Below are 52,448 nucleotides of genomic sequence, written 5' to 3'. Positions count from 1 at the left end.
CTGCGCGCGAGGATCGGCCCAGTACGCGGCGGAGGCCGCGTCGTTGTCGAGCCCTCGCAGGGCGTTGGTGTCGTACTGCTGGAACCTGTCGGTGAGCTGCTCCGTGAGCGCCGTAGTCGAGAGCATGCCGCTGCGGTGCGGCAGCACGTGCGAGTAGTACTCGGCGGTGCCCTCGGTGTACCAGGAGATCGTCGAGTGGTGGTCGTTCAGGGTGGGCCAGTTGTGCGCCATCTCGTGCGCGAGGAGACTCCGCAGCTGGTCCGTCTCGGTCTCGCCGACCGCTGAGAACGCGAACGCGAAGGACCCGGGGAACGCCGAACCGCCCGTCCCCTGCCCGAGGTTCTTGCGGATGAGCACGTGGTAGCTCGACCCCTCGTCCTCGAAGAACCGGGTGAACTCGGTGTGCAGCCTCGCGACGTACTCGCCGATCTCGTCCAGGTCGAACGGGGTGTCGTTGTAGGAGTGGATGCCGAAGTCCGCTGACCCCTCCGGAGTGCGGTGCGGGGTGCCGGCGGCGTAGTAGCAGAACGCGACCGACTGCAGCGGCCCGCTCCACGAGCGATCGCCGGTGCCGTAGCTCGACACCGCCTGGACGCCCTCGTCCAGGAGCCAACGGAGCGAGAAGTCGAAGACGGGGCCGTCGGGGGTGGAGACGTCGCCGGGAAGCACCAGGAAGTTCAGGCCGGCGCCGAACAGTCCGAGCTCTTCGGCCCGGAGGTCGAACAGCGGCCCCACCGGAGTGAGTTCGTCGTGGGGTCGCACGGGCGCCCGGAAGGCGACCTCGACGCGGCCTTCCGTCGTGCGATCCGCGACCCAGTGACGGTAGACACCGGAGGAATCCGACGTGGGCTCGGCTTCCGTGAGCACCAGCGGCCCCGCGTCGTCGGAGACGGCGAGATCCTCCGTGCGGTAGGGCGTCGCCGGAATCGAGACGACGACCTCCGGGATGCTGAGCAGCGTCTCGCCCTCCCCCACCGCGGGCAGGTCGACGAGGTAGTGCACGTCGAACGCCGTCCACACATCGCCGTCCGCGACGGGCCGGAGGTCGAGCTCGAACCGCGGCATGCTCATCCCCGAGCTGCCGGTCGATGCGCGATGCACGACATCTCGACGCTGATCCCGAACGGCAGCCGGGAGACCTCCACCGCCGTGCGCACCGGGTGGGCGCGATCGCTCAGGTACGCCGCATACGCCTCGTTCATGGCCGGCCACTCGTCCATGTCGGTGAGGAAGCACACGATCTGCGCCAGGTCTTCGAGGGCGAATCCCTCCGAGTGCAGCAGCGCCTCGACGTTCTCGAGCGTGCGGCGGGTCTGCGCGCCGATGTCGTCGAGCACGGCGTCGCCCGTTGCCACGTCGATCGATCCCTGGCCCGACAGGTAGAGCACGTCGCCGACCCGCCTGGTCGTGGCGTAGGGGCCTTTGGGCTGCGGCACGAGGGTGGCGCGCGTGGTCATGAGTGTCCTCCATGGGGATGGTGTGCCGGCGCGAGCTCTGTCAGCGCAGACAGCAGCAGGTCGACGTCGTCGTGGGTCGTCGTCAGGTACGGCGAGACGCGCAGGGCGCCGTCCCGGACGGTCGTGGTGATTCCGCGGTCTTTCAGCCGGTCGGTCAGTGTCGGGGCGTCCGCCACCGTGAGGCTGACGATGCCCGATGCGGGCTCGGCCGCGGCGGGTGGCAGGCCGAGGTCGGCTGCTCCGTCGGCGATGCGCCGGGTGAGCGAGAGGGTGTGCGCGCGGATGGCCTCGAGCCCGATCCCCTGCCGCACGCGGGCCGCGGCCTGCAGCGCGGCCATGCCGAACAGGTTGCTGTGGCCGACGGCCAGTCGCGGCGAGGGCGGCTCGTTCATGTAGCCGATGAGCCCCGGGACCGCGCGGTCGTCGAAGCGCTCGCCGGTCGCGACCACGGCGGCGCCGAATCCGGCCAGCAGCCACTTGTACGACGCGGCGACGTAGACGTCGGCGTGGCGAGCGGCACCGGGGAAGAGCCCGGCCGCCTGCGCCCCGTCCACGATCAGGAGCGCGTCCGCAGACACGCACGCGTCGTGCAGCCGAGCAAGGTCGAGAACATCACCCGTCGTCGCGTGCACGTGCGTCACCGAGACCGCCCGCGTGCCCGGGCTGATCGCCGCGATGAGCGCCGTCGTGCGGTCGGCGTGCGCGGTGGTGGCGACCTCCTGGACGGAGAGCCCGGGGATCGTGTGCCACGGCATCCGCGGGCTCGGGAAGTCATCGGCGAGCACGATGACCTCGTCTCCACCGACGAAGGGGATCGCGCGGGCCACGGAGTTGATCGCCGTGCCGGTGTTCGCCAGCACCGAGACCGCGGTCGCCGCGACCCCGAGCTCATCCGCCAGCAGCACCGACACGTCATCCGTGAGCTCATGCCAGTCCGACGAACCGCGCGTCCCGCGACCGAGAGCGCGCGCGACTCCGGCGACGGCCGACTCCACCTCGACCGGGACGGTGCTCACCGCCGCGTGATCGAAGTACCCGCGCGGACGATGCGGGAAGTGGTCGGCGATGGCGCGTTCGTCGATCATGCGGCACTCCCCCTGGCGATCCCCGGCGTCACCGAGAACCGGGGCACGGCGTCGAGCAGCATCCGCGTGTAGGGATCGTGCGGGTCGCGGAACAGGTCCTCCGCCGGCCGGTTCTCCACGACGACGCCCTGCCGCATGACGGCGATGTCGTCGCAGAGGTAGCGCAGCACATCGAGGTTGTGCGACACCACGGCGAGCGCGAGCCCGGACTCGCGGCGGATGTCACGGAGGAGGTTCAGCACCGACGCCTGCACGCTCACGTCGAGAGCGCTCGTGGCCTCGTCGCAGACGAGCACCTCGGGTCGCACGGCCAGCGCACGGGCGATCGCCACGCGTTGACGCTGCCCGCCGGAGAACTGGAACGGATACTTCTCGACGTCGGTCGCACTCAGACCGACGATGTTCAGCAGCCGGACCGTCTCCGTGCGGTGGTCTCCCGGGATGTCGTTGACCTGCAGCGCCTCGCGGATCGCATCGCCCACGGTCATGCGCGGGTTCAGCGACGACATCGGGTCCTGGAACACCATCTGCACGATGCGAGGACGAGATCCCACGCCGCGCGCGGGCAGCGTCTCCAATCGGGCGCCGTTCCATTCCACGCGCCCGTCGGTGGGCCGGCTCATGCCCACGAGGGCGCGGGCGAGCGTCGACTTGCCCGATCCGGATTCTCCGGCCAGGCCCAGCGAGCGCTCGGTCGAGACCGCGACGCTCACCCCGCGCACGGCGTGCACCCGAGTAGACCCGCGCCCGTAGACGACATGGATGTCCGAGCCGATCAGCTGACCGCTCATCGTGCACCTCCTGCGACGCTCGCTGCGGAGTCCGTGTGCCGGGGCACCGGATGCGCGGCGCGGTAGGCATCCGTGTTCCACGAGTAGTCGTCGATCGTGGTCAGCTCGTGCGCGGTGCCGCCCGAGAGATCGGGTACCGCGCCGAGCAGCGCCCTCGTGTACGGATGCTGCGGGTCACCGATCACCTCGGCCATGGGCCCCTCCTCGACGATCCGACCGTCGTACATGACGATCACGCGTTCGCAGACCTGGCTGATCAGCGCCAGGTCGTGCGAGACCATCACCAGCGCCGTCCCGTCTTCTTCGTTGAGCTTCTTCAGCAGGTCGATAACCTGCGCCTGCACAGACACGTCGAGCGCGGTCGTCGGCTCGTCGGCGAGGATCACCTGCGGATCGCCGAGCGTGGCCATCGCGATCATGACGCGCTGACGCTGGCCGCCCGACAGTTCGTGCGGATGCTGCCGAAGGCGCCGCGCGGGCTCGGGGATGCCGACGTTCTCGAGTGCTTCGATCATGCGCGCCTTCGCCGCAGCACCGCGCAACGAGGTGTGAGCGTCGAGCTTGTCGCGCATCTGCCTCCCCACCGTGAGCGACGGGTTGAGCGACGACATCGGGTCCTGGAAGATCATCGGCATCTTCGCGCCGATGATGCGGCGGAGGCGTGAACGGCTGAGCCCGCGCAGATCCGTGCCGAGGAAGGTGTGCGCGTCGACCTCGGCTTCGAGCAGGCCGGGGAGCATGTGGGCGAGCGCCGAGATGGTGAGGCTCTTCCCGGAGCCGGACTCTCCGACGATGCCGACGCGCTCACCGCGGCGGACGACCAGGTCGATCCCGCGCACGAGCTCGCGCCGATCGTCGCCGTGGCCGGTGAAGACGCGCAGGTTCTGCACACCGAGCACCACGTCTTGCGGCAGCTCGCCCTTCGGGGCCTGCGACGACGGTGCGTCGTCGATCTCGGCGGCGGGTGCTCCACCCCGGCCGCGGTCGCGGGCGAGACGGCGCAGCATCCGGCCCGGGGTCATCACCGCGCCCCGCGGGTCGAGAAGCTCCGCGAGCTTCTCGCCGAGCAGGCTGAAGCCGATCCCGGCGGAGACGATCGCCACGGCAGGGCCGATCGTGGTCCAGGGCGTGGAGTAGATGTCCTTCATCGCCTCGGCGATCATCCCGCCCCAGTCGTACTCGGGCGGCTGCACTCCGATGCCGAGGAACGAGAGGGCGGCCATCATCATGAGGCTCGCGCCCATGGTCACGACGGTGAGCGTGACGATCGGCTCGGCCACGTTGGGGACGATGTAGCGCCACATCAGTCGTCCCTTGGGCACGCCCAGGAGCCGCGCACTTCCGACGAAGTCGGCGCCCGCGACGGTGGCGGTGAGGTTGACCACCAGCCGCGCGGTCGACGGCACACCGGCGAGCGCGAGACCGAGCATCGCGGCGGTTCCCGAGCGGCCGAGCATCGTCGCCAGCAGCAGCGCCAGGATGATCGAGGGGAATGCGGTCGCGGCGGCGATCAGCTGGAACAGCACCTGGCGGGCACCGTTGCCGAGCACGGCGGCGAGCACCCCGATGAACACGCCCAGCACGAGCGAGATGATGACGGCACCGAAGGTGAGCGCGAAGGTCAGTCGCGCCGCCACGAGCACACGGCTCAAGACGTCGCGCCCCAGGGCGTCGGTGCCGAACCAGTGCTCGAGAGAGGGCCCGGCGAGCGGATTGGCGGTGTCGAAGTCGTTCGCCTGCGGTTCGAGGAAGAACGGGGCGAAGAGGGCGGCGAGCACCCAGAACAGGACGAGGACGAACCCGACCAGGCCCGCCGGCGTCTGGAACACCCGCCGCAGCAGTCGTCGGGGCGTCTTGGTGCCGAGCGTGGTGGTGAGGGACTCGGTCATCAGCTGCTCCGGATCAGAGACTTGGGATCGACCTTCGCGAGGATCAGATCGACGATGAAGGTGGCAACGAGCGAGAACGTCGCGATGATGATCACCAGACCTTCCAGAAGCGGATAGTCGTACACGGCGATGGACTTCACGAAGAGGTTGCCGATGCCCGGCCACCCGAACACGGTCTCGGTGATGATCGCGCCGCCCATGAGCGAGGCCAGCATCATGCCCGAGTAGGTGAGCGTGGCGGTCATCACGTTGGGCAGCACATGCCGGAAGAGCACCACACGGGGAGGAAGGTTGTTGGCGCGGGCGGTGCGCGTGTAGTCCTCGCGCAGCACCCGGGTCGTCTCGGCCTTCATCAGACGGCTGAGCACGGCGATGAGACCGAGCGACATCGTGAGCACCGGAAGGATGAACGCGGTCACGCCCTCTCCCCCGGCGGCCGGCAGCCAGCGCAGACCGACCGCGAAGATCATCACCAGGGAGATCGCGATGAGGAAGTCGGGGATCGAGGCGAAGAACCCGGAGATCGCGTTGAAGGCGGCGTTGGTGCGCTCGCCGCGCCCGTTCTCGGTGCGCACGGCCATCCAGATCCCGAGCGGGATCGAGACGAGCATCGCCAGCAGGAACGCGTAGAGGCCGAGCTGCACCGTGTACGGCAGTCGCGCGGCGATCTCGACGGCCACGCTGTTGCCTGTCGAGATCGATTCGCCGAAGTCGAAGGTGACGATCCGCTCGATGAACCGGCCGTACTGCTCCAGCAGCGGGTCGTCCAGGCCGAGCTCCGCGCGACGGGCAGCGACGTACTCCGGAGTCGCGGTGACGCCCGCGGCGGCGCGGACGGCATCCCCGCCGATGGCGCGGGAGAGGAAGAAGATGAGGGTGGCGATCAGCCAGAGGCTCAGGATCAGCGATCCGGTGCGTCGGACGATGAAGCCCACCCACGGCGATCGCGCCCCCTTCCGGGAGGACTCGTCGGAGTCCTCCCGGGAGGGGGTGGTGACGGTGCTGGTCATCACGCGGTCTGTCCTGCGATCAGTTCTTGCGGAGGGTGAGCGGGTCGACGAAGGCGCCCTTCGAGAAGAAGCTCACGCCCTCCCCGAGCACCCACTTGGAGTCGGCGGCGATGGTGGGCACCCAGTCCGCGCGCTCGACCACGGATGCCTCGGCCTCGATCCAGAGCGGGCAGGAGTCCAGTCCGCCGATCTGCGACGCCTCGCCCTGCTTCTGGGCGTAGACGGGGTTGTTGATCGCACCGAAGTTCGGGCCCTCGGGAGCCGCCGGGCCGACGAAGAACGGACGGAAGCCGGTGGGCTGCGACGCGCCCATGGAGACGAAGCTGACGCTCCATCCGGTGCCGGAGTACAGCACGTCGACGGCCTGAGCCGGTCCGCGGTTGTCGAGCTCGACCTTCACGCCGAGGTCCTTCCAGGCGCTGGAGACGAGCTCGGACGCGGCGGAGGTGAACTCCATCTGCAGCAGCTGCACGCTCAGCGGGACGCCGTCCTTGGCGTAGATCCCGTCGTCGCCCTTCGCGTAGCCGGCCTCCTCGAGCGTGGCGGATGCCGCCTCGATGCCGCCGGTGGGGATGACGTCGGCGATCGCCTTCTGGTCGACGCAGATGTTCGAGGGTGCGCGCAGGAAGTCGGCCACGTAGCCGAGCCCCTGGGTCTGCACCTGGGTGAGCTCCTCGAAGTCGAGGGCCTGGGCGAGCGCACGACGCACGGCTTCGTCCTGCGTCGGGTAGCCGTCGCGCTCGTTGAACATCATCATCGTGACGCCGGTGTCGGCCACCTGCTCGGTGAAGCCCGACTCGCCCTCCAGCCGCGCGAGCTGATCGACCTGCAGCAGCGCGGTGTCGGCGTCACCGCCCAGGAGCAGGTTCACCTGGGTGTTGAGGTCTTCGACGATGTTCAGGTTGACGGTCTTCGGGAGGTCCTTGACCGAGAACCCCTCCGGGCCCCAGGCGTAGTCGTCGTTGCGGGTGAGGGTGATGTGCGAGCCAGTGACGAACTCGTCGACGACGTAGGGGCCGGTGCCGTCGGAGCCCGTGGCGAGCACCGACGGGTCTTCCAGCGCCGAGTCGCACACGATCCCCAGCTGGGTGAACGAGGGCTCCGCACCCAAGAACGGCATGCCGACCGTGAGGGCGACGTCGACCGTGCGGGCGGTGTCGTCGTACTCGACGGTGAAGTCGGAGGAGCCGAAGAAGTTGTTCACGAGCGGGGCGTTGGTCTCCGGGTCCTTCCACCGCTCGAAGTTGCGGGCGACGGTGCCGGCGGTGATCTCGCTGCCGTCGGCGCACATCGCGCCCTCCTTGATGACGAAGGACGCGGACATCGGCGTGAAGTCCCACGACTCCGCGAGTCCGGGAATGGCCTCGCCGGTCTTCGGGTCTTCCCGGACGAGTGCCTCGTAGATGAGCCAGGTGGCCTGGCGTCCGCCGGTGCTGAAGGCGAGCGCCGGGTCGATGCTGTTGACCGTGTCCGGAAGCAGCATGGTGAGCTTCGAGCTGTCACCACCTCCGCCGGATTCGCCGGGGATGGCGGGGGTGCACGCGGTGAGCGCCATTGCCAGGGCCAGGCCGGCCCCCACCGCAGCGGGGACGAGGCGCGGGGACTTCGGGGTAGTGCGCAAGGGTCCTCCAGGGTTCGGGGCGAGCGTCGTCGCCTTCGACAGTTTGTTGGGCGCTATTCAACACCATGACGAAGAACGTTCATGTAACAACTGTGTTACGGCGGTGATAACTGGGCCGAATACCGCGTGATTCCGGGAAAGAGCAGACCTGCCTCATACGCAGGCCGGGCAAGAATTCATTGCAAATTTCTACAATCTGTGCCAAATTCCAGGTACCCAGAACTGTGGAGGGACCATGACGGATACCGCACCACCGACGTCGGACACGACGTCGCGCATCCCCGCGTTCACCGATGAGGAGCGGGCGCATGCCGCCACGATCGTCGACATCGTGGGTCCGATCATCGTGCCGCTGGCTCGCGCGCTCGCTCCCCGCACCGAGGTGCTGCTGCACGATCTCACCAAGATGCCCGGCACGATCGCCGCGATCGGCGGCAACATCACGGGGCGCGGCATCGGCGGGCCGGCCACTGACCTCGGCCTGCGCACGTTCTCGTCGGGGTGGAACGAGCACCTCATCGGCTACCGGACCGAGACGAACGACGGGTTGCCGATGCGCTCCTCCAGCATCTTCTTCCACGCCGCCAGTGGTCGACCCGTCGCCTGCCTGTGCCTGAACACCGACGTGAGCGAAGTGGTGCGCGCGCAGGAGCTGCTGCGCAGCCTGAGCGCCATCACGACCATCGACCCGTCGCTGCGATCCGAGACGATGACCGCCGAGAAGTTCCCCGCCTCCGTCGAGGATCTCGCGCAGGGGATCCTCGCCGAGGCCGTCACCGAGACCGGCATCCCCGTCGAGGCCATGAAGAAGCGGCACAAGGTGGAGGTGGTCCGACAGCTGCGCGATCGCGGCTTCTTCACCATGCGCGAGGCCGTGCCGATCGCCGCCCAGAACCTCGGGGTCGGTCGCCACACCATCTACAACTATCTGAACGAGATCGAGGAATCCGCGGACGCCTCGAACGAAGAGGAATAGGGATTCGTGGACGAACGACGCGTCATCCGCTCCGCCACCTGCAACGGACGCCCGATCGACTACGCGATGAGCCTCGAGCAGATCCCGTTGCGCACGGCCGACGGCACCCAGGTCGGCACGCTGTCGGCGTTCTCGTACATCGCCGAGACCGACGCCGAGACTCGTCGGCGCCGCCCCGTGCTGTTCCTCACCAATGGCGGCCCCGGCGCCGCATCCAGCTACCTGCACCTGAGCGGCATCGGTCCGTTCCGCGCGAAGATCCCCACCGACCTGGAGTCGGGGGTCCGCGCTCCGTACGGCATCGAGGAGAGCCCGTCGTCGCTGCTGGATGCCGCGGATCTGGTGTTCATCGACGCTCCGGGAACGGGGTTCGGCACGGTGGCGGAGGGTGCAGACCTCGCTCCCTTCTTCTCCATGGAGGGCGATGCCGAGGCGTTCGCCCGGGCCCTCACCGAGTGGGTGGGCCGGCATCGACGCTGGGATTCTCCGAAGTACTTCCTCGGCGAGAGCTACGGCACCCACCGGGCCGCGTTCCTCGCGTCGAGCACACACGGCATGTCGACGGTGCCGTTGGACGGCATCGCGCTGCTGGGCCAGGCGGTCAACATCCAGGAGACGGCTGAGCGACCCGGCAACGTGCCCGGCGCCCTGGCGAACGTGCCGTACAAGGCCGCGGTCGCCTGGTACCACGGAGCGGGATCACGCGAGCATGAGTCCGTCGAGGACGCCATCCACGCCGCGCTCGACTACGCCTGGGGCGACCTCGCCACCGCCATGCTGCAGGGGACGTCGCTGCCCGGCGCCGAGCTGCAGGCTGTGGCCGCCCGCCTGTCCGGCATGATCGGGATCCCCGCAGAAGAACTGGTCCGGTCCCGCCTCTGGATCTCCAAGACCGACTTCCGCACGCGACTGCTTCGAGATCGCGGGCTCGAGGTCGGCGTGAACGACAGCCGCTACACCTCCCCCGCGACCGACCCCGGCTTCGGCGAGCTCGGACTCGACGCGGCCGGCACGCATCTCTCCCCTCGCTACACCGCGGCGTTCGCGCAGCTCTTCGAGGAGCTCTTCGACGACACCCCCGGCATCCCCTATCTCGTCCACGACGCGAACGCCGCCAGGGAGTGGGAATGGGCGGATCAGGGCGGCGCCCTGTTCATGTCGATGGGCAAGCCGTCGCCGTTCCACACCTACCCGTACCCGGCACGTCTGAGCCGGTGGATGAAGCAGATGCCGACCGGGCGCCTGTTCATCGGCACCGGGATCTACGACTCCCTCACCACCATCGGCTCGGCGGATCATCTTCTTCGCCAGTGGGACCTGCCGCGGGAGCGCGTCGTCTCGCACTGGTACGACGGCGGTCACATGATGTACAGCGAGAAGGACACGATCGTGAAGCTCAACGCCGACCTGCGCGACTTCGTGACGGGCGGCCACGAGTGACCGCCCCTGTCCGGAAGGCGCGCATCGGCGGCGCCGAGATCGAGTACGGCGGCACCGTCGGGGAGATCGACGTCTCCGACGGTGAAGATGGCCCCGGGGCGCGCTACGTCTTCACGGAGTACATCCGCACCGATCTGACCGACGACGAACGCGCCGTGCGCCCCGTGCTGTTCGCCTTCAATGGCGGCCCCGGCTCGTCATCGGTGTGGCTGCACCTGGGCCTCGGACCTCGGCGGGTGGCCGACGCCGACACGCTGCATCCGCGCATGGCTCCCCCGTTCGCCCTCGTCGACAACGACGACTCTCCGCTCGATGTCGCCGACCTGGTGTTCGTCGATCCGCCCGGCACCGGTTACAGCAGGATCCACCCGGATGCCGATCGTGAACGCTTCCACGGTGTGGAGCAGGATGCCCGCGCGACTCTGGAGTTCATCGGTCGCTGGGTGCGTCGGAACGGCCGGGAACAGTCGCCGCGCTTCGTGATGGGCGAGAGCTACGGCACGCATCGCGCGGCGCGCATGTCGCGTCTCGCGAACGGCGGCCCGATGCGCGGAGGCACCACGAGGGCGACCTCGCTGAACGGTGCGATCGTGCTCGGGCCGGCGTTCGGACTCGGCGAGCCCGCCTGGAGCAGCGACGTCCAGGCGGCGTTGGAGTTCCCCACGCTCGTGCACACCGCGCGCCACCACGGTGCCGTCTCCGACCTCTCCGATGACGACGTCTCGGACTTCGCCCGCACCGAGCTGCTCCCGGCGCTCGTCGCCGGAACGCAGCTGGACGACGCGGAGCGGGAGGCACTCGCGGCGCGCATGGGCGGGCTGCTCGGGCTCCCCACCCCGGTGATCATCGAGCACGATCTGCGGATTACCCCGGATGCCTTCGCCCGGCTCGCGTTGCGTGAGCAGGGTCGCCATCTCGGAATGTACGACAGCCGCTACACGCTCGCCGCCGACGGTGCCGGCTCCGACCCGGTCGCCGACGACCCGGCGATGGGCGCTTACGCTCCGCAGTTCACCGGAGCGATCCAGCACTATCTGCGCGAGGAACTCGGATACGCGAGCGACGACGAGTACCGTGCCATCGACTTCCGTCTCGCGATGGGCGGTTGGGACTGGGACGGGCACGACTCACCCCACAGCAACTGCTTCGGGGACTTCACCGAGGCGGTCCGTCGCGATGAGCGCTTCGAGCTGATGATCGGCGTGGGGGAGTACGACCTCGTCACGACCAGGGCGGCGACCGAGTTCACCTTCACCCGCTTCCGGTTCGATCGCTCACGCGTGCACCTGAAGGTCTACGGATCCGGCCACATGCCCTATCTCGGCGAGGCGCCCCGGGTCGCGCTGGCTACGGACATTCGGGGGTTCGTCCGCGTGGGCGCTGCGAGGTAGCTCGACAGATCCCGCCGATGACGCCGCGGCTACGCTGAGATGTATGGCAGACGATGTTCGCAACGTGCTCGAAGCCCTCTCCACGATCGACGAGCACTGGCAGCCGCATCGGCTCACCAGCATCAACGACTACGACGTCAAGGTGGTCAAGCTGCAGGGCGAGTTCGTCTGGCACACCCACCCCGACACGGATGAGCTGTTCATGGTCGTGAGCGGTCAGCTGACAATCCAGCTCCGCGACCGCGATGTCGTTCTGAACCCGAACGACGTGTTCGTCGTGCCGCGCGGAGTCGAGCACTGCCCGAAGGCGACCGACGAGGTGCACGCGATCCTGTTCGAGCCGAAGGGCACGGTGAACACCGGAGACGCCGGCGGCGACATGACCTCAGACCTGCACGAATTCGACTGAGATCTGTCCGTCGCTCAGACCCTCGGCCACTCGCTGGTCAGGTAGGCCTCGACGGCGCGGTGCCGGAAGCTGTAGGGCTTGCCCCTGTCGATGACGCCGCGCACGGTGTCCAGGCGTTGGGCTGTGGGCCCCACCTCGGTCACTTTCGAGAACCCCATCGCCTCGGCGATGCGGGTAGCTGTGCGCTCCGGGGCAGGCAGCGCTGACATCACCTGGAGGAACTGGCGCTCTCGGGCGGGGAGTCGTTCGAGGATCCGTTCCACGTGCGCGGTCGCTTCCCGGTGCGCGCCCTGCCAGCCGCGGCGGACCTGGTCTGCGGTGATCGTCGGAGTGGAATCTGCGTACCAGGACTGCTCACCGGCAAGCTGGAACAGGAACGGCTCTCCGCGGCAGACGTCGACGATGAGCGCTGCCGCGTCGGGGTCCATCCGCACGCGAGTGGATCCGCCGGCGCCGTCGGGAACTGCCCACCCCTCGAGGACGAACTCCTGGAGCGCTTGGGCAAGATCCTCGTCGTCGATGGCCGACAGAGTGGTGGTCTTGAAACGGCGAGCAAAGGTCGCCCCCATGCGGGCGCCGGCCATGTCTTCGAAATCCGGGAGGCCGGTGAGGTAGACGGCGATCGGCAACGAGCGGCTGACGCGGGCGCCACCGGGCACGGCGACCTCGACCTGGTGCGTGAGGGCGTCTCCGAGTGCGATGAGCAGCTGGGAAAGCGCCTTTTCGTCGGTGACGTTCTGCACCTCGTCGATATGGATCAGCGCCATGACACGGCCGTTGGCGATCGCGGCGAGACCGACTTCGATCAGCAGCTCGGTGAGAGCCGTGAAGGGCTCGGGCCCGTCGACACCGCGAAGCGTGAGGGAGATGCCGGAGACGGCGACGGCCTGCACGCGTGCGATGGCATCGCCGATGCGCTTCTCACGCGACGCGGAGAGTCCGGCGTCGGTCGCGAGCTTCAGCACGGCTCCGGCGACGAGCTTCAAAGGGTCAGCTCCGGTGGGGATGCGCAGCTGCGTGGTGACCCAGTCGCCGGCACGCGATGCCTCCTGGGCGATGCGTCGCACGAGCGTCGATTTCCCGAGCCCCGGCTCCCCGAGGATAGTTCTGCCGCGCTCCGGTAGGCCCGCGAGGCGGCGAGGACGCACAACGTCGCGCCAGTCACTCAACTGCGCGGTGCGTCCTGCCCACACCTCGGGGATGGTGTCAGAGCCAGGACTGAAGGGGTTATCGAGCGCATCACGCATGTTGATAACATTATCAACATGCCGCAGCCTTGATAAGGTTATCAGCCCAACGGGTCGCTCAGACCACGAGTGCCAGCACCGCGAGCACGATCGCCACGACGGAGGAGGGGGATCGCACGCTGAGGTCGCTCCGGCTCAGCTGTCCTGCTCTTCGGCGATGACGGTTCCGGACTCGTCGGTCACGGTGAAGCCACCGTGCGTGCCTTCGAGAACGCGGTTCATCGTGGTGCCGTCGTGCGGGAACGTGGAGCACGCCTTGCCCGAGAAGTCGAAAGTCGCCTCGCCCTCACCGTGATAGACGGCGGTGACGTCGTAGCAGGTCTCCACGAACGTGCGTCCCTCGACATCGAGGACGCTCGTCGACGACGGGGAGAGCGCGATCTGCGAGACCCGCGCGGCGTCGTCCCGCACGAGGGGCGTCGTGAACGGGGTCACCGTCAACCCACCGGTCGAGCCGTTGTCGTTCCATTCGGACAGATAACCCGCACGCCAGTCCTCGCCGATGAGGTCGGTGCTCTCGATCCATGCGGAGTAGTCGTCGGCCGACAGCTCGATCGCCGGTCCGTCCAGGAAGTCACCGACGACCCACTCTGCGCTCATCCGCTGCGACATCTCGATGGCCTCCGCGTCGAGAGCGGGTGCCTCGTCGCTCCATGTGATGCCGGTCTCAGATGCCCAGGTGCCGGCGCGGACATCCTCGAGGGGCGTGAATTCCACCTGAGTGAGATCGACCTCGAGATGGCAGTAGCCGCCCCGCTCGTCTGTGACGACCTTGGATGCTGCGGCAGCGCCGAGAGCGGACTCGCCCACGTCGCAGCCGGCCCCGGCGGGATCCGTGGTCGGCTTCTCCTGCACGTCAGCGGACGGCGCGCACGCTGCGGCGAGGAAGGTGATGGCGGCGAGGGACACGCTCACAACGGCGGCGCGGCGAAAAGTCGTCATGCCCCGAAGCCTATTGGAGCGCGACACCGCGACTCCGCATCCTCGCGCTCAGACCACGAGTGCCAGTATCGCGAGCACGATCGCCACGACCGACGAGAGGGAGCGCACGCCGTTCAGCGCGTTCCAGCGCCGTTCGAACGCCGCGCGCGCAGCCGTCGACGATGACGTCGAGCCGTCCAGGGCATTGTTCAACGGGACGTTGCCGGCACCTGTGACGACGATGACCCCGACGAAGAAGACGACGCCCGACGCGACCAGCATCCATCCGCGCGGGTCATCCAGATCGAGGAACCCCGCCCACACGAGCGGGACCGGCGGCAGGAAGATCGGCAGCAGGAACAGCGGGTTCACGACAGCGCGGTTGATCGACCTCATCGAGGACACGAACGTGTCGTCATCCGTGCGGGCCAGGCCGGGCATCACGCCGGTCGAGAACGACCAGAACGTTCCGCCTCCGAGCGCGAGAAGGATGAGGCCGAGGGCGGCGAGGATGTCGGAGAGGTCCACGTCCTGCAATCTACACACCGGGCGACGGCGTGTGACCCGCGGCCGCACGATGAGCGCGCACCCGTCCGCGGGACGCGCATGCGGGGGCCGGGCACCAGCGTCGGCGTCCGGACGGATCCAAGAACACCCAACGGCAGTCGATCTCGTCACACTGCGTGAGGAATCTGCGGTCAGGCCCGCGAAGAGTCACGGCGGCTTGTATCGCCAGTGCCGCCAGGCCGGAGCGCACGTCGACGCGCGGATCGGACGCCGTCACGGCGGGACTTCCGTGCGCGGCGATGTCGGAGAGCGGGCCGAAGTCCAGCTCGGCGGGCGAAGCTCCGCCCGCCGCTGACATCGCGAGTGCGCGCAACTCTTCGCGCAGGTGGATGGCGGCCTCCAGATCGCCCTCGGTGGGGGCCTGAGCGGGCGGCATCCCCATCAGCACGAGCCACCGGCGCAACGCCTCGGGGCTGTGGAGGCGCTCGATCGGGCGGGCGCCGAACGACTGCCCCTTCGTTGCGAGGAGGTTGAGCCAGGTCGCTCCGCCGTCCGTGCGGAACTCGGTGCTGTCGTCCATTCGATCGAGTGTAACGTATGAACCGTTACGAATGGAGAACACATGAACCCGCCGTTCGACGCGGCCGCGGGTGCCGCGACCCTTGCCGCCCTCCAAGATGCCGAGACCACCGCCGCCTGGCGAGCGACGGTCGACGCCACCGCTGCGGGCTTCGACGACTGGATCGTCGGCGCCGTCTTCGGAGGGACGTATCAGCGCTCCGGCCTCAGCCTCCGCGATCGGCAGCTTCTCAACCTCGGAGCCCTCGCGGCGTTGGGCGGTGTGGAGCCGCAGCTTCACGGCCAGATACTCTCGTCGATCAAGGTGGGAGTCTCTCGCGCCGAGGTTGCCGAGGCCTTCGTGCATCTCGTCGCCTACGTGGGGCTGCCCCGCACGATGGCCGCGCTGCGCACGCTCGATGCGGCCGTGGCGGAGGACACGGCACCGTGACGGCGGGCGTCGTCCGAGCGATCGCGGGCGACATCAGCGCCGGCGACCTGGGAGTCGTGAACTCCCACGACCATCTGTTCCTCTCGACGCCCGTTTTCGCCGGGCAGGAGCTCTCGGACCGAGAGTCCGCGACGCGCGAAGCAGAGCTCTTTCGCACCGCCGGAGGGCGCACCGTCGTTCAGTGGACTCCGCGGGGTCTGGCCCGCCGCCTGACCGACCTGCACGAGATATCTGTCCGGTCGCGCGTGCACGTCATCGCTGCGACAGGTCGACATCGCCGCGAGGTGTACCGGCACGACGACCCCCTGCTCGCCCTCCACGAAGACGCCCTCGCCGACCTCTTCATCTCCGACGTGCTCGACCTGCGGTGCGGACTGATCAAGATCGGGACCGGCTCCAGCGGGGTGACGCCGTTCGAACGCATCAGCCTGGATGCCGCCGCCACCGCTCATCATGCGACCGGCGCCCCCATCGCCATTCACCTCGAAAGGGGCAATGGGGCGTTCGAGGTCGTCGACGTCCTCCGCAGCCTCGACGTGCCAGCCCACGCGATCGTCCTCGGACACCTCGGGCGCAACACCGATCTCGACTACATCACGGATGCCGGCGCGACCGGCGCCTTCATCTGCATCGACGGCCCCTCGCCGGGCCACGCCGCCACCGACGAGGCGCTGCTCCCCGTCCTCGAGCGGGTGATCGACGCGGGCAAAGTCGAGGTTCTGCTCGTGGGCGGCGACACCACCACTCGCGCGGCCACGACCTGGGCCGGCGGCCGGGGAATGAGTGGGCTCCTCCGTCAGACGCGGCCCGCGATCACCCGCGCCTTCGGCGACGCCGTCACTCGCGCGATCTTCGTCTCCAACCCGGCACGCGCGTGGCAGCAGCGCAGCCACGCTGACGAGCGGGGTCAGTGAGCCCCGCTTCCGAGCTCGATGACCAACACGCCGATGGCGATCAGGACGATCCCCGCCACCATCCGCACCGTGAGGCGCTCCTTGAAGAATACCCGGGCACCGATCGCCGTGAGTGCGACGCCGCTCGCGGCCCAGATCCCATAGGCGATACCCACCGGCATCCCCTCGATCAGAGCGAGCGTCAGGAGCGAGAAGGCGACGACGTAGCTCACGGCGACCGGTGCGATCCACCGCTTCTTGCGCAACCCCTCCGACGCACGCAGCGACATGGTTGCCGTGACCTCGGTGAGGATTGCGCCCATGAGCAGCAGCCAGGTCACGCGCGGGCCTCCGCAGCATCCGCTCTCGACGCGTCCTCGGAGGGGGCATCCGGCTTCCCGTGGCCGGTCTCCACCAGCACCACCCCCGCGATCACGATCGCGATGCCGATGCCGATCGTCAGCGTGAACGGCTCAGCGAAGATCACCGAGGCGATCACGGCCGTCAGCGCGACGCCCGCCGCTGCCCAGATTCCGTACACGACGCCGACCGGTGCACCCATCCGGAGCAGCAGCGAAAGTGCGATGAACGCTCCGGCATACCCGGCGACCGCAAGGATCGCCCACCACAGATTGTCGATCGCGCCCCGCAGCGCCATGGTTGCGGTGACCTCCAGCGCGATCGCCCCGGCAAGGATGAGCCACTTCTTCATTCCGATCTCCCTTCGGTGAGCTCGATGAGCATCTGCATCAACGCGGCGCGCTGCTGCGAGTTCGGGGTGAGGACGCCGGTCGATTCCGCGACCCACATACCGTTCGCGGCGAGCCACACGAGCATCAGTGGGGTGGTGTCGGCGCCGTCCCCGAACCCGAACCACGTGCGCAGATAGTCCAACCATGGCGACGAGAGTTCTGGTCGACGAACCGCTTCGGAGAACACGACGAATTCACCTAGCGTGACCCCGCCCTCACCCGCGAAAGCGGCGAAGGCGCGCACGCGCTGTTGCAACGTGGATTCTTCCAGCGGCACACCGAGCACCTCTTGCAGCTCTCGCTGCCACCGCTCGATGACGTGTTCGATCACCGCGATCATCATCGAGTCCCTCGTCGGGAAGTGGTACATCAGACCCGCCTTCGTCAGGCCGGCCTCCTCTGCAACGGATTGGTAGGTGATGTCGGCTCCGCCGACAGCAGTGACGACGCGCAGCGCAGCGTCGAGAATCTCGGATCGTGAGTTCGCCCTCATGCCCCCAAACTTTACCGTACGTACGGTAAAGTTTGGCTGGGAGATTGCCGATCGAGGATTGCCTCGCGCCCTGTCAGTTCTTGGGCAGGGCGAGGGCGGCGATGAGCGCGTTCGTGAGCACCGCGCTCATCGTCCGGGCCACGGCCTCAGCCGCGGCTGCGGCACCCCAGTCGCCGCGCTCGATCGCCTTGGCGCGCGTGTAGACGTCGCCGCTCCACGGGATCTCTCTGTGGAACTGCGGCAGGGTTCCGCTCGCGGACAGGAGGGCGATGCTCGCGGCTGTGCGGATGTCGGGTGTCTCGCCGCCGGTCAGCACGGAGCGCACCCGCTCGATCAACACGGCACGTCGGTCGCTTCCCAGGGCGAGCTTCGTCGTCGGGAAGATTCCGAGCGATCTGCCGTGTTCCCTGGTGAGGTCGCCGCGCGCCACGAGGCGGTCGAGGACCGGTGCACGCAGGTTCGGGCCGATCGCCGCGAGCACCGTCTGCGCATCGCGCGGCTTCCGTTCGATGTACTCGAGCCCGGGCGCGAGCAGCTCGTCGGGCGCGGTCTGAGCGTCGAGCGCGTGGATGCGACTCGTGAGCGCTCCCTCGTTGCGCATCTCGATCCGCTCCTGCAGCGCCAGGTCGCCCAGAGCAGCGCCGCCGAGCACGTAGAAGAGGATGTTCTCCCCGGCGATCGAGCCCGAATCGGGCTGGAAGAGCAGAAGCAGCACGTCTTCGACGAGCAGGGGCTCACCGAGGTGCGGGTCGGGCGAATCGTTCGCGGAACGGGCGTCGGGCTGGTCCGTCATCATCTCTGTCCTTCGTCTGATGCGGCGTCATCGGGTGCAGCGTCGTCGGCTGCAGCGTCGGTGCTCGGTGCGACGTTCGACCCGAACGCCTGCTCCCGGGCGAGCGCGGATGCTCGGCCGAGCACGTCGAGCTGCGCCTCGTTGTACAGCCCACCGACAGTCTCGAGGAATGCCTGCGCCGTGACGCGCGGCCCCTTCGACAGATGCTCGGTCGGCTCGCTGAGCCACGGGTAGTCGGTGAGGTGCTGCGCGATCACGGGGGCGAACATCTCTGCCACGCGCTGACGCGTCTCGTCATCCGCCTCCACGGTGAGCGCTTCGAACTCTGCACTGCCGTCGTCGGATTCCGTCTCGACCATCGTGCGCAGATCCGCCATCGCCTCCGTGTCGTACAGCTGCTCGTAGACGAGCATGAGCGACCGCTCGGAAGTCGACAGTCTCCCCGCGACGTCCTCGAATCCGGCAGGCAGGTCGGTCGTCGATGCTCCGTCGACGATGGCGCGGATCTCGGCCCGCGCACGCTGCAACCGATCGATGCTCGCGGCGAGGTCGGCATCGATCGCGAGCAGCGCCTCTTTCGTGGTGTCCCCTGCAGAGCCGACGGACTCGATCTGGGCCAACGGGACGCCGAGGTCGCGCAGCCGCCGGATCTGCAGCAGCCGGACAAGATGCCGAGCGCGGTACTGCTTGTAGCCGTTCGACATCCGCTCCGGCTCCTCGAGCAGGCCGGAGCGGTGGTAATGACGCACCGTGTTCACGGTCGTCCCCGCAAGCTCGGCGAGTTCACTCGTACTCCAGGGCATCCGTCCATCCTTCTGTCGGCGCTCAGGGCCGGGGGCTCGGTCGTGGCGCTCAGTACCATTCAAGACCCTGTTCTCGGAACAGGGTCAAGACCCGACGTCGATCTGCCGAGGTCGCTTGACCCTGTGCTGTGAACAGGGTCTGTACTTCTCCTCGTACCCCGCGTCGGCTTCCGGCCGCGCCTGAAGAGAAAGAGACACCGCCATGGTGGACAACCCGTACGAGTGGCTGCAGAACGCCATCGACCAGCTGCCGGAGTTCCTGCAGCCGCTTCTCGTCATGCTGGCGGGCGCGATCCCCTACATCGAGGGCGAAGGCGCCGCCGGCCTCGGCATCCTCGCAGGGATCAATCCGATCGTCGCCGCCGTCGCGGGCGCGGCGGGAAACATCCTGTGCGTCATCGGAGTGGTCTTCCTCGGTGCGCGCATGAGAGAGGGCGTCGTGTCGCGGAAAGCAGCCCGCACCGAGGCGATGCGCCTCGAGCCCTCCCTCGTCGGCGGATCTGGCACGGCGACGGATTCCGGCGAAACGTCGCCGAGCGACACTGATGCGGAGAAGCCGTCACGGAAGACGAAGGGGCGGGCCAAGCTCGGTCGCTGGCTCGTGCGCTTCGGCGTTCCCGGCGCGAGCATCCTGGCTCCGCTCGCCCTGCCCACGATGCTGACGGCGGCGTTCTTCGTCGCGTCCGGGGTGAGCAAGCGATGGGTGATCCTGTGGCAGGTCGTCGCGATCGTCTTGTGGACCAGCGTCATCGCAGCCGCGGCGACAGGCGCACTCGCCCTCCTCGGATGGTGACGGATGTGCGTCGCAGTTCAACTCACCCCGCTGGTGTGAGACAGACCTCCGTCTCCGCGGGAAAAGTAGCAACCTGGGCGTGGAACGGAGAACCCATGACCAAGGCGATTGCTGTGACGGTGGAAAACTTCCCCCGGGCGGAGACGGACCGGATGTTCAAGAGTCTGGCGGAGAAGGCGGGGGGCTCGAACCGCTGGCATCATGACCGAGAGCCCGGGTCGATCGACGACCAGCGCGTGATCCGTCAGAACCGCGACACGCTCTACAGCCTGGTGATCGCCGACATCACCGATGGCGCCACCCTGACGATCCCCGATGCCGGCGACAGGTACATGTCGGTGATGATCGTGAACGAAGACCACTACATCAACCGGGTGTTCCACTCCGGCGGAACGTACGAGCTGACCACCGACGAATTCGACACCCCGTGGGTCCTCGTTGCATCCCGCATCCTGGTCGACCCGGCGGATCCCGCCGACATCGCCGCAGTCAACACTCTGCAGAACGGCTTGAAGATCGAGACGGGCTCGACGGCCGAATTCGAGATGCCCGACTACGACACCGCATCCTTCGACGAGGTCCGCGAGGCGCTCCTCACGCTGTCGCGACACCTGGAGAAGTTCGCGCATGCGTTCGGGAAACGCTCCGAGGTCGACCCCGTGCTGCACCTCATCGCGACCGCGAACGGCTGGGGTGGACTCCCCGACGAGGAAGCGAGGTATTCGACCATCGAGCCGCATCTGCCCGTCGGCGACTACGAGCTGACCGTCCACGATGTTCCCGTCGATGCGTTCTGGTCGATCTCCGTCTACAACAAGGCGGGGTTCTTCGAGAAGAACGACAAGGGCATGTACAGCGTCAACAGCGTGACCGCGGTGAAGAACGACGACGGTTCGACGACGGTCAGGTTCGGCGACGGGGATCTGCCGAACACGATTCCGATCATGGGCGAGTGGAACTACGCCGTGCGGATGTACCAGCCGAGGAAGGAGATCCTCGACGGATCCTGGACCTTCCCGTCGGTCACGCCGAGCGCTTCGGGAGAGTGACTGTTGTCGTCGCGCCGGTCTGCTCCCGATCGTGCGATTCTTCTGGCTTCTTCGGCAGGGGAAACGGCCCTGGTGTTCGCGCCCGGATCAACGCCCTCCTCGGATGGTGATCACTCCGACAGCGAGTGGCCGAGCACGGAGAACGTCGCGACCTGCGCCGCGGTCGCGCTCGCCCCTCGTCTGCTCACCAGCAGCCCCACGACCGACTCGGTGACGAGCATCAGCGCGGCGCGCGAGGTGTACAGCAGCTCATCGCGGAACGAGTCGTTGATCGGGGCGACGACCAGTGCCACGTCGGCCATCTCGGCGACCGGCGAGCGCGGGAACGACGTGATCGCGAGCACGCGGGCGCCGCTCGCCCGTGCGGCCGTCATCACGTCGATCGATGCGCGGTTCACTCCCGACCCGGACACGACCAGGCAGGCGGAGCCGGCACCGAGCTGCGACGCGGTGATCTGCTGTCCGAGGGTGTCCGCCACGTATTCGGCGGGTCGTCCGGCCGAGGTCAGGCGCATCGAGAGATCTGCACCGATAGGCGCGGAGAGACCGTTGGCCGCGACGAGCAGCCGCGTCGAGCCGTCGAGCTCGCCGACGAAGGCCGCCAGGGTCTCCTCGGTGACGGCGGAGACCGTGTGGGCGAGGCGAGACGCGAAGCGGTCGACCGCACCGCGCAGGGCCCCGAGCATCGTGGCATCGGCCGCGGCATCCTGCGACGGTGCCGAACTCGCCCGCTCACGCGCGAGCGCGACCCTCAGCTGCGGGTAACCGTCGTAGCCGAGGGTCTGGGCGGTGCGCACCACGGTCGTGCGGCCGACCTCCACGGCATCCGCGATCTCCTGCGCCGTGCGCTCGATCGAGAGGTCGACGTCGGCGGCGATCGCCTCGGCCACACGGCGCTCGCTCGGCTGCATCGACGGAGCCAACATCGCGATGCGGGCCGTCGGGGGCGTCTCAGCGGGTCCCTGCCACATCGGCGCGCTCCTTCTTCGGTTCCACGATCGCCTTGACCCGCGGGCCGCGCATGATCCGGCGGCGGATCGCACCGGAGACCGCATCCATCAGCATCGTCGCGATGACGACCACGATCAGCAGCATCCCGACCGTATCCCACTCACGGAAGTTCGTGTAGTTCGCGAGCATGCTGCCGATTCCGCCCGCGCCGACGAGTCCGAGCACCGCAGAGGTGCGGATGTTGATCTCGAAACGGTAGAGCGCGAACGACAGCAGCGTCGGGGCCGCCGCGGGCCAGAGCGCCCACCGCGTCACCTGCGCTGTGTTGCCGCCTGCGGCCTTGACGGCCTCGGATGCACCCTCCTGCACCGACTCGACCGTCTCGTAGACCCACTTGGCCTGCGTGCCGATTCCGGCGATCGCCAGCGCCAGCGCACCCGTGAACGGCGTGAGCCCGGTGACGGTGAGCAGCAGCAGGGCGATGATGACTTCGGGCACGGCGCGGATCACGGCGAACACCCCGCGCAGCGGCAGACGCACCCAGACCGGTCCGACGTTGTTCGCGGCGAGCATGCCGAGCGGGATCGACACGATCACGCATCCGATCGCGCCGATCCAGGCCATCGAGATCGACCGCCACGTCTCGAACAGCGCCTGCGGCAGCTTCTCCCAATTCGGGTCGGCGAACATGAGCGTCAGGTAGTGCGCGATCTGTCCGGGCAGCGATCCGAGGTCGTTCCACGGGATCGGCAGTCCCGCTGCCGCGGCCAGGACCACGACACCGACGATGACCGCGACGACGGTCGGGACGAGACGGGAGGGATGCCGGGGCAGCTCGAGCCCGATGCCCCGTGCGGTGGTCGAGAGCGTCATACCAATCTCCTCCGCAGGAAGTTCGAGAACACTTCGATCAGCACCACGACGACGAGGATCTCGAGCACGATCACCGCGACGTCGTCGTAGGCGTAGAACGCCCGCCGCTCGTCGAGGAGTCGGCCGATGCCGCCCGCGCCGACGATGCCGAGGATCGCCGAGATGCGCACGTTGAGCTCGAGCGTGTACAGCCACTGGTTCGCGAAGAGCGGCCAGGTCTGCGGCAGCACGACGCTGCGGTTGATCTGCGTCTGGCCGCCGCCGGTGGCGCGTCCGGCCTCGATGACCGGCAGATCAGTGGAGTCGATCGCCTCCGACACCAGCTTGACGATGATGCCGATGTCGAACAGGAGCAGGGTGAGCAGACCGGGCAGCGCGCCGACGCCGACCATCGCGACCAGTACGGTCGCGTACACGAGATCGGGGACCGACCGGATGACGTTGATGACGGTCCGCACCGCGATGCGGGTCGGACTGTTCGGGTTGGTCGGGGCGGCGGCCCACAGCGTCAGCGGCACGGAGATCACCGCGGCGACCGCCGCGCCGACCACGGCCATCTGGAGCGTCTCGAGCATGGGCCCGAACGTGCGCGGCAGGAACGAGAAGTCCGGCTGCAGGAACTGCACGAGCAGCACGGATCCGTTGTCCCAGTTGCGGATGAGCGCGCCGAAGTCCAGCTCGATGCCGCCGATCGCCGGGATGCAGGTGGCGACGGTGAATGCGGCGAACGCCAGGACGACGAGACTGGTGCGCAGTCTCGACGTGGGCTTGGGCGGCACGACGAGAGGGCGGGCTTCGGTGGTCATGCGCCGAGCACATCCCTCGGCTGGATCGGGCGCCCGTAGATCTGCTCGAAGTCGTGGTCTGCGGCATCCGCTGCCGGCCCGTCGTAGACGACCTCGCCGGCCCGCAGGCCGATCATCCGCGTCGTGTACTGACGTGCCAGATCCATCAGGTGGATGTTGACGAGCACGGTGAGGTGCTCTTCGACGTTGACGCGACGCAGGTCGTGCATGACCGCGTGCGCGGTGGGCGGGTCGAGGCTGGCGACCGGCTCGTCGGCGAGCATGACGCTGGGCTGCTGCGTCAGAGCCCGGGCGATCGCGACGCGCTGCTTCTGGCCCCCGGAGAGCTGGCCGGCGCGGTTCCAGACCTTCTCGAGCATGCCGACCGAGTCGAGTGCGCGCAGGGCGAGCTCGCGATCCTGCGCCGTGCTCAGGCCGAGCACGGTCCGCCAGGTCGCGGTGTGAGCGAACCGACCGACCAGCACATTGCGGTACACGCTGGCTCGATCGGCGAGGTTGAACCCCTGGAAGATCATTCCGATGTTCCCTCGGGTCTCACGCAGGCGTCGTCCGCGCATGCCGGTGACCGCATGCGGGCCGACGGTGACCGTGCCGCTCGTCACCGGTACGAGACCGTTGATCGTGCGGATGAGCGTGGACTTGCCCGAGCCGGAGAGACCGACCACCGAGACCATCTCGCCGGCGGCGATGTCGAGGGACACACCGCGGAGGGCGCGGGTGCCGTTGGGATAGGTGACCGAGACGTCGTCGAGACGGATCGACCACGACGCGGAGGCCGGGAGCAGGGCCCCGGCCTCCGCGCGCTGCAGATCAGTGTGCATGTTCTCAGTTCTGCGTGTCAGTTCGAGAACTCGGCGAGGATCTCGCCGTAGCGGGTGATCTCGTCCTCGGTGGTCTCGCTGGTCCAGTCGGAGAGCCCGACGAGGTCGAACATCACGGACGCCGCCTCTTCGGACGAGTCGGCGTAGCCGTCCAGCAGCTCGGTGAGCTCCGCGACGAGGTCGTCGGGAAGCGTCGAGGTCACCGCGACGCCGCCGTTGGGGATCATCTCGGTGTAGGCGAAGGCCACGACCTTCTCGGCGATGTCCGGGGCCTCTTCGGTCACGGTCGTGCGGGCGTCCCAGTACGCGAACGAGACCTCGGCGTCGCCGTTGTATACGGCGAGGACCGCGTTGTTGTTGCCTTCGACGGGCACCTGCGTGATGCCGGCATCCGTGTCGACGCCCTGTTCGCGCATCGCGACGACGGGGTACTGGTAACCCGCCGGCGACGTGGCTGCCTGCAGGGCGACCTTCGTGCCGTCGCCGATCTCGCCGAGCGCCTCGATGCCGGCGGGACCGGAGCCGGTCGCGTCGGCGGCGGCCTCTTCGATGCCGTTGCAGTACGAGAGCTCGATGCCGCTGGCCGCGTAGGTCGACATGACCGGCTCGTCCTCGCAGTACTTGTCGGGGTTGTTCGTGTACGCCACCGACGCGTACGAGGTGGCGCCGAAGCGCACGTCGCGGAGGATGAGCTCGGCGTCGTAGCGCTCGGTCGCGTTGTACAGCGATCCGGCGTCGGTGATGATGACCTGTGCCTGGTCGGTGCCGAGCGCCTCGACCGTGGCCGCGTAGTCGGAGGCGACGACGCCCTTCACCTCGATGTCGAGGTTCTCGGACAGGTAGGTGGTGAGCGGGTCGAGGGCCTGGGCGAGGTCTTCGCCCTCGACCGACGGGACCAGCGAAAGGGTGATGGAGGACGGCCATTCGGTCGTCTCGTCTGCCGTCTCGTCGGGTGCGCTGCTGCTGCAGCCGGCGAGCGCCAGAACGGCGACGGCGGCGATGCCCGTGGTGAGCAAGGACTTACGCATTCGGATCGTGCCTTTCGGTGAGGGTGGTGCTGCGGGGGGTACTGGAAGCCGCAGTCGCGGCCCAGGCTTCGATGTCGCCGTAGAGGTCGGCGATGGTCCGGCCGCGCATCGTCACGGTGGCCGGGGAGCGTTCGGCGGTGGCGCCGACGAGCGCCGTGGCTGCGCCCTGCGCGGCGGCCGGTGCGAGGTCGAACTCGAAGATGTCGCCGACCGAGAGGACCGGCCCCTCGGCCATCGCCGCCTGGAGGATGGGGACGAGCCCCGACGGCTTGCCGACCGTGAAGTGCAGGTCGTCGAACAGGTGAGTGATGCCCCACCCGTCCAGGACGGGGCGGATGCCGGCACCGGGCGCATTGGTCGCGAGGACCAGCCGGACCTGCGGGTGGACACGGTTCAGGAAGTCGGCGAGCCCGGTCGGCGGCGCGATCGCCGCGTGCTCGGAGCCCAGCAGCGCCCGCGACGACTGGTAGGCGGCCTCGAGCGCATCGGCGGTCACGCCCTGCCCGGCGGCGAGCGTGCTGATCACGTCGTAGCCGTCGCGGGCGTCGGTCTCGCCGCGTTCGAACGCGGCGAGGTCGGACATCGCGCGGTCGGCGAACGTCGGGTCGTCGGCGGATGTGGCGACGGCGCGGGCGAAGGCCTCGAGCGGCCCCGCGCCGAGCGCGATGGTGCCGTCGAAGTCGAGGACGATAGTGGGGAGCACGGTTCTCCTGGTCAGGATCGGGACGATGCGTCCATACTTACAGTCGTTTATGGACGATACGACCATCCTGTGTGAACAGTGCGTGAACTCCGATTCCGGTGCCGGCATCCGCGCCCGCTACGCTCATCGTCGTGATCGATCGATTGGATGCGGCGGCCGCCGCGCACGATGCCGCAGACCTGCTGTCGATGTTCGCCTGGCTCGGTCCGGCGATCGATGCCGATGCTCGGGACGACCGTTTCGCCCGCTGGGGCCGGTCCACCGCCGTGGACGAGAACGTCGGAGCGCCCGTGCTGTCACGGTCGACCTTCGAGGCGCTGCACGACCGCGCGGGCCTGGAGTCGGCGTGGCCGGTCGGCAACGCCGGGCTGCTGCACGTGTACGGCTATCTGCTCTCCACCACGCCCACGCCGTACGGCCTGAAGCGCGACCGGTGGCTCGGCGGCGAGCTGGCCCGCGCGTGCGGGCTGGCCACGGAGGCCTTCATCCCGTGGGCCGGCGAGCGCACGCTCCTCGACCGCGTGACCGAGGCTGCCGAGACTCTGATCGTCGGCGTGCCGGTGCGACGGCAACGGCTCGGCGACCGGGAGGCCATCGTCGCGGTCGCCGATCGGCAACCGGGCCCCTCGGCACTCGCCTACGCGCTCGACTCCCCCGCAGAGGGTCGCCGGCTCATCACGATGTTCCCCGTCGCCGACCCGACCGCGCTGCTCGCCGACCTCGACGCCTCACCACCGCGCCTCCGGTGGAACGCCGTGGCGTGACCGCCCTATCGTTCAGAGCTGATCGAGGACGAGCTCACCGCGCGAGTTCAACTGCTCCATCATGTGCGTGACCCGGTTGGCCTCGATCTTCGCCATCTTCGGCTGGTCAAACTCGAAGACCAGCGGGATGCTCGGGTGCACCCAGATCGTCAGCCGCCCCGACTGCACCTCGGGTGTCGGCAGCCAGGTCATCATGAAGCTCTCGTTGCGGCGCAGCTTCGTGCCGATCACGATCTTGAGGTGCGCCAGAGTCGTGTCGTCGATGTCGATCGCGGGTCGCGAGCTGTTGTACTCCAGAGTTCCCATGAGAAGAACTGTACGCGCGGTCTAGCCGAGCTCGTACTCCTGGCCCTCGGGTGCGTCGAGGGGCGGCCCCGACGGCGACTCGACACCGCGGGTGAGCGCCTGCAGACGACGGACCAGTTCGGGATCCTCCAGCTCAGGTCCGCTGCCGCTGATCGCCTTCGCCACGATCTGGCTGGCCGGACCGATCAGGAACTTCGCCGACACGACAGTGCCGTCCTGCTCCCGCACCGGTATCTCGACGATCTCCGCGCGCTCCTCCTCCCCCAGCGCGCGCCCGTACTCCAGCAGGGCGTCCGCGATGTCGTCACCGGTCAGGAACTCGTCGCCGCCATACAGGATCGATCGCATACTGCCGTTCTACGGCACGTCCGCCGTATCGCCGCGCCCCTTGCCCGCTCACCTGGTCGGTGCTAGCGGCGGTCAGGCGTCGAGTGCGGCGAGCTCTTCGCGAAGAAGAGCGGCGCCCGCGCTGAGCGCGCGCAGCTTGCCGCGGGCGACGTCGCGGGGCAACGGCGCCAGGCCGCAGTTCGTGCTCGGCAGGAGCTTGTCCGCATCGACGAAACGGAGCGCGTTGCGGAGGGTTTCCGCGACCTCTTCCGGCGTCTCGATGGTCTCGCTGGCGACGTCGATGGCCCCGAGCATGACCTTCTTGCCCCGGATGAGTTCGATGAGGTCGAGGGGAACGTGGGAGTGGTGGCTCTCGAGCGAGATGGTGTCGATGCTCGAGCGCTGCAGCAGCGGGAACGACGTCTCGTACTGCCGCCACTCCGCCCCGAGGGTCGCCTTCCAGTCGTTGTTCGCCTTGATCCCGTAGCCGTAGCAGATGTGCACGACGGTCTCGGCGCGCAGCCCCTCGGCCGCTCGCTCGAGCGCCGCGACGCCCCAGTCCCGCACGTCGTCGAAGAACACGTTGAACGCCGGCTCGTCGAACTGGATGATGTCGACCCCCGCCGCCTCGAGTTCTCTCGCCTCCTGGTTGAGGATCGTCGCGAACTCCCAGGCCAGCTTCTCGCGGCTCTTGTAGTGGCGGTCGTAGAGAGTGTCGATCATCGTCATCGGGCCGGGCAGTGCCCACTTGATCGGCTGATCGGTCTGCTGGCGGAGGAACTTCGCGTCCTCCACGAACACGGGCTTCTCCCGGCCCACGGCACCGACGACCGTCGGCACGCTGGCGTCGTAGCGGTCGCGAATGCGGACGGTCTCCCGCTGATCGAAGTCGACGCCGGAGAGGTGCTCGATGAAGGTCGTCACGAAGTGCTGGCGCGTCTGCTCACCGTCGCTGACGATGTCGAGGCCCGCGAGGCGCTGCTCCTGGACGGCGATGCGCAGCGCATCCTGCGTGCCCTCGACCAGCGCCTCCCCCTCCAGCTTCCAGGGAGACCAGAGGGTCTCCGGCTGCGCGAGCCAGGACGGCTTGGGCAGGCTGCCGACGATCGAGGTGGGAAGGAGCGTGTTCACGGTCGAGGACTCTCTGGTCATCATCCGACGGAGACCAGGGAGGCGACGGAGCCGGCGGCCCACTGCTCGAGCAGCTCACCGTGCGGCTTCATGAGGTGCTCCTCCGTGTACTTCCCCTGCTCGGCCGCGAGCCGGCTGCGCTCGTCGCGGTCGTAGGCGATCTTCGTCACCGAGTAGTCCTGCTGCTCCAGGCTCGGCTGATAGACCTTCGCCGCGGCCGAGTTCGCGTTGTAGATCTCCGGTCGGTAGATCTTCTGGAACGTCTCCATGGTGCTGATCGTGCCGATGAGCTGCAGGTTCGTGTAGTCGCCGAGCAGGTCGCCGCGGAAGTAGAACGCCAACGGCGCGACGCTGCCGCGCGGCATGAAGTACCGGACCGAGAGACCCATCTTCCCGAAGTACGCGTCGGTCAGCGACGGGTCCTTCTGCTCGTATTCGACGCCGAGGATCGGGTGGTGGTTCTCGGTGCGACGGTAGGCCTTGCTCGTCGAGACGCTGATGCAGATCACCGGCGACACCGCGAAGCGCTCCCGGTAGGCCTCCGAGTCGAGGAAGTGCTGGAAGAGCTTGCCGTGCAGGTCGCCGAAGTCCGCGGGAACAGTGAACCCCCCTGCGGCTGCCGTCGCCGCCGGAAGCCGCACACTGAAGTCGAAGTCGCGCACATAGGACGAGAAGTTGTTCCCCACGATCCCGTGGCTGCGCTTTCCGGTGAGGCGGTCGACGATCTGGATGTCGAGGACCTCGAGCAGCGGAAACTCCTGGTCCTCGCCCGCTGCGGCGAACTGGACCCCGACGGAGACGATCTCGAGTTCGACGGTGTAGCGGTCGCCGTTCGGGTTGTCCCAGTCCGCGAGATCGTTGAACCGACGGTCGATCATCGACAGGGCGTTGCGGAGGTTCTGCTGGCGGTGCTCACCGCGCGCCAGGTTGGCGAAGTTCGTGGTGATCCGGGAGTTGTCCGACGGCGAGTAGTCCTCGTCGAAGCGGGTCGTCGTGATGCGGAACGTGAAGTCGTGGGCCATGAGGTTGCCAATCGGTGAGCTGATCGGCCGGGCTCGGCCTCGCGAAATGGGGTATTTCCATGGTGCAGTGCGAGCACCCCTATCGAGAAATGTCCTGTGGCTATGCCGTGGCATAGTCTGAGGCTATGGCCAAGCGTTCGAGCGGCATCACCCTGCAGCAGCTCACCTATTACATCGAGGTCGCCGCGGAAGGATCCATCAGCGCCGCCGCCGACCTGCTCTACGTCGCGCAGCCCACGATGTCGGCGGCGATGAAAGACCTCGAGAGCCGAGTGGGCCGTGTACTCCTCCTCCGCTCCGCGCGCGGCGTGACGCTCACCACCGATGGCGTGGAGTTCCTCGGATACGCCCGGCAGGTGGTCGAGCAGGTCGCGCTCCTCGAACAGCGCTACCTCGACCGGCCGCCGTCTCGACGCCTGCTCGGGGTGTCGACGCAGCACTACTCCTTCGCGGTCGACGCGATGGTGCGGATGGTGAAGGCGACCTCGGCGGCCGAGTACGAGTTCTCGCTGCGGGAGACGCGCACGTGGGACATCATCGAAGACGTCCGCACCCTCCGCAGCGAGTTGGGGATCCTGTACCGCAACGACTTCAACCGCAACGTCATCGACAAGCTGCTCCGCGACTCCGGGCTCGCGTTCCACCCGCTCTTCGTCGCCGAGCCGCACATCTTCATCTCCCGCAAGAATCCCCTCGCCTCGCGGGATCGCGTGACCCTCGACGACCTCGCCGAGGTGCCACGGCTCACCTTCGATCAGGGCGCGAACAACTCCTTCTACTTCGCTGAGGAGATCCTCTCCACCCTCTCGAGCCCGCAGGAGATCCGGGTCTCCGACCGCGCGACGATCTTCAACCTCATGATCGGGCTCGACGGGTACACCATCTCGACGGGCATCATCAGCGACGACCTCGACCCCGAGATCGTCGCCATCCCTCTCGACGTCGACGAGCGCATCGAGATCGGCTGGATCGGCCACTCCGCGATCCCGCTCACCGAGCAGGCGCAGCGCTACCTCGCCGAGCTGCGGACGGTCGTGTCGAGTTTCGGGGTGGAACTGCTCGGGTGAGCCTGTCCCTCGCTATGCGGGTTTCGGCGCACCGCGCTAGGTTGAGCAGTCGAACCACTCCCTGACCGGAAGGCAACAGCACATGCGCGTAACCCCTCGCGTCTGGATCGGCTTGGCGATCTACGTCGGTTACGTCGTCGTCATCTTCATCGTGTCGAAGCTGAGCGGGGTGGCATACACCGACATCGGAAAGTCTGCCGAGTTCACCTGGCGCGGCGCGGTGCTCGATCTTGCTGTCGGCGCTGTCCTTCTCGCGATCACCACCTGGGCTTTGGGGTGGTGGAAGCCAGCGCTGTTCGAGCGGAAGCGGTCACACCACAAGTGGCCGATCTTCGTTCCGGCGTTGATGTTCGTCGTCGCTGTGGTGAACCTGTTCAGCACCGACTGGTCCAAATTCGACGCGTCATTCCTCCTGTCCCTGCTCGCCCTCGGAGTCGCCGTCGGATTCTGCGAAGAACTGATGTCGCGAGGTCTCCTGCTGACGGCGTTCCGCTCACGCTTTTCGGAGGTCTGGGTCTGGCTGCTCACGTCGATCCTCTTCGGCGCGATGCACCTGCTCAACGCCGCACTCGGAGCCCCGCTCCTGGGCACACTCGGGCAAGTGGTGATCGCCGCCATGTCCGGCACCTGCTTCTACATCGTGCGACGGGTCACCGGCTCTCTCATCTGGGCCATGGCGCTGCACGGACTGTGGGACGTGTCCGTCTTCGCCGTCGGCTTCGCACCCCTCAACGGCGCCGGGGCGAGCATCCTGGCGCCCGTCATCGGCATCCTCGCTGTCGTGGTCGTCCACTGGGTGATCAAGGGAACAGACGAGAGGCCGGTCGAGGCCGAGACCACCGCGCCGGCACCCGCACAGGCCTAGCCCGCCAGCTCGAGCGTCAGAGGTACTGCTCCATCCGCGCGGTGAGGTTCGCACGATGTTCTTCGAGCCGTCGGCTGGTCTCGAGCGTGCTGATCCCCTCGCCTGCCGGAGTGAGGAGATCGAGATCGTCGCGCGCGAAAAGCACGTCGTAGAAGGGCGCGAGCTCCTCGTCGGAGTACTTGTGCAGCCCCGCGAGCGTCTGCAGCGGCGTGCCCCAGCGGGCAGCGTTGGCATTCACGTCTGCCCCGCCCTCCAGTAGTCGCTCGACGAGCGGCACCTCGCCGGCGAAATCATGGGAGGTCTGGGAGAAGAGGATGTGCAGCGTCGAATACCCTTCCGGCGCGACGACTGCTCCCGCATCCGCCCCGTCGTCGAGCAGTCGATTCGAGATCGCGAGGCGGGCGTCGAGGTGTCGGTTTCCGAGTGCACGATGCAGCAGGGTCAGCCCGGTGGAGCCGACAGCGTGAGCGTCTCCGTCGTAGAGGGCGACGAAGTCCTCGTAGGAACCTGACTTCGCTGATCCGTATGCGCTCGGCATCATCCATCTCCTATCTGGCCGTGTTCTATCTGACCGTGTTTCCACCATAGGTCGAGGCTGCGACGACCCCTCAACTCGCGATGCGGCCACCCAGTGCGGGGCGTCGGGCCCACTTCATCCGCAGCCGCTGCACGCCCGTCACCGCGTCGGCGCGCACGGCTGCGTACGTCGAGGATTCGACGAACCACGGCTCGATCGTGAACATGTCGCCCTGCCAGCGGAAGCCGAGGCCGGTCATCGAGAGGCCGAGGATCTGGGCGAACTCCGCGGCCGCGTCGTCCAGAGCCTGTCTCGACATGACGGCATCCGCGGGTCCGATGCGCTCGAGAACAGCGGTGAAGGCGGGCCAGAAGTCGTCGAATCCCCGCAGCCACACCGGGTCCGTGTGGAGCTCGCTCAGAGATCCACCAGCGGGGACGACGGCGTCCCGGGCGGCGGCATACGCGAGTCCGCGCCACCCGATCAGCACAGAACTCGTCACCTCGAACACCAGCCGGTCGACGGAGCGATGACCTTGGTACGTGGCGACAGCTGTATCGAGGTTGGCCTGCAGGTCGGCGATGACCGCGGCCGGCTCCCACACCGGCTCGCCACGGCGGAACTCTTCACCGACACTGATCTCTGCCCGGTACTCCTCGATGATCGCTGCAGCTCCGCCCACGAGATTGAGATCACGGAAGCTCGCGGTCGCATCGGGCTGGTAGACCTGTCGGTTCTGGTGCATGACGACGTGCTGCGTTTCGTGCACGAGCACGCGCCTGGCGATCAGTTCGTTGACCTCGGTCTGGTCGCGGTCGAGATCATTGCGGAAGTGGTGCGCGTGGAGCAGCACGACGGCGCGGCCGTCCGGCAGCCGGATCGTCTTCCCTGCGGAGAGTCCCGCACCGTGCTCGACGGCATGGATTCCCGCGGCGTCCGTGTCGGGAGACCAGCGCGCCACCGAACCGGCCATGTATCCGGTCACCACCAACTGCACGCGTGCAGGATCCGGAACCGAACGGTCGAGGTGCGCCCAGCACCACGCGAGCGCCGTCGGCACCGACGGAGGCTCGAGCGTGACATCGACCAGCTCGAGATCGACGCCCTCGATCAGCAGCTCGACCAGCGGCTGCGGCGTGCTGCCGGTCATCCGATCGCACTAGTCACGGGGCGGCGAGCCAGGTTCGCCAGGGCGTCTCCGGGGAGATGTGCGCGGCGACGTCGTCGAGCATCTTCGCGAATTTCTCCCACCGCGGCTGTGCACCGAAGTACTCGTGGAGTCCGGTGACGAAGGCCTGGGCGCGGTCCAGTTGATCGTGTTGCAGGTACCACGCGAAGACGCCCTCGAAGAGGCTGAGCTTCTTGCCGGAGAGATAGTCGACGGCATCGGCCGTCGTCGTGAATTCGTTCATCCGGCCGAGCAACGCGTCGATACCGCGAACCCCCACCGCACCGATGTCGGCCGGGTCGGATTCCTGCGTGATGGCGATCGCCTCGGGGAGGCTCCGATCGACGTTGTGGGGGCGGAACATGAAATTACTCGGGCGTGGCCTACTATCCACCCCGACCAGGAGTTCGTGGATTGCCGGCAGGTGGATGATGCCGTTGAGGTACACGAAGCCTTGCGCCCCGCCGACGCGACTGCGCTGAATCTCCACTGTCTGGACCGTCTCACCGACCGAACGTCGGAACTTGGTGGTTCCATCCGCCTCGAACCCCTTCTCCAGGAGATACGGCTTCAGGGTGTCTTTCACCGCGCTGGTGATGATGTCGGCGGGCCTCATGTTCATCCCCCTACTCTTTCGCTGTGGTCTCGGGAGCCTGCTGGCCGCGCTCTGCGAGGTAGGCGGCCGCACGGCGCTTCAGGTCGGAACGATGCGGTTCGCGCATGAGCTGGATGCTCTCGTACACCGAGCGACCATCCTTCGCCGTTGCCAGCAGATCGAGGTGCGGCTGTTCGAAGAACACGTCGTAGAACGGCGCCAGCGTGGCATCCGAGAACTTCGCCTGACGGGCGATCGTGAGCAGCGGAGTGCGGAACCGACCGGAGAAGTGATTGATGTCGGCACCCGCCTCGATGAGCCGGCGCAGCAACGGCACCTCCGCCGGCACGTCGTGGTCACCCCGGCCGAGCAGGGCGTGCAGCACGGTGTTCCGCTCGCCACCGACCCCGGAGAGGGCGGTGGCATCGGCCCCCTCGTCGAGCAGGAACGAACTGATCGCCACGCGTGCCGACAAGTCGCCGTTGGTCAGAGCGCGGTGCAGCAGGGTCTGCCCCTCACCGAAGTCACGCCCGGCGTCGCCCGGCTGGAATGCGGCGACGAACTCGTCGAACGAGGCGTTCGCCGAGAGGAACCACACGTCGGTGCTCATGCGGCACCGCCTTCGATCTGGCTGTGGGAGACACGGATACGGGGATGCATGCGCACCACGCTAGCCGACCACCTCGAGGGCCCGAACCTCATCCCGTGGTTGGTGTTCGCATGAGCCGCGTTGGATACCGTGGAGTCATGAGCGATGCGAAGAAGACGACCGGCGTCATCGCGGGACGAGCAACGACAGGAGCGGCGGCGATCGCCGTCGCCGTGCTTCTGGCCGGCTGTTCTCCCTCGGCGCCGACCAGCGAAACCACCCCGACCGCGAGCGTCGAGGAGCGGTATCAGGAACAACTGGCCGAGCAGCGTCTCGAGTCTCTCGTCGACCCGATATCTCCGCTTCCGGCCGCGGCGCCGACGACGCCCGCCGGCACCACGCTCGGCGACGGCGAATGGGCTGTCGTCGGTCGGGAGTGGGCCTCCGACCAGACCACGATGACCGTCGGCGTCGTGCCCATCTCGGCGACGCCGGGCGACCTCGAGGCGGACTTCGCCTACGTCCCCGATGACGAGCGGGCGAAGCTCGGCGACGTCACGCCTCTGTACGTCGACTATCAATACGCGCTCCTCGAGGGAGAGCGCATGTATCCCGCGATGACCGCGGTCCAGCTGGTCCTGTCCGATGGCTCCCTCGCCGACATCCCGATCATCGTCGGCGGCCTCGGCCCGTCGCAGACCGACGCGTTCTGTGCACGGGAACCGGCGGCGTCGGACTTCCCGCAGGAAGTCGGCGATGTCTACCAGGGGTGCAAGATCTTCCTCATCCCGAAGGGCCTCGATGCCGTCAGCGTGCAGTGGGGCGGCGAAGGGGTCTACACCACCGAAGGCGTGCGCTGGCCGATCCCGGCCGCATGATCCCTGATCTCATCCCGTGGGTGGTGTTCGCGTGATCCGGCGCGTTCTAGCGTCGGCTGCATGCACGCATCAGATCACGCGAACACCGTCGACAGCCAGGAACGGAAAGCACGCCTCCGTGCGACCGACCTGACCCATCACTATGGTTCGACGGTCGCGCTCGACCGGCTGTCGCTGACGATCCTCGACGGCGAAGCCGTGGCGATCATGGGGGCATCCGGATCGGGGAAGAGCACGCTGCTCCTCGTGCTGGCCGGGGTCATCCGCCCCGACTCCGGCACGGTGATGCTGCACACCGAACAGGGCGCGGTGGATGTGGCGGCGATGGCGGATCGTGAGCGCTCTGCCCTGCGATTGACGGAGTTCGGTTTCGTCTTCCAGGACGGAATGCTCATTCCGGAGTTGACCGCCGCAGAGAATGTGTCTCTACCTCTGCTGTTGAACGGCACGGGGCGAGCGGAGGCCGAGCGGACCGCCGAGAGTCTGCTCGCGGAGCTGGGCTTGGGCGGATTGGGAGGCCGCCGGATCGGCCAGCTCTCCGGCGGACAGGCGCAGCGGGTCGCCATCGCCCGCGCACGCGCGACGAATGCCCGCGTGATCTTCGCCGACGAACCGACCGGGGCGCTCGATTCGCGCACGGCGTCGGATGTTCTCGGGGTACTTCTGGCGGCGACATCGGGGCAGGGGCGATCCCTGGTCGTGGTGACGCATGACGAGGATGTCGCCGCGCGGTGCGATCGGGTGGTGCGCCTCCGCGACGGACGAATCGATGCCGCCAAGGAGGCGTCCCGATGAGACTGCGGGCGCTGGCCGTGCTCGTGCGTCCCTCCCGCGGCGACGCTTCCGCGGTCACGCTGCCGGTGGTGGCCTTCGCGATCATCGGAGCGGTGACGTATCTTGCTGCAGCCTTGGCGAGGTTGTTCTGGATGGCGTCGGATGACGGTTTCGGCCAGTACAACATCCTGGCGGTCGCCATGGTCGCTGTGCTGGTGGTGCCCGCCGGCACTCTGGGAACATCGGCGGCTCAGCTTTCCGCCCGTCGAAGGGAAGATCGTCTGGCGGTGCTGCGTCTGCTGGGCGCGTCATCGACGTGGGTCCGTGGGTTCGCCGTGATCGAGGCGTCTCTTCTCGCTGCGGCTGGGGCGATCGCCGGCCTGCTCGGCTATGCCGTTCTCGTCCCCGCGCTCACCCTGGCGCCGATAGCCGGCGAGCGCCCCGCTCTCTCCGAGGTGTGGCTCCCGGCGTGGATGCTCTGCCTTCTGGCGTGCGCCCTCACAGCCGTGGCGGCGATCAGTGCCGCGGTCGGGCTGCGCCGCGTGATCATCTCGCCTCTGGGAGTTCGGATGCGGACGGATGCTCCGCGTCTCCACTGGGTTCGGCTGCTGGCGGGCGCCGTCGTGCTCGCCGGTGGCGTCACTCTGATGCAGGTCACGTCGGTGAGCTGGGGCGCTGTGGGGATCACCGCGGCGATCGTGATCGTGCTCGTGGGGGTGATGGCCGTCCTCAATCTCGTGGGGCCGTTCCTGATCGGCGGGGCCGCACGGCGAAAGCTCGCTCGCGCCCGGACGGCTGAAGACCTGATCGCGGCTCGCGGCGTGCTGGAGTCCCCGGCGGCGGCATGGCGATGGGTGTCCGGGGTGGGATTGGCGAGCTTCATCGCGGTTCCGGCGGGGTCGGTTCTGGGCTTCCTCGACATGGTGCAGAACGGCGACACCGTCCTCGCAGCGGACCAGCTGGTGTTCTTCGCCGACATCCGCACGGTCGTCATCGCCGCCGTGGCCGTGTCGTATCTGCTCGTGGCCTGCACCGTCGGCATCACCCAGGCGGCGTCCGTGCTGGAACGTCGCGCCCTCTACGTCAGTCTCGACCGGTTGGGCATGCCGCCACGGGTGATGAATCGCTCCCGACGTCTCGCCGTGGCCTCTCCGCTGCTCGTCGCGGCGGTCTTTCCGGCCGTGGCCGCATGCGTCCTGTTCGCACCGGTGGTCGCACTGTCGGTCTTCACCGCGCCCCTGTTCATCGTGACCGTCATCGCGTGCATCGCGCTCGGCGTTCTGCTCGTGCAGCTCGGGGTCGTCGCGACGGCTCCCCTGCTGCGGCGCGTCCTCGCTGAGCCCGACCGGGCTCTGTAGGCCCTCCTCCGGACGCCCCCATCCGTCGGTGGACCTCGAAGATCAACCCCTGGTTGGCGGGCGGGCGGAGTGCGAATTTCTAGCCTGGAAACAGGTCAGCGATGGACGCTGGATCGAAGGAGACGCAATGACGATCGAGGTTCAGAATCTCAGCAAACGGTACGGCGATCGCTATGCCGTGCGAGACGTGTCGTTCACGGTTCAGCCGGGTGCGGTCACGGGATTTCTCGGGCCGAACGGAGCGGGCAAGTCGACAACGATGCGCTCGATCGTCGGACTCGACCGCCCGTCTTCGGGGCAGGCACTGATCGACGGGAAGCAGTACGCCTCCTACCGAGCACCATTGCAGCAGGTCGGCGCGCTGCTCGACGCGAGATCGGCCCACAAGTCCCGCACGGCGGTGAACTACCTGGCCTCCATCGCGGCCACCCATCACATCCCGGGGGCCAGGGTCGATGAGGTGCTCGACGCGACCGGACTGACGTCGGTGGCGAAGAAGAAGGTGGGCGGGTTCTCGTTGGGCATGGGCCAGCGGCTCGGCATCGCCGCCGCGCTGCTGGGCGACCCGTCGACGTTGATCCTCGACGAACCCGTGAACGGTCTCGACCCCGAAGGCGTCACCTGGGTGCGTACCCTGCTCGGTGATCTCGCCGCTGAGGGGCGCACCGTGTTCCTCTCGTCGCACCTGCTCAGCGAGCTCGCACTGATCGCGGACCACGTCATCATCATCGGACGCGGCGAGATCATCGCGGACTCACCGATCGACGCTCTCACGGCGGGCGGGCAGACCAGAGTGCGGGTGCGCACCACGGACACCGCCGCGTTGAGCAACCGGATCGCGAACGCCGGCGTCACGGTCACCTCTTCGGAGCTCGAGCTCTTGGAGATCGACGGACTCACCGCGGAGGAGATCGCTCGGGCAGCGCACGAAGCCGGCATCCTCCTGACGGAGCTGACGCCGGTACGCCAGACCCTCGAAGACGCCTACAACGCGCTGACCAGAGACGCCGTCGAGTATGCCTCGACCGGGCTCTGAGATCAGCACCTCAGAAAGGACCATGATGACCACTCTCACCGAGCCGGTGAATGCCACCGGAAGAAATGCCGACCTCCCCGGCGCGATCCGTTCGGAATGGATCAAGTTCCGGGGCCTCACCTCGAACTTCGCCCTGGCCGGATTCACCCTGCTGCTGCTCATCGCGAACGGGATCGCGATGCCGTTGGCCTATGTGTTCCGTGACCGCGGTTCGCCCAAGGCCGACTACGAGGCCTACGCGGAGATGATCGTCGACAAGACCGGATACGTCGGCGTCGTCCTCGCGGTCCTCGCCGCCCTGATGGTGACCAACGAGTACCGCTCGGGTCAGATCAAGACGACGCTCCTGTCGGTCCCCCAGCGGGTTCCGGCGCTGGTGTCGAAGGCCACGATCATCGCCGCCGTGTCCTTCGTGATCGGCGTGGTCAGCTCGAGCATCGGATTCGCGATCGCGCCGACCATCCTCGCCGGCGGTGGCTACAGCTATCCGCTGGATACCGCTGATGCGATCCGCCTCATCCTCGGATCGGGGCTCTACCTGGCGACACTGAGCATCATCGGGATCGCCGTCGGCTCGCTCATCCGGAACGTGGTCGCGGCCGTCCTGACGACCATCGTGTTCCTGGTCATCGTGCCGGTGATCCCGCAGATGTTCTCCGAGTACGGCACCGAGATCACCCGATTCTTCCCGATCGAGTCGGGGTCGCTCCTTCTGGCGCCCCTCGGAACCGACCCGATGGGACCCTGGGACGGCTATCTCGTACTCTTGGCCTGGAGCGTCGTCCTGTTCACCGCAGCCGCGATCGTGCTCAGACGCCGGGACGCATGACCGCATGCGGACGGCGGTCCGAGCTCCGGGCCGCCGCCCCGATGCCGCAGAAGGAACAGCACGCAGGACGGATGCTCGAGAAGATGCGCTGGTTCACATCACACCCGTTCGTCGTCGACGTGCTGGTGGTGATCGCCGCCGTCGCGCTGCAGGTTCTCGCCTTCGCCCTGGCCGGGCAGGGTCCGCTCTGGCCCGGTGCCCTGATCGCCGTCGTCTCATCCGCACCGCTGTTCTGGCGTCGCCGATCACCGTTGCTCGCACTCTGCGCGACCGTGTGCGTCGGCGCCGTCGCCGTATGGGTGCTCCCCGGCGTCGGGGCACTGAGCTTCCCGTTCGCATTCGCGCTCTACACCGTCGCCGCCACTCGCCCCTTTCCGCGCGCTGCACTCGGATACGCGATCGGCGTCTGCCTTCCTGCGCTGAGTGCCTTCGCGCTCTTCCTGACGAACGGGCAGACGTTCTCACCGCTCTTCCTCGACCCGCTCGCACTCGTCGCGCTGTCGCTGGGGCTCGCCGGGAGGAACCGCCGGCAACGTCAGGAGTCGCACGCGGCGCTCGTGGAACAGCGGTTGGAGAACGCGCGGGTCAGCGAACGGAACCGGATCACTGCCGAGATGCACGACGTCGTCGCCCACTCGATCTCGATCATGATCGCCCTCGCGGACGGCGCATCGACCGGGTGGCAGAAACATCCCGACCGTTCCGCAACCGCGCTGCGGAACCTGAGCGACGTCGGCAGAACGGCGCTCAGCGACATGCGCCGCATCCTTCACCTGCTCCGCGATGACGATGCAGGGCTCGCAGAAGCACTGCATCATTCCGGCCACAACCTCCCCGACCTGGAAGAACTCGTCGACGTCTTCCGCGCTGCGGGACTCCCCGTGCACCTGGTCCGCGTCGGAAGCGCCATCCCGCACGACCCCACCCTGGCGACCACCGTCTACCGAATAGTTCAAGAGGGCCTGACGAACGCGCTGCGCTATGCCGAAGGAGCCACCCGCGTCGAAGTGCGAGTCGAATCCGACGCGGCCAGGATCGCGCTCATGATCACCGACGACGGACACGCGCCGGCAGCCGGGGCGCCGAGCCAGGGCAGCGGCAGAGGGCTCCGCGGCGTCGCGGAACGCGCCGCCGCGTATTCGGGCACCAGCGCGAGCGGACGACTCCCCACCGGCGGGTGGCGAACGACCGCGACCCTGCACCTCGACGACGAAAGCCGAGCCGATCCCTCATGACTCCGCCACCGATCCGCGTCCTGGTCGTCGACGACCAGCCCCTCGTGCGCATGGGCAACGCGCTCGTGCTCGACAGTGCCGACGACATCGACGTCATCGCCGAAGTCGGCAGCGGCGAAGAGGCCGTCGCCCTGGCAGCGGAGCTGCGCCCCGACGTCGTGCTCATGGACGTGCGCATGCCCGGCATCGGCGGCATCGAAGCCACCCGACTGATCACGGCCGAAGACCCCCGGATTAAAGTCATCGTCTTCACGACCTTCGACATAGACGAGTACGCCTTCGGCGGGCTCCATGCGGGCGCGAGTGCGTTCCTCCTCAAGAGCGCCACGCCGGAAACACTCACCGCGGCCGTCCGCACCGTCGCCGCGGGCGACAGTGTCGTCGAACCGCGCATCACGACACAACTCATCGACCACTACGTGAAGCGCGACGCGACTCCGGTCACCGGCAGCCCGCCCTCACCCCTCGACCGTCTCACTCCTCGCGAATACGACGTCTTCCTCGCGATCGCCACAGGGCTCTCCAATCCGGAGATCAGTGCGCGCCTGCACCTCACTCCGGCGACGGTGAAGACCCACGTCAACCGCGTCTTCGCCAAGCTCTACCTCAGAGATCGCGTGCACGCGGTCATCCTCGCGTACAAGCTCGAGGTGCTGTGAGACCGAACTGCACCGGTGGCGCCAGACGAGCGTTCACTCTGCGTGCTGGTGATCTCGAAGATCATGAGGACGCCGTCGCGCCCGAGTCGGCCGCGCGTCACGGACGGGATGAGAACATTGGCGTCCAGGTAGACCAGGCTCTTCCGCGGCACTGCGACGCTCAGAAGTCGTCCGCAAATGCCTGGCCGAGCTCGCGGACGTATCCGGCTCGGAAACGCTCGAAGTCCGCGACCGCGATGATGTTGCGGTTACCCCGCTTCGAGGCTCGCAGCGCGCCCGAAGTGATCTTGCGCAACACGGTCGTTCGGGAGAGACCGAGTTCCTGAGCGACCTGCTGCGGGGTCATCGTCGGCGTCTTCGCGTCGATGGTGATGACCTTCCCGGCATCGAGCTCCGCGACGATCGTCTTGAGCAGCTCCTCGCGCCACTTCACGCCGGCGGGCTTCTTCTCGAGCTTCATCAGGGTGCTCATGGCCATCCTCCACGGTCAGTTAGCCGCTCTATCTGACCATTGTGACACACAAAATCGAGGCCGCGAACCCCCTGCTCCGCGTCCGGCTATGCCCGCGCCACGTCATACGTGACTCGGACGAGACCGTCGTCCGGGGTGGAGTGGTGACCGCGAAGGGTGAGGAGGACGTCACGGTCGAGCTCTCCGAAGAGGCGACTTCCGCGACCGAGCAGTATCGGTGCGATGGAGACCGTGATCTCGTCGATGAGCCCTGCAGCGAGGAAGGATTGGATGGTCCGCCCACCATCGACGTAGACGCGCTTCGCGTCGATCGCCGCGAGCATGTCACTCGCGTGCTCCACGGAACGAGCGACCTGCGCGTGCGGGCTCGCATCGAGCGTCGAGCTGAGCACGATCACCGTCTTGCCCTCGAAAGGCCACTGCTCGAAACCCGACACGGTGTCGTATGTGGTGCGACCCATGACGATCGCGTCGACCGTCGGGAAGAAGGTCTCCCAGACGAGTGCCGGGTGTGCGCCCTCGTCGGCGATGTGTGCACGCCGGTCGGGCTCGGTGAGCCAGGTGAGGTCTCCGTCGGGTTTGGCGATGTAGCCGTCGAGGCTCACTCCGATGAACGCGCATCCGCGCCAGGTGCGGTCGAGGGTCATGTCCAGCCTTTCAAGAGGTGGTCGATGGTGTCTTCCGGCGAGGTGGGTTCGAGCGACACCGCCTGCCGGTAGAGACTGCCGTGCAGTGCATCGAGCAGGGTCAGGGCCGCCGTGCGCCGGTCGACGTCGCGGCGGAGCGGCAGGTGCCGGAACAGTGCCTCGAAGTAGCGGGCCTGACGATCCCACCCCTCACGGAGGAGGTCAGCCGCCTCGGGAGACCAGAGGTCGCGCATCAACTCTCCGAGTCCCGCGATCGCCGCCGATGACGAGGCCGTCGCGAAGTGCGCTTGACCGTAGGAGTGAAGCTCCGCCCGCGCATTCTCCGGGTCGATGGGCGCGACCGGGATCCCGTCGATCCAGTGCCGGGAGAGCGCATGGAGCAGGCGCTCCTTCGATCCGAACCGCTTGATCAGACCTGCCGCACTGATCCCCGCGGCGGGTGCGACGTCGCCGAGCCCCCACGGTTCGGTCGATGTGCGCAGACGCAGCGCGTCGTCTATACGCTCCAGCAGCTCGGCGTCGGAAGAACGAGGAGGGCGACTCATCCCATTAGTAAATCACAGTTCACTAATTGAGCTGTTCACGACTCCTGATCAGGATCCACGGCGGCACTCGCCTCGAGCTCGCGAAGGCGTTTCAGCTGCGCCCACGGCCAGAAGGCGATCCACCCGATCGAGACGATCGAGGCCCCCATGATCATCGAAGCGATATCCATGCGATCCACGCTACGGAAACCGGATGCTCGCGAGCATCCCCCGAGCGACGGACTTGAGGCCCTGGGTTCCTGCCAACCCGCGACGGCATGGATACTTCAGGCCACCCAGCGACAAATGCCTCACACCGCGTCGACGGGCCGTCTGTCTCCTCGAGTGTTCGGCGTGCTGATCACAAGGAATCGTGTCTCCGTCTTCCCCGGATTGAAGAACCGATGCGTGAGTCCGGGCGGGATATCGACGCCCTGTCTGGGGGAGAGTTCCACGACCCCTTCGGCCGTCTGCATCTGAGGCGTTCCCTCGAGCACGTAGAAGAACTGCATGGCGGTGTCGTGCACATGCCACTCTTCGCCGGCGCCGGCCGGCACTCGCTCCTCGATCACGGACAGTCCGGGGCTGTCGAGCAATCGCCACCCATCGGCGACCTCGCCCCACACATAGTGATCAGCGTTCGAGACGTCGACGGGTTCGCGCATCTTCCGATCCTCGCAGACACGCTCAGGCGACGGGGGCGGTCAACGGATCGGGCTCGAGCCGGCCGCGGCCGTTGTCGCTGACAGTGGACAGGCCCTCGCGGGCCCAGTACTCGAAACCGCCGATGAGCTCACGCACGTTCGAGTAGCCGAGGGTTGCCAGGGTGAGCGCTCCGCGCGTGCTCCCGTTGCAGCCCGGACCCCAGCAGTAGACGACGATCGGAGCGCCCTTGTCGGGGGCGAAATCAGCGATGCGCCCCTCGAGTTCCGCGTTCGGGATGTGCACCGCGCCGGGGATGCGACCCTGGCTCCAGGATGCGGCCGACCGGGTGTCGATGATGAGCGGTGCGGTCCCGGCCGCGCGGTCCGCTGCAAGGTCGGAGGGGTCGATCTCGAAGGCGAGTTTTGCGGCGAAGAAGTCGGCCGCAGAGAGGGAGAGGGTCATGGATCAATCGAAGCATCCAGGCCGCGGCAGGTGAAGAGACGTTCAACGGCGTATGCCCGTTGCAACGCTGTTTCCCACGGTAGAGTTCGTCGTATGCCCGCGAATTCACGGTTGGATCTGGATAAGACCGATCATGCCATCATCGCGACGTTGCAGGACGATGGACGGATGAGTGTCGCGCAGCTTGCGCGGGCAGTTGCCCTCTCACCCAGTGCAACCGCGGACCGCTTGCGCCGCCTCACCGACGCTGGTGTCATCACCGGCTACTCCATCACGGTGGACCCCGAAGCGCTCGGCTACACGATCACGGCATTCGTACGGCTCGCCTATCCCTCGGGTAACTACAAGCCGTTCCACGACCTCGTCGACAATCTCCCCGAGATCGTCGAGGCTCACCATGTCACGGGCGCCGACTGCTTCATCATCAAGGTCCTCGCCCGATCGATGCGAGACCTGGAGCGCATCACCGGCAGTCTCGCCACACTCGGCGGTGTGACGACCAATGTCGTCTACTCCAGCCCGGTTCCCTCGCGGCACATCATCCCCGCGTAACGGGCGCCCGGTTCACGGGCCCCGGCGCGTGAATCGCGAACAGGACAAAGGCCCCGCATCCCAGTTTTTCCAGGGAGTCGGGGCCTTCGTGGTGGCGGTGACGGTGGGATTTGAACCCACGGTAGGGGGTTACCCTACACAACTTTTCGAGAGTTGCACCTTCGGCCGCTCGGACACGTCACCGCGGAATAGCTTACGCGACGCGGGGCGAGCGCGCGAATCGAGCGCTGCGGGTCACCAGGCGGCGGCGACCTCGGCGTGCGTGCGCAGGATGCCCTCGGTCGAGCCGGCGGGTGCGCGACCGATGCCGCACTCGGTCGCGACGCCGAACTCGCCCGCGTACGGGGTGGCTGCGGCGATGCGGCGCGCGGCCCCTTCCGCGCCGTCCTCGCGGTGCACGAGCCCGAGATACAGCTCGTTCACGGGGGCGAGGCCGGCGAGCGGTGCGAAGTACGCCGCATCGTCGTGAGCGATCGGCACGGGCAGGTGCAGCCAGGTCAGCGAGCGAGCGGATGCCGCAGCCACGGCGTTCGCGTAGCGCACCAGGTTCGCAGCATCCGTCGGCTCGAAGAAGTGCTTCTCCCCCGCGTCGCCGTAGCAGAGGTGCACGCCCACCTCGACTTCTGCGGGCACGGTGTCGACCAGCGCGGCCAAGCGCTCGACGAGCCCGTCGAACGGGTCGCCGGGCCACCACGCCTCCATCACCGCGCCGTAGCCGGCCGCGCGCTCGATGATGCCCATCTCACTCGCGACGTCCCACTGCACGGCGAGGTCTTCGTGCGGGATCGCGGCGAGGATCTCGTCGAGCTCGCGGAGGATGGCTGCGGTGTGCACGGGTTCGATCGCGGCCCGGTCGTCGCCGTGGAAGAACGAGGAGATCACGGCCAGCGGCGTCGGCAGCGACACCTGGAATCGGATGCCGGCGGGCACAGCCCCCTCGGCGCGGAGGCGCGCGAACACCGCGTACGACTCGATCGCAGCGGCGGTGTAGCCGAGCGGCGGCAGCGCGATGCTTGCCGCATCCACTCCCTCGGCGATGCGCAGGCCACGCGCGTCGATCCCCGCGGGGAACGGGATGGGCTCGTCGCCGATGCGCTCGATGCCGTCGGCCTGGCCGATCACATCGGGCTGGAACATGATCCAGTGGAACCGCTTGCCGACCTCGCCGTCCGGGATGCGGCGGAGCCGATCGCCGAGCAGTTCCGCCGCGGTGCGCATCGTGGTCTCGGCGTCGTCGAAGTTCACACTGCCCACGAGGAGGGCGCCCTGCGGCTGAGTCATGCCCTCAGAATATCGGCGCGCAGGACCGGCGCCCTCGCGCTTTTGCACGGCAGCATCCCTCCACGAGAGCGGGAGATGCGGGTTAGGATTGCCTAAGAACCCGCCGCCTGTGGGGGCAGCGATGACGGGAAGGGTACTCATCATGGGCTTCATCACGTCCGAGGCACTGGCCGAGACGGGCTACGTCGTCCTCGACGACCACACCTCGCCCGCCGATCCGGCCGAATGGCTCGATCTGGAGTACGTCGGTTGGCGCTCCTCGGGCATCACGCGCTTCGCCCCGCTCACCAGCTACGCGGGCGACGTCGACTGCAACGGCTTCTGGAACCACACCCCGCCGCGGGCCGACAAAGACGGCGTCTGGGTCGACTCGCAGGTCGCGATCGCCCCCACGCTCCAGCGCCGGGCACAGGAGCCGGGCTCCGGCATCGGCCGCTGCCGCGTGATCGAGCTGCAGCCCAACGAGTACGCCGACGCGATCTACAACCTGCATCAAGACGACAACAACCGCCTCAACGAAGAGGGCACCGGCTGGGTGGTCCGCGGATTCTTCAACCTCTCCGACGACACCGAGTCGATGCTGATCCTGCGCTCAGACCGCTTCGACCCGGCCACCGAGATTCGCCTGCCGCTGCGCGCGGGCTCGCGCATCATCGTCGACACCCAGCGCTTCTGGCACGCGGTCTGGCACCGCGGCACCGCACCTCGCTACGCCCTCATCACGTCGTGGACGAGCGGACCCGAGCTCGACGCGTACATCGCCGCGAACCACGGCGACCCGCATCCGCCGACCGTCGATCTCGACCCGCAGTTCGTCGACGACGCGCAAGTCGAGCTGCACCGCCGCATCGAGGAGCGCCGCCGTGCCTTCGAGGCGCAGGGCATCGTGATGGAACCGCCCGTCGACATGAGCGTCTGACCGCTCGTGTCCGGAACGCCCGACGCTACCCTCGGCCTATGACCTCCGCCGCCGTGCTCACCGTGTCCGACCGCGGAGCAGCAGGCACCCGCCCCGACACGGCCGGGCCCCTCGCCGTCACCGCACTTCGCGACGCGGGGTTCGACTGCGCCGATCCTGTGATCATCCCCGACGGAGCGGATGCCGTCGAGCAGGCGCTGCGCGGACTCCTCGCCCGCGGCGTGCGGCTCATCGTCACCACCGGCGGCACCGGCATCTCCCCGCGCGACGAGACCCCCGAGGGCACCGCGCGCGTGCTCGATCGACAGCTCCCGGGAATCTCGGAGGAGCTGCGGCGGCAGGGGGCCGCGAAGTTCCCCGCCGCGCTGCTCAGCCGCGGCCTCGCCGGCACCGCGCAGGGCGCGCTGATCGTGAACCTCCCCGGTTCGCCCGGCGGTGTCGCCGACGGCATGCCGGTCATCCTGTCGGTCACCCCGCACGTGATCGCCCAGCTCGACGGAGAGGACCACCGATGACCGTCACCCTGGCCGCGATCAGCGACACCGAACTGTCTCTCGACGCGCACCTCGCCGCTGTCGACGACGACCGCGCGGGCGCGGTCACGACATTCCTCGGACGCGTCCGCGACCACGACCCGGATGCCGCCGGAGAGGTCGTCGCCCTCGAGTACTCCTCGCACCCGGATGCCGAGCGGATCCTCCGCGACCTCGCGGAGAAGGCCGTCGCCACGGGCGTGAGCCGAGAGGCGATCATCGCCGTGAGCCACCGCATCGGTCGACTTCCGGTCGGCTCGGCCGCTGTCGTCGTCGCGGTCGCCGCCGCGCATCGCGACGAGGCCTTCGTGGTGTGCCGCGAGATGATCGAGGCCATCAAGCGCGAGCTCCCGGTCTGGAAGCGTCAGGTCGAGGCCGACGGCACCACGGCGTGGAAGGGCATCGGCGGCTGAACCTCAGCCTCCGGCGAACGGAGGCAGCACGTCGACGGTCCCCACCCCCGCCAGCGCGAAGTCGTCGTCCACCCTGGCGCCGTCGACGAGCAGCGCACAGCGGTCGAGGATCGCTCCGAGCGCCGGATGGGTCTCCACGAGCTCGGCCCGGAGCGCGCCGAGAGTCACGGCATCCGAGGGCTCCGTCGCCCGGCCCGCCGCATCCTCCGCGGCCGCGAAGTAACGCACCGTCGCCATCAGCTCTGCCCCTCCGCGGCATGCGCGTTCGCGAGCTCGACGATCGCGGCCACCGCCGCACGCACGTCGTCGGGCGAGCCACCCGCACGTCCGGCGACCAGGCCGGCGACGAAGGCGCTGAACGGCGCCGCCGGGCGCGCGACCCCGTTCGCGACGTCTCGGGCGAGGTCGAGGATCAGCGCGACCGGCGCATCCTCCTCGCCCAGATCGAATCGTTCGCGCAGCTCGGCCGCCCAGGCGTCGAGCGCCTCCGGAGGAAGGGTGCGACTGTTCTCGGTCATGGCGTCTCCTCGAGTTCCTTTCGCGCGCGAGCCAGATTGGCGGGCGAGTCGATGTCGGCGGTGATCCCCTCCTGGTCGACGACCCACTCGATGGCGAGATCGCCGAGGAGGGCGCGGACCGAGGCATTCCTGTCGGTCTCCATCGCGTCGAGCGCGCGACGGACCGATTCCGTGCGATACATCCCGGCCAGCCACTGCGGCTGCCCGTCCGCAGAGAACACGACTCCGTCGACGGATGCCGCTGCCGCCGCGTCATCGGCGCGGTGAGAGAGCAATCCGTGCACGACCGCATCCGGTCGGGCGAGATCACCGGCGAGGATCAGCACCCGATCGGCCGGCATCCGCGCGAGTCCCGCAGCGATCCCCGCCACCGGACCGCCCAGCGGCGGCTCCTCCCGCGTCCAGACCACGTCGGCCGACTCCTCGAGCACCAGACCGACCGCCACGATCGGGCCCACGCCGGCATCGACCAGTGCGTCGACGGTGCGCGCCAGCAGCGATCGCCCCTCCAGCACGAGGAGCGGCTTCGCGATGCCGCCCATCCGACGGCCCTCACCGCCGACGAGCAGCACGGCGCCGACCTCGGCGTGCGACGAGGTGGTCACTCCCCCGGCCTCCGCCAGGAACCGCTGCGCCCACCCTCCTTGGCGACGATGCGCACGTTCTCGATCGTCACCGCGCGGTCCACACCCTTGATCATGTCGACGACGGCGAGCGCGGCGACCGAGACGGCGGTGAGTGCCTCCATCTCGACCCCGGTGCGATCGGCCGTGCGCACGGTGGCGCTGATCCGGATCCCGGTGTCTTCGATGTCGAGGTCGACGACCGCGCCGTGCACGCCGATGACGTGCGCGAGCGGCAACAGCTCCGGCGTGCGCTTCGCCGCCTGGATGCCGGCGATGCGGGCCACTGCGAGCACATCACCCTTGGGCACCGTGCCGTCACGGAGCAGTGCCACCGTCTCCGGCTCGCAGCGCACGAAGCCCGCGGCGGTCGCGGCCCGCACGGTCGGCTGCTTCTCGGTCACATCGACCATGCGCGCGTGGCCGGCCGAATCCAGGTGAGTGAAGGTCATGACAGCTCCAGCACGTCGATGAGGTCGCCGGCCTCGACCTGGTCGGTCTCGGCGGCGACGATGGCATAGGCGGTGGCGACCCCGAGGCCGACCGCGAGGTGAGAGCCGGAGCCGCCGCGGGTCGCCGGGTGCACCCGGCCGTCGGCGTCGATCACGGCGGGCAGATACTGGCGTCGACCCGGAGGGGTGCGCCACTCGGCCCCGGCGGCGAGACGCCGGAGCGGGCGATGGATGTCGTGCCGGCCCTGCATACGCAGCAGCGCGGGACGCACCAGCACCTCGAACGAGACGGCCACGCTCACCGGATTGCCGGGCAGCCCGAACAGCAGCATGCCGGCGTCCGTCGCCCCGAACCCCTGGGGCTTGCCCGGCTGCATCGCGACCTTGACGAACTCCATCGCGTCGCTCAGACCCTGCCGCACCGGCTCGTATGCGCCGGCGCTCACGCCCCCGGAGAAGATCACGGCATCGAGCCCGAGCGCGGTCGCACGCGCCACAGCGTCGGCCGGGCCGGCACCATCGTCACCGACGACCTCCCGGAACACGACCTCGGCCCCGGCCTCGGCCACGAGCCCGGCGAGCAGCAGCCCGTTCGATTCCGGAATATGCCCCCGGGACAGCGCCTCCCCCGGCGGGACGAGCTCGGCGCCGGTCGAGACGATGGCCACCCGCGGCCGCGGGGCGACGGCGACCCGAGCGATGCCGACGGATGCCAGTGCGGCCAGCTGCCGGGCGCCGAGCAGCGTGCCCGGTTCGAGAACGACGGCGCCCACAGCGGCATCCGCCCCCGCCCGACGCACATGCGCGCCCTCCGCCGCCGGTGCGCGAACCACCCGGATATCCCCCAGGGAATCGGCGAGGCCACCGGCGGTGTCTTCGAAAGGCACGATCGTGTCGGCCGCAGCCGGCACCGGGGCGCCGGTCATGATGCGGGCGGCCGTGCCCCGAGCGAGTGGTGGATCCTCCGCGCTGCCCGCCGGCACGTCCGCGACGACCTGCAGCGCCGCCGGATGCTCGTCGGATGCCGTGGCGACGTCGGCGAAGCGCACCGCGAAGCCGTCCATCGCGGAGTTGTCGAACACAGGAACCGGGTTCTGCGCGCGAGCCGGCTCCGCCAGCGTGAAGCCGATCGCCTCGTCCAGAGTCCTCGTGACCGCCGGACGGGGCCGCACGGCGGCAAGCACGACGGCGAGCTGCTCTTCGACGGTGCGCATGCCGCTCATCGCGCGCTCCAGGCGTCCATGCCGCCGGTCAGCACCACGGCATCGGCCCCGGCGCTCCGCAGCGCGGCCGCCGCGCGCACCGCCCGCACCCCGCGTTGACACACCACCACGACCCGGCCCTCTGCGGCGAATGCGTCAGGGCGACCGAGTACTTCCGCCAGTGGCGCGTGCCGGGAGCCGGGGATCGCCCCGAAGGCGACCTCATCCGCCTCGCGCACATCGAGCACGAACGCCCCGGCGGCGATCTCGTCATCGAGTGCACCCGCGGTGATGTGAGGTACCGCCGGGCGCGCGGGAACCGAAGTAGCCGCGGCGCTCGTCTCCGCGCGCCCCCGCAGCGGAACCTCGCTCATCCGCCCCCGCAGCGCGTCGATCAGCAGCACCCGGCCGAACAGCGGCTCCCCGATGCCGGCGATGAGCTTGATGGCCTCCATCGCGAGCACCGATCCGACCTGGAGGCAGAGCGCCCCGAGCACTCCCACCGCCGCGCAGCTCGGCAGCTCGCCGACCCCCTCGGGCGGATACAGATCGCTCAACACGACGGGCCGCACTCCGGCGGGTGGTGCCGACCAGAACACCGTCACCTGCGCAGCGAACTCCTGCACCACGCCCCACACGAGCGGCACCCCGAGCCGCTCGCAGGCCGCAGCCACCAGCGTGCGGGTCTCGAACGTGTCGGACCCGTCGATCACGAGGTCGGCCCCGGACAGCAGCGCCTCGGCGTTGGTCGCGGTGAGTCGTTCGCGTACGGGCAGCACAGTCGTCTCGGGTGCGAGGTCGGCCGCGACGCGCACCGCGCTGTCGACCTTGGGCGCATCGACATCGGCCAGGCGGTGCAGCACCTGACGCTGCAGGTTCGACAGCTCGACCACGTCATCGTCGATGACCGTGAGGGTGCCGACGCCGGCTGCGGCGAGCGCGAGCACGACAGGGGATCCGAGCCCGCCCACACCGACGACGGCGATGTGAGCCGCGCGCAGCCGTCGCTGCCCGAGTTCCCCCAGATCGGCGAGGACGAGGTGCCGCGCGGTCCGCTGGGCTTCGGCGGCGCTGAGTGCTGCGACGGGCTCGACGAGCGGAGGCAGCGGCATGCGCTCAGGCTACCCCGGGACGCGTGGTGCCAGGCCCTTCGAGCGCCGGAGAAATAGTCCGCCGAAGGACCGATAGCGCGAGAAATCTCCGCGGATGCGGAATATGCACGGTAGAGGGCCTGGATCTGCGGAACTCGCGCATCTAGGCTCGGCCTGTGACCACCTATCGCATCGCCGAAGCCGCACGGCTGCTCGGCGTGAGTGACGACACGGTGCGGCGGTGGATCGACCAGGACGCATTGCCGGTCACCGCCGACAGTCCCGCCCGCATCCCCGGTGAGGCCCTCGCCCAGCACGCGGTCGCCCTCGCCGCGGCCCCGCCCACTCCGGGCGATGTGCTCTCCAGCGCGCGCAACCGCTTCACGGGACTCGTCACCCGCGTGCAGATCGACGGCGTCATGGCGCAGGTCGACATCCAGGCGGGTCCGCATCGATTCGTATCGCTGCTCTCGGCCGAGGCCG

At 68.3% G+C, this 52,448-nt stretch carries 66 protein-coding genes and 1 tRNA gene (2 of these 67 cut by a window edge); 23 read left to right on the top strand and 44 right to left on the bottom strand.

From position 1 onward, the window contains the following. The 7 genes in view from HCX50_RS13235 to HCX50_RS13205 are tightly spaced (at most 19 nt apart) and all read right to left on the bottom strand, a layout consistent with a single transcriptional unit that may run on beyond the window. Positions 1 to 1,065, bottom strand: the 5' portion of a protein-coding gene (locus HCX50_RS13235) for a hypothetical protein (RefSeq protein ID WP_167634705.1). Its footprint begins 540 nt before the window's first position; the window shows 1,065 of its 1,605 coding nt (coding positions 1-1,065); its start codon is at positions 1,063 to 1,065; its stop codon lies off the left edge, out of view. A gap of 2 nt (positions 1,066 to 1,067) precedes the next feature. Then, complete coding sequence (locus HCX50_RS13230; RefSeq protein WP_091029766.1) at positions 1,068 to 1,457, bottom strand: RidA family protein; 390 nt, start codon at positions 1,455 to 1,457, stop codon at positions 1,068 to 1,070. Further along, positions 1,454 to 2,542, bottom strand: a complete 1,089-nt coding sequence (locus HCX50_RS13225) for an aminotransferase class V-fold PLP-dependent enzyme (RefSeq protein WP_167634704.1) — start codon at positions 2,540 to 2,542, stop codon at positions 1,454 to 1,456. The genes HCX50_RS13230 and HCX50_RS13225 overlap by 4 nt, the downstream gene beginning before the upstream one ends. Next, a complete protein-coding gene (locus HCX50_RS13220) occupies positions 2,539 to 3,333 on the bottom strand; it encodes an ABC transporter ATP-binding protein (protein WP_167634703.1) in 795 nt (264 codons plus the stop codon). The genes HCX50_RS13225 and HCX50_RS13220 overlap by 4 nt, the downstream gene beginning before the upstream one ends. After that, positions 3,330 to 5,222 carry a dipeptide/oligopeptide/nickel ABC transporter permease/ATP-binding protein gene (locus HCX50_RS13215; protein WP_105712309.1) on the bottom strand — a complete coding sequence of 631 codons (1,893 nt, stop codon included), beginning with the start codon at positions 5,220 to 5,222 and terminating at the stop codon, positions 3,330 to 3,332. The genes HCX50_RS13220 and HCX50_RS13215 overlap by 4 nt, the downstream gene beginning before the upstream one ends. Beyond that, positions 5,222 to 6,232 carry an ABC transporter permease gene (locus HCX50_RS13210; RefSeq protein WP_091029779.1) on the bottom strand — a complete coding sequence of 337 codons (1,011 nt, stop codon included), beginning with the start codon at positions 6,230 to 6,232 and terminating at the stop codon, positions 5,222 to 5,224. The genes HCX50_RS13215 and HCX50_RS13210 overlap by 1 nt, the downstream gene beginning before the upstream one ends. A 19-nt stretch (positions 6,233 to 6,251) precedes the next feature. Beyond that, positions 6,252 to 7,853, bottom strand: coding sequence for an ABC transporter substrate-binding protein (locus HCX50_RS13205; RefSeq protein WP_167634702.1), 1,602 nt, complete (start codon positions 7,851 to 7,853; stop codon positions 6,252 to 6,254). A 235-nt stretch (positions 7,854 to 8,088) separates the two neighbouring features. Here HCX50_RS13205 and HCX50_RS13200 point away from each other — a divergent pair, with 235 nt between their 5' ends. The 4 genes from HCX50_RS13200 to HCX50_RS13185 are packed head-to-tail and all read left to right on the top strand — an operon-like array spanning position 8,089 to position 12,069. Then, positions 8,089 to 8,829, top strand: coding sequence for a helix-turn-helix transcriptional regulator (locus HCX50_RS13200; protein ID WP_091029785.1), 741 nt, complete (start codon positions 8,089 to 8,091; stop codon positions 8,827 to 8,829). Between the two features lie 6 nt (positions 8,830 to 8,835). After that, complete coding sequence (locus HCX50_RS13195) at positions 8,836 to 10,269, top strand: S10 family serine carboxypeptidase-like protein (protein WP_167634701.1); 1,434 nt, start codon at positions 8,836 to 8,838, stop codon at positions 10,267 to 10,269. Then, the gene (locus HCX50_RS13190) at positions 10,266 to 11,660 is read left to right on the top strand and encodes a S10 family serine carboxypeptidase-like protein (RefSeq protein WP_167634700.1); all 1,395 of its coding nucleotides are present in this window, start codon (positions 10,266 to 10,268) and stop codon (positions 11,658 to 11,660) included. The genes HCX50_RS13195 and HCX50_RS13190 overlap by 4 nt, the downstream gene beginning before the upstream one ends. Positions 11,661 to 11,703: 43 nt before the next feature. After that, positions 11,704 to 12,069, top strand: coding sequence for a cupin domain-containing protein (locus HCX50_RS13185; protein ID WP_029262391.1), 366 nt, complete (start codon positions 11,704 to 11,706; stop codon positions 12,067 to 12,069). Between the two features lie 14 nt (positions 12,070 to 12,083). Here HCX50_RS13185 and HCX50_RS13180 read toward each other — a convergent pair whose 3' ends face one another. From HCX50_RS13180 to HCX50_RS13165, 4 genes are all read right to left on the bottom strand, one after another. Beyond that, complete coding sequence (locus HCX50_RS13180; RefSeq protein WP_337749658.1) at positions 12,084 to 13,136, bottom strand: ATP-binding protein; 1,053 nt, start codon at positions 13,134 to 13,136, stop codon at positions 12,084 to 12,086. 315 nt (positions 13,137 to 13,451) lie between these two features. Then, positions 13,452 to 14,258 carry a hypothetical protein gene (locus tag HCX50_RS13175; RefSeq protein ID WP_167634698.1) on the bottom strand — a complete coding sequence of 269 codons (807 nt, stop codon included), beginning with the start codon at positions 14,256 to 14,258 and terminating at the stop codon, positions 13,452 to 13,454. Positions 14,259 to 14,306: 48 nt separating this feature from the next. Further along, positions 14,307 to 14,765, bottom strand: a complete 459-nt coding sequence (locus tag HCX50_RS13170) for an anthrone oxygenase family protein (RefSeq protein ID WP_205829116.1) — start codon at positions 14,763 to 14,765, stop codon at positions 14,307 to 14,309. Between the two features lie 10 nt (positions 14,766 to 14,775). After that, on the bottom strand, positions 14,776 to 15,324 hold the full coding sequence (locus HCX50_RS13165) for a CGNR zinc finger domain-containing protein (protein ID WP_167634697.1): 549 nt from the start codon (positions 15,322 to 15,324) through the stop codon (positions 14,776 to 14,778). A gap of 42 nt (positions 15,325 to 15,366) precedes the next feature. On the opposite strand from HCX50_RS13165, the gene HCX50_RS13160 reads away from it, so the two are divergent. Both HCX50_RS13160 and HCX50_RS13155 read left to right on the top strand, forming a co-directional pair. Then, positions 15,367 to 15,753, top strand: coding sequence for a carboxymuconolactone decarboxylase family protein (locus tag HCX50_RS13160; RefSeq protein ID WP_091029810.1), 387 nt, complete (start codon positions 15,367 to 15,369; stop codon positions 15,751 to 15,753). After that, a complete protein-coding gene (locus HCX50_RS13155) occupies positions 15,750 to 16,667 on the top strand; it encodes a phosphotriesterase (protein ID WP_167634696.1) in 918 nt (305 codons plus the stop codon). Before HCX50_RS13160 ends, HCX50_RS13155 begins: the two co-directional genes overlap by 4 nt. On the opposite strand, the gene HCX50_RS13150 is transcribed toward HCX50_RS13155, so the two are convergent. The 5 genes from HCX50_RS13150 to HCX50_RS13130 form a co-directional block, all read right to left on the bottom strand. Further along, on the bottom strand, positions 16,661 to 16,987 hold the full coding sequence (locus tag HCX50_RS13150) for a DMT family transporter (RefSeq protein WP_208617615.1): 327 nt from the start codon (positions 16,985 to 16,987) through the stop codon (positions 16,661 to 16,663). The genes HCX50_RS13155 and HCX50_RS13150 overlap by 7 nt on opposite strands. Beyond that, positions 16,984 to 17,358, bottom strand: coding sequence for a DMT family transporter (locus HCX50_RS13145; protein WP_167634695.1), 375 nt, complete (start codon positions 17,356 to 17,358; stop codon positions 16,984 to 16,986). Before HCX50_RS13145 ends, HCX50_RS13150 begins: the two co-directional genes overlap by 4 nt. After that, positions 17,355 to 17,891 carry a TetR/AcrR family transcriptional regulator gene (locus HCX50_RS13140; RefSeq protein ID WP_091029821.1) on the bottom strand — a complete coding sequence of 179 codons (537 nt, stop codon included), beginning with the start codon at positions 17,889 to 17,891 and terminating at the stop codon, positions 17,355 to 17,357. Before HCX50_RS13140 ends, HCX50_RS13145 begins: the two co-directional genes overlap by 4 nt. Before the next feature lie 73 nt (positions 17,892 to 17,964). After that, complete coding sequence (locus HCX50_RS13135) at positions 17,965 to 18,684, bottom strand: GOLPH3/VPS74 family protein (RefSeq protein WP_167634694.1); 720 nt, start codon at positions 18,682 to 18,684, stop codon at positions 17,965 to 17,967. Next, complete coding sequence (locus tag HCX50_RS13130) at positions 18,684 to 19,487, bottom strand: helix-turn-helix domain-containing protein (RefSeq protein WP_167634693.1); 804 nt, start codon at positions 19,485 to 19,487, stop codon at positions 18,684 to 18,686. The genes HCX50_RS13135 and HCX50_RS13130 overlap by 1 nt, the downstream gene beginning before the upstream one ends. Positions 19,488 to 19,689: 202 nt before the next feature. Between HCX50_RS13130 and HCX50_RS13125 the strand changes: the two genes are divergently transcribed. Next, on the top strand, positions 19,690 to 20,280 hold the full coding sequence (locus HCX50_RS13125; RefSeq protein WP_167634692.1) for a small multidrug efflux protein: 591 nt from the start codon (positions 19,690 to 19,692) through the stop codon (positions 20,278 to 20,280). A gap of 95 nt (positions 20,281 to 20,375) precedes the next feature. Then, a complete protein-coding gene (locus HCX50_RS13120; protein WP_237682493.1) occupies positions 20,376 to 21,329 on the top strand; it encodes a DUF1214 domain-containing protein in 954 nt (317 codons plus the stop codon). Between the two features lie 110 nt (positions 21,330 to 21,439). Here HCX50_RS13120 and HCX50_RS13115 read toward each other — a convergent pair whose 3' ends face one another. From HCX50_RS13115 to HCX50_RS13090, 6 genes are read right to left on the bottom strand one after another with little or no spacing between them, the layout of a single operon-like run. Then, entirely contained in the window at positions 21,440 to 22,300 is an 861-nt protein-coding gene (locus HCX50_RS13115) for a MurR/RpiR family transcriptional regulator (protein ID WP_167634691.1), read from the bottom strand. Next, the gene (phnE, locus tag HCX50_RS13110; protein ID WP_091029838.1) at positions 22,281 to 23,153 is read right to left on the bottom strand and encodes a phosphonate ABC transporter, permease protein PhnE; all 873 of its coding nucleotides are present in this window, start codon (positions 23,151 to 23,153) and stop codon (positions 22,281 to 22,283) included. Before phnE (HCX50_RS13110) ends, HCX50_RS13115 begins: the two co-directional genes overlap by 20 nt. Next, the gene (gene phnE / locus HCX50_RS13105) at positions 23,150 to 23,959 is read right to left on the bottom strand and encodes a phosphonate ABC transporter, permease protein PhnE (protein WP_091029840.1); all 810 of its coding nucleotides are present in this window, start codon (positions 23,957 to 23,959) and stop codon (positions 23,150 to 23,152) included. The genes phnE (HCX50_RS13110) and phnE (HCX50_RS13105) overlap by 4 nt, the downstream gene beginning before the upstream one ends. After that, on the bottom strand, positions 23,956 to 24,780 hold the full coding sequence (gene phnC, locus HCX50_RS13100; protein ID WP_167634690.1) for a phosphonate ABC transporter ATP-binding protein: 825 nt from the start codon (positions 24,778 to 24,780) through the stop codon (positions 23,956 to 23,958). The genes phnE (HCX50_RS13105) and phnC overlap by 4 nt, the downstream gene beginning before the upstream one ends. A gap of 17 nt (positions 24,781 to 24,797) precedes the next feature. Continuing rightward, the gene (gene phnD, locus HCX50_RS13095) at positions 24,798 to 25,808 is read right to left on the bottom strand and encodes a phosphate/phosphite/phosphonate ABC transporter substrate-binding protein (RefSeq protein ID WP_167634689.1); all 1,011 of its coding nucleotides are present in this window, start codon (positions 25,806 to 25,808) and stop codon (positions 24,798 to 24,800) included. Further along, positions 25,801 to 26,511, bottom strand: coding sequence for an HAD family hydrolase (locus HCX50_RS13090; protein WP_167634688.1), 711 nt, complete (start codon positions 26,509 to 26,511; stop codon positions 25,801 to 25,803). The genes phnD and HCX50_RS13090 overlap by 8 nt, the downstream gene beginning before the upstream one ends. Positions 26,512 to 26,642: 131 nt before the next feature. On the opposite strand from HCX50_RS13090, the gene HCX50_RS13085 reads away from it, so the two are divergent. Then, positions 26,643 to 27,275, top strand: coding sequence for an amino acid deaminase (locus HCX50_RS13085; RefSeq protein ID WP_337749649.1), 633 nt, complete (start codon positions 26,643 to 26,645; stop codon positions 27,273 to 27,275). Between the two features lie 12 nt (positions 27,276 to 27,287). Here HCX50_RS13085 and HCX50_RS13080 read toward each other — a convergent pair whose 3' ends face one another. The 4 genes from HCX50_RS13080 to HCX50_RS13065 all read right to left on the bottom strand — a co-directional run bounded on the left by HCX50_RS13080 (position 27,288) and on the right by HCX50_RS13065 (position 30,061). Beyond that, entirely contained in the window at positions 27,288 to 27,581 is a 294-nt protein-coding gene (locus HCX50_RS13080; RefSeq protein ID WP_091029853.1) for a DUF7882 family protein, read from the bottom strand. Positions 27,582 to 27,602: 21 nt separating this feature from the next. Further along, positions 27,603 to 27,929, bottom strand: coding sequence for a hypothetical protein (locus HCX50_RS13075; RefSeq protein ID WP_091029856.1), 327 nt, complete (start codon positions 27,927 to 27,929; stop codon positions 27,603 to 27,605). A gap of 72 nt (positions 27,930 to 28,001) precedes the next feature. Beyond that, positions 28,002 to 29,039 (bottom strand): methionine synthase, encoded by a 1,038-nt coding sequence (locus HCX50_RS13070; RefSeq protein ID WP_167634724.1) that lies wholly within the window; start codon positions 29,037 to 29,039, stop codon positions 28,002 to 28,004. 20 nt (positions 29,040 to 29,059) lie between these two features. Then, positions 29,060 to 30,061, bottom strand: a complete 1,002-nt coding sequence (locus HCX50_RS13065) for a DUF1852 domain-containing protein (RefSeq protein WP_167634687.1) — start codon at positions 30,059 to 30,061, stop codon at positions 29,060 to 29,062. A 125-nt stretch (positions 30,062 to 30,186) separates the two neighbouring features. Between HCX50_RS13065 and HCX50_RS13060 the strand changes: the two genes are divergently transcribed. Next, complete coding sequence (locus HCX50_RS13060) at positions 30,187 to 31,128, top strand: LysR family transcriptional regulator (protein WP_167634686.1); 942 nt, start codon at positions 30,187 to 30,189, stop codon at positions 31,126 to 31,128. A gap of 82 nt (positions 31,129 to 31,210) precedes the next feature. Beyond that, positions 31,211 to 31,993, top strand: a complete 783-nt coding sequence (locus HCX50_RS13055; protein WP_205829104.1) for a CPBP family intramembrane glutamic endopeptidase — start codon at positions 31,211 to 31,213, stop codon at positions 31,991 to 31,993. Positions 31,994 to 32,009: 16 nt separating this feature from the next. Here HCX50_RS13055 and HCX50_RS13050 read toward each other — a convergent pair whose 3' ends face one another. The 4 genes from HCX50_RS13050 to HCX50_RS13035 form a co-directional block, all read right to left on the bottom strand. Next, a complete protein-coding gene (locus HCX50_RS13050; RefSeq protein WP_167634685.1) occupies positions 32,010 to 32,534 on the bottom strand; it encodes a hypothetical protein in 525 nt (174 codons plus the stop codon). A gap of 67 nt (positions 32,535 to 32,601) precedes the next feature. After that, positions 32,602 to 33,660 carry a hypothetical protein gene (locus HCX50_RS13045; RefSeq protein ID WP_167634684.1) on the bottom strand — a complete coding sequence of 353 codons (1,059 nt, stop codon included), beginning with the start codon at positions 33,658 to 33,660 and terminating at the stop codon, positions 32,602 to 32,604. A 13-nt stretch (positions 33,661 to 33,673) separates the two neighbouring features. Then, entirely contained in the window at positions 33,674 to 34,300 is a 627-nt protein-coding gene (locus tag HCX50_RS13040) for a DUF4304 domain-containing protein (protein WP_167634683.1), read from the bottom strand. A 4-nt stretch (positions 34,301 to 34,304) separates the two neighbouring features. Continuing rightward, positions 34,305 to 34,883, bottom strand: coding sequence for a hypothetical protein (locus HCX50_RS13035; protein ID WP_167634682.1), 579 nt, complete (start codon positions 34,881 to 34,883; stop codon positions 34,305 to 34,307). Between the two features lie 137 nt (positions 34,884 to 35,020). On the opposite strand from HCX50_RS13035, the gene HCX50_RS13030 reads away from it, so the two are divergent. The 7 genes from HCX50_RS13030 (at position 35,021) to HCX50_RS13000 (ending at position 41,631) form a co-directional block, all read left to right on the top strand. After that, a complete protein-coding gene (locus HCX50_RS13030) occupies positions 35,021 to 35,740 on the top strand; it encodes a hypothetical protein (RefSeq protein WP_167634681.1) in 720 nt (239 codons plus the stop codon). 60 nt (positions 35,741 to 35,800) lie between these two features. After that, positions 35,801 to 36,535 carry an ABC transporter ATP-binding protein gene (locus HCX50_RS13025; RefSeq protein ID WP_167634680.1) on the top strand — a complete coding sequence of 245 codons (735 nt, stop codon included), beginning with the start codon at positions 35,801 to 35,803 and terminating at the stop codon, positions 36,533 to 36,535. Beyond that, complete coding sequence (locus HCX50_RS13020; protein ID WP_167634679.1) at positions 36,532 to 37,872, top strand: permease; 1,341 nt, start codon at positions 36,532 to 36,534, stop codon at positions 37,870 to 37,872. The genes HCX50_RS13025 and HCX50_RS13020 overlap by 4 nt, the downstream gene beginning before the upstream one ends. A gap of 127 nt (positions 37,873 to 37,999) precedes the next feature. Further along, positions 38,000 to 38,908 carry an ABC transporter ATP-binding protein gene (locus HCX50_RS13015; RefSeq protein ID WP_167634678.1) on the top strand — a complete coding sequence of 303 codons (909 nt, stop codon included), beginning with the start codon at positions 38,000 to 38,002 and terminating at the stop codon, positions 38,906 to 38,908. 25 nt (positions 38,909 to 38,933) lie between these two features. Continuing rightward, the gene (locus HCX50_RS13010; RefSeq protein WP_167634677.1) at positions 38,934 to 39,737 is read left to right on the top strand and encodes an ABC transporter permease; all 804 of its coding nucleotides are present in this window, start codon (positions 38,934 to 38,936) and stop codon (positions 39,735 to 39,737) included. Positions 39,738 to 39,808: 71 nt separating this feature from the next. Further along, positions 39,809 to 40,972, top strand: a complete 1,164-nt coding sequence (locus HCX50_RS13005) for a sensor histidine kinase (RefSeq protein ID WP_167634676.1) — start codon at positions 39,809 to 39,811, stop codon at positions 40,970 to 40,972. Further along, complete coding sequence (locus HCX50_RS13000) at positions 40,969 to 41,631, top strand: response regulator transcription factor (RefSeq protein WP_167634675.1); 663 nt, start codon at positions 40,969 to 40,971, stop codon at positions 41,629 to 41,631. Before HCX50_RS13005 ends, HCX50_RS13000 begins: the two co-directional genes overlap by 4 nt. Positions 41,632 to 41,791: 160 nt before the next feature. Here HCX50_RS13000 and HCX50_RS12995 read toward each other — a convergent pair whose 3' ends face one another. From HCX50_RS12995 to HCX50_RS12975, 6 genes are all read right to left on the bottom strand, one after another. After that, positions 41,792 to 42,103 carry a helix-turn-helix domain-containing protein gene (locus HCX50_RS12995; RefSeq protein ID WP_167381530.1) on the bottom strand — a complete coding sequence of 104 codons (312 nt, stop codon included), beginning with the start codon at positions 42,101 to 42,103 and terminating at the stop codon, positions 41,792 to 41,794. 86 nt (positions 42,104 to 42,189) lie between these two features. Next, positions 42,190 to 42,750, bottom strand: a complete 561-nt coding sequence (locus tag HCX50_RS12990) for a dihydrofolate reductase family protein (protein ID WP_091029905.1) — start codon at positions 42,748 to 42,750, stop codon at positions 42,190 to 42,192. Further along, positions 42,747 to 43,295, bottom strand: coding sequence for a TetR/AcrR family transcriptional regulator (locus HCX50_RS12985; protein ID WP_091029909.1), 549 nt, complete (start codon positions 43,293 to 43,295; stop codon positions 42,747 to 42,749). Before HCX50_RS12985 ends, HCX50_RS12990 begins: the two co-directional genes overlap by 4 nt. A gap of 35 nt (positions 43,296 to 43,330) precedes the next feature. Beyond that, positions 43,331 to 43,465 (bottom strand): hypothetical protein, encoded by a 135-nt coding sequence (locus HCX50_RS20070; protein WP_262001525.1) that lies wholly within the window; start codon positions 43,463 to 43,465, stop codon positions 43,331 to 43,333. A 120-nt stretch (positions 43,466 to 43,585) separates the two neighbouring features. After that, positions 43,586 to 43,939 (bottom strand): cupin domain-containing protein, encoded by a 354-nt coding sequence (locus tag HCX50_RS12980; protein ID WP_167634674.1) that lies wholly within the window; start codon positions 43,937 to 43,939, stop codon positions 43,586 to 43,588. 22 nt (positions 43,940 to 43,961) lie between these two features. Beyond that, the gene (locus tag HCX50_RS12975; protein ID WP_091029917.1) at positions 43,962 to 44,381 is read right to left on the bottom strand and encodes a rhodanese-like domain-containing protein; all 420 of its coding nucleotides are present in this window, start codon (positions 44,379 to 44,381) and stop codon (positions 43,962 to 43,964) included. A 93-nt stretch (positions 44,382 to 44,474) separates the two neighbouring features. Here HCX50_RS12975 and HCX50_RS12970 point away from each other — a divergent pair, with 93 nt between their 5' ends. After that, a complete protein-coding gene (locus HCX50_RS12970; RefSeq protein ID WP_029262414.1) occupies positions 44,475 to 44,933 on the top strand; it encodes an Lrp/AsnC family transcriptional regulator in 459 nt (152 codons plus the stop codon). A gap of 92 nt (positions 44,934 to 45,025) precedes the next feature. On the opposite strand, the gene HCX50_RS12965 is transcribed toward HCX50_RS12970, so the two are convergent. Together HCX50_RS12965 and HCX50_RS12960 are read right to left on the bottom strand one after the other, a co-directional pair. Next, positions 45,026 to 45,116: transfer RNA gene (locus HCX50_RS12965), tRNA-Ser, on the bottom strand. 51 nt (positions 45,117 to 45,167) lie between these two features. Then, positions 45,168 to 46,214: a hypothetical protein gene (locus HCX50_RS12960; protein ID WP_167634673.1), complete on the bottom strand. Its 1,047-nt coding sequence runs from the start codon at positions 46,212 to 46,214 to the stop codon at positions 45,168 to 45,170. 142 nt (positions 46,215 to 46,356) lie between these two features. Here HCX50_RS12960 and HCX50_RS12955 point away from each other — a divergent pair, with 142 nt between their 5' ends. Genes HCX50_RS12955 through HCX50_RS12945 form a run of 3 tightly spaced genes read left to right on the top strand, consistent with a single transcriptional unit; the run spans position 46,357 to position 48,079 of the window. Then, the gene (locus HCX50_RS12955) at positions 46,357 to 47,133 is read left to right on the top strand and encodes a hypothetical protein (protein WP_337749666.1); all 777 of its coding nucleotides are present in this window, start codon (positions 46,357 to 46,359) and stop codon (positions 47,131 to 47,133) included. A gap of 38 nt (positions 47,134 to 47,171) precedes the next feature. After that, a complete protein-coding gene (locus tag HCX50_RS12950) occupies positions 47,172 to 47,648 on the top strand; it encodes a MogA/MoaB family molybdenum cofactor biosynthesis protein (protein WP_091030095.1) in 477 nt (158 codons plus the stop codon). Further along, on the top strand, positions 47,645 to 48,079 hold the full coding sequence (locus tag HCX50_RS12945; RefSeq protein WP_091030097.1) for a molybdenum cofactor biosynthesis protein MoaE: 435 nt from the start codon (positions 47,645 to 47,647) through the stop codon (positions 48,077 to 48,079). Before HCX50_RS12950 ends, HCX50_RS12945 begins: the two co-directional genes overlap by 4 nt. 3 nt (positions 48,080 to 48,082) lie before the next feature. On the opposite strand, the gene HCX50_RS12940 is transcribed toward HCX50_RS12945, so the two are convergent. From HCX50_RS12940 to HCX50_RS12915, 6 genes are read right to left on the bottom strand one after another with little or no spacing between them, the layout of a single operon-like run. After that, positions 48,083 to 48,316, bottom strand: coding sequence for a MoaD/ThiS family protein (locus HCX50_RS12940; RefSeq protein ID WP_091030099.1), 234 nt, complete (start codon positions 48,314 to 48,316; stop codon positions 48,083 to 48,085). Further along, positions 48,316 to 48,597: a DUF6457 domain-containing protein gene (locus HCX50_RS12935; protein WP_167634671.1), complete on the bottom strand. Its 282-nt coding sequence runs from the start codon at positions 48,595 to 48,597 to the stop codon at positions 48,316 to 48,318. The genes HCX50_RS12940 and HCX50_RS12935 overlap by 1 nt, the downstream gene beginning before the upstream one ends. After that, entirely contained in the window at positions 48,594 to 49,202 is a 609-nt protein-coding gene (mobA, locus tag HCX50_RS12930) for an NTP transferase domain-containing protein (protein WP_167634670.1), read from the bottom strand. The genes HCX50_RS12935 and mobA overlap by 4 nt, the downstream gene beginning before the upstream one ends. After that, the gene (gene moaC, locus HCX50_RS12925) at positions 49,199 to 49,672 is read right to left on the bottom strand and encodes a cyclic pyranopterin monophosphate synthase MoaC (protein WP_167634669.1); all 474 of its coding nucleotides are present in this window, start codon (positions 49,670 to 49,672) and stop codon (positions 49,199 to 49,201) included. Before moaC ends, mobA begins: the two co-directional genes overlap by 4 nt. Beyond that, positions 49,669 to 50,895, bottom strand: a complete 1,227-nt coding sequence (locus HCX50_RS12920; RefSeq protein WP_167634668.1) for a molybdopterin molybdotransferase MoeA — start codon at positions 50,893 to 50,895, stop codon at positions 49,669 to 49,671. The genes moaC and HCX50_RS12920 overlap by 4 nt, the downstream gene beginning before the upstream one ends. Next, complete coding sequence (locus HCX50_RS12915; RefSeq protein WP_167634667.1) at positions 50,892 to 51,986, bottom strand: HesA/MoeB/ThiF family protein; 1,095 nt, start codon at positions 51,984 to 51,986, stop codon at positions 50,892 to 50,894. The genes HCX50_RS12920 and HCX50_RS12915 overlap by 4 nt, the downstream gene beginning before the upstream one ends. A gap of 155 nt (positions 51,987 to 52,141) precedes the next feature. Here HCX50_RS12915 and HCX50_RS12910 point away from each other — a divergent pair, with 155 nt between their 5' ends. Continuing rightward, positions 52,142 to 52,448, top strand: partial view of a TOBE domain-containing protein gene (locus tag HCX50_RS12910; protein ID WP_029262425.1) — the 5' portion only. 83 nt of this gene lie beyond the right edge of the window; the window shows 307 of its 390 coding nt (coding positions 1-307); its start codon is at positions 52,142 to 52,144; the stop codon falls past the right edge of the window.

This window comes from Microbacterium sp. B19(2022) (assembly GCF_012030385.1).
Lineage (GTDB): Bacteria > Actinomycetota > Actinomycetes > Actinomycetales > Microbacteriaceae > Microbacterium > Microbacterium oxydans_B.
The sequence above is the reverse complement of the archived record's forward strand: the minus strand, read 5'-3'. Positions and strand labels throughout refer to the sequence as shown.

Excerpts from the sequence above, each read along its gene's own strand:
- HCX50_RS13230 (WP_091029766.1), bottom strand. The coding sequence starts at position 1,457 with ATGACCACGCGCGCCACCCTCGTGCCGCAGCCCAAAGGCCCCTACGCC.
- HCX50_RS13225 (WP_167634704.1), bottom strand. The coding sequence starts at position 2,542 with ATGATCGACGAACGCGCCATCGCCGACCACTTCCCGCATCGTCCGCGC.
- HCX50_RS13220 (WP_167634703.1), bottom strand. The coding sequence starts at position 3,333 with ATGAGCGGTCAGCTGATCGGCTCGGACATCCATGTCGTCTACGGGCGC.
- HCX50_RS13215 (WP_105712309.1), bottom strand. The coding sequence starts at position 5,222 with ATGACCGAGTCCCTCACCACCACGCTCGGCACCAAGACGCCCCGACGA.
- HCX50_RS13210 (WP_091029779.1), bottom strand. The coding sequence starts at position 6,232 with ATGACCAGCACCGTCACCACCCCCTCCCGGGAGGACTCCGACGAGTCC.
- HCX50_RS13200 (WP_091029785.1), top strand. The coding sequence starts at position 8,089 with ATGACGGATACCGCACCACCGACGTCGGACACGACGTCGCGCATCCCC.
- HCX50_RS13185 (WP_029262391.1), top strand. The coding sequence starts at position 11,704 with ATGGCAGACGATGTTCGCAACGTGCTCGAAGCCCTCTCCACGATCGAC.
- HCX50_RS13175 (WP_167634698.1), bottom strand. The coding sequence starts at position 14,258 with ATGACGACTTTTCGCCGCGCCGCCGTTGTGAGCGTGTCCCTCGCCGCC.
- HCX50_RS13165 (WP_167634697.1), bottom strand. The coding sequence starts at position 15,324 with ATGGACGACAGCACCGAGTTCCGCACGGACGGCGGAGCGACCTGGCTC.
- HCX50_RS13160 (WP_091029810.1), top strand. The coding sequence starts at position 15,367 with ATGAACCCGCCGTTCGACGCGGCCGCGGGTGCCGCGACCCTTGCCGCC.
- HCX50_RS13145 (WP_167634695.1), bottom strand. The coding sequence starts at position 17,358 with ATGAAGAAGTGGCTCATCCTTGCCGGGGCGATCGCGCTGGAGGTCACC.
- HCX50_RS13140 (WP_091029821.1), bottom strand. The coding sequence starts at position 17,891 with ATGAGGGCGAACTCACGATCCGAGATTCTCGACGCTGCGCTGCGCGTC.
- HCX50_RS13135 (WP_167634694.1), bottom strand. The coding sequence starts at position 18,684 with ATGACGGACCAGCCCGACGCCCGTTCCGCGAACGATTCGCCCGACCCG.
- HCX50_RS13130 (WP_167634693.1), bottom strand. The coding sequence starts at position 19,487 with ATGCCCTGGAGTACGAGTGAACTCGCCGAGCTTGCGGGGACGACCGTG.
- HCX50_RS13125 (WP_167634692.1), top strand. The coding sequence starts at position 19,690 with ATGGTGGACAACCCGTACGAGTGGCTGCAGAACGCCATCGACCAGCTG.
- HCX50_RS13120 (WP_237682493.1), top strand. The coding sequence starts at position 20,376 with ATGACCAAGGCGATTGCTGTGACGGTGGAAAACTTCCCCCGGGCGGAG.
- HCX50_RS13115 (WP_167634691.1), bottom strand. The coding sequence starts at position 22,300 with ATGTGGCAGGGACCCGCTGAGACGCCCCCGACGGCCCGCATCGCGATG.
- phnE (WP_091029838.1), bottom strand. The coding sequence starts at position 23,153 with ATGACGCTCTCGACCACCGCACGGGGCATCGGGCTCGAGCTGCCCCGG.
- phnE (WP_091029840.1), bottom strand. The coding sequence starts at position 23,959 with ATGACCACCGAAGCCCGCCCTCTCGTCGTGCCGCCCAAGCCCACGTCG.
- phnC (WP_167634690.1), bottom strand. The coding sequence starts at position 24,780 with ATGCACACTGATCTGCAGCGCGCGGAGGCCGGGGCCCTGCTCCCGGCC.
- phnD (WP_167634689.1), bottom strand. The coding sequence starts at position 25,808 with ATGCGTAAGTCCTTGCTCACCACGGGCATCGCCGCCGTCGCCGTTCTG.
- HCX50_RS13080 (WP_091029853.1), bottom strand. The coding sequence starts at position 27,581 with ATGGGAACTCTGGAGTACAACAGCTCGCGACCCGCGATCGACATCGAC.
- HCX50_RS13075 (WP_091029856.1), bottom strand. The coding sequence starts at position 27,929 with ATGCGATCGATCCTGTATGGCGGCGACGAGTTCCTGACCGGTGACGAC.
- HCX50_RS13065 (WP_167634687.1), bottom strand. The coding sequence starts at position 30,061 with ATGGCCCACGACTTCACGTTCCGCATCACGACGACCCGCTTCGACGAG.
- HCX50_RS13060 (WP_167634686.1), top strand. The coding sequence starts at position 30,187 with ATGGCCAAGCGTTCGAGCGGCATCACCCTGCAGCAGCTCACCTATTAC.
- HCX50_RS13055 (WP_205829104.1), top strand. The coding sequence starts at position 31,211 with ATGCGCGTAACCCCTCGCGTCTGGATCGGCTTGGCGATCTACGTCGGT.
- HCX50_RS13050 (WP_167634685.1), bottom strand. The coding sequence starts at position 32,534 with ATGATGCCGAGCGCATACGGATCAGCGAAGTCAGGTTCCTACGAGGAC.
- HCX50_RS13045 (WP_167634684.1), bottom strand. The coding sequence starts at position 33,660 with ATGACCGGCAGCACGCCGCAGCCGCTGGTCGAGCTGCTGATCGAGGGC.
- HCX50_RS13040 (WP_167634683.1), bottom strand. The coding sequence starts at position 34,300 with ATGAACATGAGGCCCGCCGACATCATCACCAGCGCGGTGAAAGACACC.
- HCX50_RS13035 (WP_167634682.1), bottom strand. The coding sequence starts at position 34,883 with ATGAGCACCGACGTGTGGTTCCTCTCGGCGAACGCCTCGTTCGACGAG.
- HCX50_RS13030 (WP_167634681.1), top strand. The coding sequence starts at position 35,021 with ATGAGCGATGCGAAGAAGACGACCGGCGTCATCGCGGGACGAGCAACG.
- HCX50_RS13025 (WP_167634680.1), top strand. The coding sequence starts at position 35,801 with ATGCACGCATCAGATCACGCGAACACCGTCGACAGCCAGGAACGGAAA.
- HCX50_RS13020 (WP_167634679.1), top strand. The coding sequence starts at position 36,532 with ATGAGACTGCGGGCGCTGGCCGTGCTCGTGCGTCCCTCCCGCGGCGAC.
- HCX50_RS13015 (WP_167634678.1), top strand. The coding sequence starts at position 38,000 with ATGACGATCGAGGTTCAGAATCTCAGCAAACGGTACGGCGATCGCTAT.
- HCX50_RS13010 (WP_167634677.1), top strand. The coding sequence starts at position 38,934 with ATGACCACTCTCACCGAGCCGGTGAATGCCACCGGAAGAAATGCCGAC.
- HCX50_RS13005 (WP_167634676.1), top strand. The coding sequence starts at position 39,809 with ATGCTCGAGAAGATGCGCTGGTTCACATCACACCCGTTCGTCGTCGAC.
- HCX50_RS13000 (WP_167634675.1), top strand. The coding sequence starts at position 40,969 with ATGACTCCGCCACCGATCCGCGTCCTGGTCGTCGACGACCAGCCCCTC.
- HCX50_RS12995 (WP_167381530.1), bottom strand. The coding sequence starts at position 42,103 with ATGAGCACCCTGATGAAGCTCGAGAAGAAGCCCGCCGGCGTGAAGTGG.
- HCX50_RS12990 (WP_091029905.1), bottom strand. The coding sequence starts at position 42,750 with ATGACCCTCGACCGCACCTGGCGCGGATGCGCGTTCATCGGAGTGAGC.
- HCX50_RS12985 (WP_091029909.1), bottom strand. The coding sequence starts at position 43,295 with ATGAGTCGCCCTCCTCGTTCTTCCGACGCCGAGCTGCTGGAGCGTATA.
- HCX50_RS20070 (WP_262001525.1), bottom strand. The coding sequence starts at position 43,465 with ATGGATATCGCTTCGATGATCATGGGGGCCTCGATCGTCTCGATCGGG.
- HCX50_RS12980 (WP_167634674.1), bottom strand. The coding sequence starts at position 43,939 with ATGCGCGAACCCGTCGACGTCTCGAACGCTGATCACTATGTGTGGGGC.
- HCX50_RS12975 (WP_091029917.1), bottom strand. The coding sequence starts at position 44,381 with ATGACCCTCTCCCTCTCTGCGGCCGACTTCTTCGCCGCAAAACTCGCC.
- HCX50_RS12970 (WP_029262414.1), top strand. The coding sequence starts at position 44,475 with ATGCCCGCGAATTCACGGTTGGATCTGGATAAGACCGATCATGCCATC.
- HCX50_RS12960 (WP_167634673.1), bottom strand. The coding sequence starts at position 46,214 with ATGACTCAGCCGCAGGGCGCCCTCCTCGTGGGCAGTGTGAACTTCGAC.
- HCX50_RS12955 (WP_337749666.1), top strand. The coding sequence starts at position 46,357 with ATGGGCTTCATCACGTCCGAGGCACTGGCCGAGACGGGCTACGTCGTC.
- HCX50_RS12950 (WP_091030095.1), top strand. The coding sequence starts at position 47,172 with ATGACCTCCGCCGCCGTGCTCACCGTGTCCGACCGCGGAGCAGCAGGC.
- HCX50_RS12945 (WP_091030097.1), top strand. The coding sequence starts at position 47,645 with ATGACCGTCACCCTGGCCGCGATCAGCGACACCGAACTGTCTCTCGAC.
- HCX50_RS12940 (WP_091030099.1), bottom strand. The coding sequence starts at position 48,316 with ATGGCGACGGTGCGTTACTTCGCGGCCGCGGAGGATGCGGCGGGCCGG.
- HCX50_RS12935 (WP_167634671.1), bottom strand. The coding sequence starts at position 48,597 with ATGACCGAGAACAGTCGCACCCTTCCTCCGGAGGCGCTCGACGCCTGG.
- moaC (WP_167634669.1), bottom strand. The coding sequence starts at position 49,672 with ATGACCTTCACTCACCTGGATTCGGCCGGCCACGCGCGCATGGTCGAT.
- HCX50_RS12920 (WP_167634668.1), bottom strand. The coding sequence starts at position 50,895 with ATGAGCGGCATGCGCACCGTCGAAGAGCAGCTCGCCGTCGTGCTTGCC.
- HCX50_RS12915 (WP_167634667.1), bottom strand. The coding sequence starts at position 51,986 with ATGCCGCTGCCTCCGCTCGTCGAGCCCGTCGCAGCACTCAGCGCCGCC.